48 protein-coding genes, 1 tRNA gene, 1 rRNA gene and 1 pseudogene (1 of these 51 cut by a window edge) are annotated in these 49801 nt (G+C 57.5%); 28 read left to right on the top strand and 23 right to left on the bottom strand.

Annotated elements, in window-relative coordinates; all coding sequences use genetic code 11:
* Positions 1-94: 94 nt before the first annotated feature.
* A 5S ribosomal RNA gene (gene rrf / locus ELY25_RS08435) occupies positions 95-210 on the top strand.
* 354 nt (positions 211-564) lie between these two features.
* Positions 565-756 (top strand): hypothetical protein, encoded by a 192-nt coding sequence (locus ELY25_RS08430; RefSeq protein ID WP_126950815.1) that lies wholly within the window; start codon positions 565-567, stop codon positions 754-756.
* Positions 757-853: 97 nt separating this feature from the next.
* Here the strand turns inward: ELY25_RS08430 and ELY25_RS08425 are convergent, their stop codons facing one another.
* Positions 854-1678, bottom strand: coding sequence for a Tim44 domain-containing protein (locus ELY25_RS08425; protein ID WP_126950814.1), 825 nt, complete (start codon positions 1676-1678; stop codon positions 854-856).
* A 135-nt stretch (positions 1679-1813) separates the two neighbouring features.
* Between ELY25_RS08425 and ELY25_RS08420 the strand changes: the two genes are divergently transcribed.
* Entirely contained in the window at positions 1814-2389 is a 576-nt protein-coding gene (locus ELY25_RS08420) for an isochorismatase family protein (RefSeq protein WP_126950813.1), read from the top strand.
* A gap of 24 nt (positions 2390-2413) precedes the next feature.
* Here ELY25_RS08420 and yaaA read toward each other — a convergent pair whose 3' ends face one another.
* Together yaaA and ELY25_RS08410 are read right to left on the bottom strand one after the other, a co-directional pair.
* Positions 2414-3196 (bottom strand): peroxide stress protein YaaA, encoded by a 783-nt coding sequence (gene yaaA, locus ELY25_RS08415; protein ID WP_126950812.1) that lies wholly within the window; start codon positions 3194-3196, stop codon positions 2414-2416.
* A gap of 105 nt (positions 3197-3301) precedes the next feature.
* Entirely contained in the window at positions 3302-4333 is a 1032-nt protein-coding gene (locus tag ELY25_RS08410; RefSeq protein WP_126950811.1) for an NADP(H)-dependent aldo-keto reductase, read from the bottom strand.
* Between the two features lie 250 nt (positions 4334-4583).
* Here ELY25_RS08410 and ELY25_RS08405 point away from each other — a divergent pair, with 250 nt between their 5' ends.
* Positions 4584-5078, top strand: a complete 495-nt coding sequence (locus tag ELY25_RS08405; RefSeq protein ID WP_126950844.1) for a tetratricopeptide repeat protein — start codon at positions 4584-4586, stop codon at positions 5076-5078.
* Positions 5079-5125: 47 nt separating this feature from the next.
* Complete coding sequence (locus ELY25_RS08400) at positions 5126-5629, top strand: 3'-5' exonuclease family protein (RefSeq protein ID WP_126950810.1); 504 nt, start codon at positions 5126-5128, stop codon at positions 5627-5629.
* 42 nt (positions 5630-5671) lie between these two features.
* Here the strand turns inward: ELY25_RS08400 and ELY25_RS08395 are convergent, their stop codons facing one another.
* The 5 genes from ELY25_RS08395 to ELY25_RS08375 are packed head-to-tail and all read right to left on the bottom strand — an operon-like array spanning position 5672 to position 8405.
* Positions 5672-6214 (bottom strand): LOG family protein, encoded by a 543-nt coding sequence (locus ELY25_RS08395; protein WP_126950809.1) that lies wholly within the window; start codon positions 6212-6214, stop codon positions 5672-5674.
* 34 nt (positions 6215-6248) lie between these two features.
* Positions 6249-6770, bottom strand: coding sequence for a DUF501 domain-containing protein (locus ELY25_RS08390; RefSeq protein WP_126950808.1), 522 nt, complete (start codon positions 6768-6770; stop codon positions 6249-6251).
* A gap of 12 nt (positions 6771-6782) precedes the next feature.
* Complete coding sequence (locus ELY25_RS08385) at positions 6783-7085, bottom strand: hypothetical protein (RefSeq protein ID WP_126950807.1); 303 nt, start codon at positions 7083-7085, stop codon at positions 6783-6785.
* 38 nt (positions 7086-7123) lie between these two features.
* On the bottom strand, positions 7124-7525 hold the full coding sequence (locus ELY25_RS08380) for an acyl-CoA thioesterase (RefSeq protein ID WP_126950806.1): 402 nt from the start codon (positions 7523-7525) through the stop codon (positions 7124-7126).
* A 55-nt stretch (positions 7526-7580) separates the two neighbouring features.
* Positions 7581-8405 carry a hypothetical protein gene (locus ELY25_RS08375; protein ID WP_126950805.1) on the bottom strand — a complete coding sequence of 275 codons (825 nt, stop codon included), beginning with the start codon at positions 8403-8405 and terminating at the stop codon, positions 7581-7583.
* A 76-nt stretch (positions 8406-8481) separates the two neighbouring features.
* Here ELY25_RS08375 and ELY25_RS08370 point away from each other — a divergent pair, with 76 nt between their 5' ends.
* Positions 8482-8835: a hypothetical protein gene (locus tag ELY25_RS08370; protein ID WP_126950804.1), complete on the top strand. Its 354-nt coding sequence runs from the start codon at positions 8482-8484 to the stop codon at positions 8833-8835.
* A 10-nt stretch (positions 8836-8845) separates the two neighbouring features.
* Here ELY25_RS08370 and ELY25_RS08365 read toward each other — a convergent pair whose 3' ends face one another.
* Entirely contained in the window at positions 8846-9277 is a 432-nt protein-coding gene (locus tag ELY25_RS08365) for a hypothetical protein (protein WP_126950803.1), read from the bottom strand.
* A gap of 37 nt (positions 9278-9314) precedes the next feature.
* Between ELY25_RS08365 and ELY25_RS08360 the strand changes: the two genes are divergently transcribed.
* On the top strand, positions 9315-10484 hold the full coding sequence (locus tag ELY25_RS08360) for a MalY/PatB family protein (RefSeq protein ID WP_126950802.1): 1170 nt from the start codon (positions 9315-9317) through the stop codon (positions 10482-10484).
* On the opposite strand, the gene ELY25_RS08355 is transcribed toward ELY25_RS08360, so the two are convergent.
* Entirely contained in the window at positions 10481-11425 is a 945-nt protein-coding gene (locus ELY25_RS08355; RefSeq protein WP_126950801.1) for a co-chaperone YbbN, read from the bottom strand. The two genes, ELY25_RS08360 and ELY25_RS08355, sit on opposite strands and share 4 nt — an antisense overlap.
* 188 nt (positions 11426-11613) lie before the next feature.
* Positions 11614-11690 (bottom strand) — tRNA-Met (locus ELY25_RS08350).
* A gap of 276 nt (positions 11691-11966) precedes the next feature.
* Here ELY25_RS08350 and phbB point away from each other — a divergent pair.
* Positions 11967-12713, top strand: a complete 747-nt coding sequence (gene phbB / locus ELY25_RS08345) for an acetoacetyl-CoA reductase (protein ID WP_126950800.1) — start codon at positions 11967-11969, stop codon at positions 12711-12713.
* A 108-nt stretch (positions 12714-12821) separates the two neighbouring features.
* Here the strand turns inward: phbB and ELY25_RS08340 are convergent, their stop codons facing one another.
* Positions 12822-15644 carry a DUF349 domain-containing protein gene (locus tag ELY25_RS08340; protein ID WP_126950799.1) on the bottom strand — a complete coding sequence of 941 codons (2823 nt, stop codon included), beginning with the start codon at positions 15642-15644 and terminating at the stop codon, positions 12822-12824.
* A 185-nt stretch (positions 15645-15829) separates the two neighbouring features.
* Here ELY25_RS08340 and minC point away from each other — a divergent pair, with 185 nt between their 5' ends.
* The 4 genes from minC to sbcB all read left to right on the top strand — a co-directional run bounded on the left by minC (position 15830) and on the right by sbcB (position 19422).
* Positions 15830-16588, top strand: a complete 759-nt coding sequence (gene minC, locus ELY25_RS08335; RefSeq protein ID WP_126950798.1) for a septum site-determining protein MinC — start codon at positions 15830-15832, stop codon at positions 16586-16588.
* 150 nt (positions 16589-16738) lie between these two features.
* Complete coding sequence (gene minD, locus ELY25_RS08330) at positions 16739-17557, top strand: septum site-determining protein MinD (protein ID WP_126950797.1); 819 nt, start codon at positions 16739-16741, stop codon at positions 17555-17557.
* Positions 17554-17805, top strand: coding sequence for a cell division topological specificity factor MinE (gene minE / locus ELY25_RS08325; RefSeq protein ID WP_016915987.1), 252 nt, complete (start codon positions 17554-17556; stop codon positions 17803-17805). The genes minD and minE overlap by 4 nt, the downstream gene beginning before the upstream one ends.
* A 123-nt stretch (positions 17806-17928) precedes the next feature.
* On the top strand, positions 17929-19422 hold the full coding sequence (gene sbcB, locus ELY25_RS08320; RefSeq protein ID WP_126950796.1) for an exodeoxyribonuclease I: 1494 nt from the start codon (positions 17929-17931) through the stop codon (positions 19420-19422).
* Between the two features lie 12 nt (positions 19423-19434).
* Here the strand turns inward: sbcB and ELY25_RS08315 are convergent, their stop codons facing one another.
* Together ELY25_RS08315 and ELY25_RS08310 are read right to left on the bottom strand one after the other, a co-directional pair.
* Positions 19435-22287 carry an insulinase family protein gene (locus tag ELY25_RS08315; protein ID WP_126950795.1) on the bottom strand — a complete coding sequence of 951 codons (2853 nt, stop codon included), beginning with the start codon at positions 22285-22287 and terminating at the stop codon, positions 19435-19437.
* Positions 22287-22973, bottom strand: a complete 687-nt coding sequence (locus ELY25_RS08310; RefSeq protein ID WP_126950794.1) for an SOS response-associated peptidase — start codon at positions 22971-22973, stop codon at positions 22287-22289. The genes ELY25_RS08315 and ELY25_RS08310 overlap by 1 nt, the downstream gene beginning before the upstream one ends.
* A gap of 189 nt (positions 22974-23162) precedes the next feature.
* On the opposite strand from ELY25_RS08310, the gene ELY25_RS08305 reads away from it, so the two are divergent.
* Complete coding sequence (locus tag ELY25_RS08305; protein ID WP_126950793.1) at positions 23163-23777, top strand: TetR/AcrR family transcriptional regulator; 615 nt, start codon at positions 23163-23165, stop codon at positions 23775-23777.
* Between the two features lie 53 nt (positions 23778-23830).
* Positions 23831-24448, top strand: coding sequence for a 1-acyl-sn-glycerol-3-phosphate acyltransferase (locus ELY25_RS08300; protein WP_126950843.1), 618 nt, complete (start codon positions 23831-23833; stop codon positions 24446-24448).
* On the opposite strand, the gene ELY25_RS08295 is transcribed toward ELY25_RS08300, so the two are convergent.
* Together ELY25_RS08295 and ELY25_RS08290 are read right to left on the bottom strand one after the other, a co-directional pair.
* Positions 24445-25722: an HlyC/CorC family transporter gene (locus ELY25_RS08295; RefSeq protein ID WP_126950792.1), complete on the bottom strand. Its 1278-nt coding sequence runs from the start codon at positions 25720-25722 to the stop codon at positions 24445-24447. The genes ELY25_RS08300 and ELY25_RS08295 overlap by 4 nt on opposite strands.
* An 86-nt stretch (positions 25723-25808) precedes the next feature.
* Entirely contained in the window at positions 25809-26606 is a 798-nt protein-coding gene (locus ELY25_RS08290; RefSeq protein WP_126950791.1) for a cytochrome C assembly family protein, read from the bottom strand.
* 209 nt (positions 26607-26815) lie between these two features.
* Between ELY25_RS08290 and ffh the strand changes: the two genes are divergently transcribed.
* A complete protein-coding gene (gene ffh / locus ELY25_RS08285) occupies positions 26816-28240 on the top strand; it encodes a signal recognition particle protein (protein WP_126950790.1) in 1425 nt (474 codons plus the stop codon).
* A 72-nt stretch (positions 28241-28312) separates the two neighbouring features.
* On the opposite strand, the gene ELY25_RS08280 is transcribed toward ffh, so the two are convergent.
* From ELY25_RS08280 to ELY25_RS08260, 5 genes are all read right to left on the bottom strand, one after another.
* A complete protein-coding gene (locus ELY25_RS08280; RefSeq protein WP_236995680.1) occupies positions 28313-29089 on the bottom strand; it encodes a metallophosphoesterase in 777 nt (258 codons plus the stop codon).
* 22 nt (positions 29090-29111) lie between these two features.
* Positions 29112-29924, bottom strand: a complete 813-nt coding sequence (locus ELY25_RS08275; RefSeq protein WP_126950788.1) for an ABC transporter permease — start codon at positions 29922-29924, stop codon at positions 29112-29114.
* Entirely contained in the window at positions 29921-30802 is an 882-nt protein-coding gene (locus ELY25_RS08270; RefSeq protein WP_126950787.1) for an ABC transporter permease, read from the bottom strand. Before ELY25_RS08270 ends, ELY25_RS08275 begins: the two co-directional genes overlap by 4 nt.
* A 70-nt stretch (positions 30803-30872) precedes the next feature.
* Positions 30873-32006: an extracellular solute-binding protein gene (locus ELY25_RS08265; RefSeq protein WP_126950786.1), complete on the bottom strand. Its 1134-nt coding sequence runs from the start codon at positions 32004-32006 to the stop codon at positions 30873-30875.
* Positions 32003-33043 carry an ABC transporter ATP-binding protein gene (locus ELY25_RS08260; protein ID WP_126950785.1) on the bottom strand — a complete coding sequence of 347 codons (1041 nt, stop codon included), beginning with the start codon at positions 33041-33043 and terminating at the stop codon, positions 32003-32005. Before ELY25_RS08260 ends, ELY25_RS08265 begins: the two co-directional genes overlap by 4 nt.
* 201 nt (positions 33044-33244) lie before the next feature.
* Here ELY25_RS08260 and ELY25_RS08255 point away from each other — a divergent pair, with 201 nt between their 5' ends.
* The 11 genes from ELY25_RS08255 to ELY25_RS08205 all read left to right on the top strand — a co-directional run bounded on the left by ELY25_RS08255 (position 33245) and on the right by ELY25_RS08205 (position 43838).
* Positions 33245-34228, top strand: a complete 984-nt coding sequence (locus tag ELY25_RS08255; RefSeq protein ID WP_236995675.1) for a LacI family DNA-binding transcriptional regulator — start codon at positions 33245-33247, stop codon at positions 34226-34228.
* Positions 34229-34577: 349 nt separating this feature from the next.
* Positions 34578-34826: a 30S ribosomal protein S16 gene (gene rpsP, locus ELY25_RS08250; protein WP_009724081.1), complete on the top strand. Its 249-nt coding sequence runs from the start codon at positions 34578-34580 to the stop codon at positions 34824-34826.
* 40 nt (positions 34827-34866) lie between these two features.
* Entirely contained in the window at positions 34867-35412 is a 546-nt protein-coding gene (rimM, locus tag ELY25_RS08245) for a ribosome maturation factor RimM (protein ID WP_126950783.1), read from the top strand.
* Positions 35413-35474: 62 nt separating this feature from the next.
* Positions 35475-36236, top strand: coding sequence for a tRNA (guanosine(37)-N1)-methyltransferase TrmD (gene trmD, locus ELY25_RS08240; protein WP_126950842.1), 762 nt, complete (start codon positions 35475-35477; stop codon positions 36234-36236).
* Between the two features lie 153 nt (positions 36237-36389).
* The gene (gene rplS / locus ELY25_RS08235) at positions 36390-36746 is read left to right on the top strand and encodes a 50S ribosomal protein L19 (RefSeq protein WP_106375767.1); all 357 of its coding nucleotides are present in this window, start codon (positions 36390-36392) and stop codon (positions 36744-36746) included.
* A gap of 118 nt (positions 36747-36864) precedes the next feature.
* Positions 36865-37746: a site-specific tyrosine recombinase XerD gene (gene xerD / locus ELY25_RS08230; protein WP_126950782.1), complete on the top strand. Its 882-nt coding sequence runs from the start codon at positions 36865-36867 to the stop codon at positions 37744-37746.
* Positions 37721-38512: a DsbC family protein gene (locus ELY25_RS08225; RefSeq protein WP_126950781.1), complete on the top strand. Its 792-nt coding sequence runs from the start codon at positions 37721-37723 to the stop codon at positions 38510-38512. Before xerD ends, ELY25_RS08225 begins: the two co-directional genes overlap by 26 nt.
* A 134-nt stretch (positions 38513-38646) precedes the next feature.
* Positions 38647-39963, top strand: coding sequence for a homoserine dehydrogenase (locus ELY25_RS08220; RefSeq protein WP_126950780.1), 1317 nt, complete (start codon positions 38647-38649; stop codon positions 39961-39963).
* Between the two features lie 6 nt (positions 39964-39969).
* Entirely contained in the window at positions 39970-41358 is a 1389-nt protein-coding gene (thrC, locus tag ELY25_RS08215) for a threonine synthase (RefSeq protein ID WP_126950779.1), read from the top strand.
* A gap of 15 nt (positions 41359-41373) precedes the next feature.
* Complete coding sequence (locus ELY25_RS08210; protein WP_236995674.1) at positions 41374-43176, top strand: single-stranded-DNA-specific exonuclease RecJ; 1803 nt, start codon at positions 41374-41376, stop codon at positions 43174-43176.
* Between the two features lie 44 nt (positions 43177-43220).
* A complete protein-coding gene (locus tag ELY25_RS08205; RefSeq protein WP_126950778.1) occupies positions 43221-43838 on the top strand; it encodes a YitT family protein in 618 nt (205 codons plus the stop codon).
* Between the two features lie 84 nt (positions 43839-43922).
* Here ELY25_RS08205 and ELY25_RS08200 read toward each other — a convergent pair whose 3' ends face one another.
* Entirely contained in the window at positions 43923-46469 is a 2547-nt protein-coding gene (locus ELY25_RS08200) for a heavy metal translocating P-type ATPase (RefSeq protein ID WP_185856237.1), read from the bottom strand.
* Positions 46466-46894, bottom strand: coding sequence for a MerR family transcriptional regulator (locus ELY25_RS08195; protein ID WP_126950777.1), 429 nt, complete (start codon positions 46892-46894; stop codon positions 46466-46468). Before ELY25_RS08195 ends, ELY25_RS08200 begins: the two co-directional genes overlap by 4 nt.
* Before the next feature lie 316 nt (positions 46895-47210).
* On the opposite strand from ELY25_RS08195, the pseudogene ELY25_RS08190 reads away from it, so the two are divergent.
* Together ELY25_RS08190 and prfB are read left to right on the top strand one after the other, a co-directional pair.
* Positions 47211-48569: pseudogene (locus tag ELY25_RS08190) on the top strand (OmpP1/FadL family transporter).
* Positions 48570-48810: 241 nt separating this feature from the next.
* Positions 48811-49801 (top strand): peptide chain release factor 2 gene (gene prfB / locus ELY25_RS08185; protein ID WP_126950776.1). Its coding sequence is split into 2 segments (ribosomal slippage): positions 48811-48885 and positions 48887-49801, totalling 1098 coding nucleotides (it continues 108 nt past the right edge of the window); the frame shifts between segments, so codons are not numbered across the junction.

Here is a 49801-nt window from a genome sequence, read left to right as displayed (position 1 = left end):
TTCGAAAGAACACCGGATACGCGCGCCAAGCGAAGAGAACGCTGGGCACGAGAGACGACACAAGACAGTCAGCCGATATACATTGAAAGTTACGCCTGACGACCATAGCGAGCGTGAACCACCTGATCCCTTGCCGAACTCAGTAGTGAAACCGCTTAGCGCCGATGGTAGTGTGGGGTCTCCCCATGCGAGAGTAGGTCATCGTCAGGCACTTATTAAACGAAGAACCCAGCCCACCGGCTGGGTTTTTTGTGTGTGCGTAAGAAAAGGGTGGGGTCTCCCCATGCGAGAGTCCCGGAGCGCCGGCCGACGGATGGCCGCCCCAATCATCGTCAGGCACGTATTAAGAAAAGCCCCGAGCACACTGTGTTCGGGGCTTTTTGCTGTGCGTGAAAGAAACGGTGGGCGTCCAGACGAGCGTATTGTGAAACTCATCTGAGGTTACGCTTTGGAGTGTGATTGCCGTTATTAAAGCCATCAAGGGATAGTGGCAGCAATGTTTTTAACCTGAAAGAAGGCCTATGATGTAGAGACATCAAAGTCGTATCTTGCAAGGATAAAACGATGAATGTACAGCTGGTGAAAGCGTTATCGATAGCCGCCCTAAGCACTTTATTAGCGGGTGGCTTGGTAGCCTGCGATAATGATCAGGGCCCTGCAGAAGAAGCGGGTGAAAGCATTGATGAGAGTATGAACAACGCTGGCCAAAGCATCGAAGAAGCCGGTGAAAACATCCAAGATGCAGCCGAAGATTAATCGGCCATGCCAGCTGGCATAGCGCCATAAAAAACAGCCGCTAAGTAATTAGCGGCTGTTTTGCGTTCTGATGGTGAAAGGCGTTTAACCGGTATGCTTAGGCACTCGGGTTTTGCTCAATGCCTTGCAGGTACCAGGGCGCATCACTCTGCATGGTGCGGGTCAGGTGCCAGGTTTCATTGAAATCGGTCTGCTGATCGTTCTCCTCCAGAATGCCGTGAAAGATAACGGTCGCTTCGGCACGATCATCAAGTTCTGTGATATCACCAAGTTCGGCAAACAGGCGCACCACTTCAGTACGGTTATTGGCAGGCTGCTGGGCGCGCTCTTCGCGCAGCAGGTTGTAAAGCTCGGGCGTGACATACTCTTGAATAAGCGTGAAGTCGTTGTTATCCCAGGCCCGCTGAAGCGTCATAAAATGCTCTTTAGCGCCACTTAAGAAGCGCTCTTTATCAAACCATTCAGGCGCTGTGCCAAATTGACTGGAAGCGGCGCCCGATGATGTTGCGGTATTGATAGGCTGTGCAGGCGTGCGTTGCTGTGCGTGGCCCTGAGACGCAGTTGCCGGTCGTTGGGCGCGCATGGCACGAAGCGCTATGAAAGCCAGTGCAGCCACCCCAATGATCATGATGAAATCCATCAGGCGCAGGCCATCAAATGCACCGCCAAAAAATAGCGCGGCTAATAGCCCGCCGGCTAACATGCCACCCATCATGCCGCCCATGCCACCGCGGGATGCGGCAGCGCCTGCTGGAGCCTGTTGCGTGTTTTGAGCCTGCTGCGTTGCTGCAGGACGGTCAGCCGAGCGTGAAACGCTGCCCATGTTGCTACCACCGCCCATACGCCGCGCATCGGCGGATTCAATCGCCAAGCCAAAGCCTAGCGTGCTGACCAGCAGCATAATAAATAGTTGTCGTAGCATGGCGTGCTCCTTTTGAGTTGTAAGAGGCATTTATCAGAGTAAAGTTGTGAGGCGATATCTTAGCCTTTACGCTTAATTATTGCGTGAAAAAGTGCCTAAGACTTCTGGGTTAAAATAATAAGATGGAGAAGTAGTATGCGCCTATATCGAGAAAAGAGTCTGCTATTAATCGTCGATCTGCAGACAAGGCTTTTACCTGTGATTGACGGGAAACAGCAGGTAATAACTGAGGCGGGTTGGCTTGCCCAGGTAGCCGAGCGGCTCGACGTACCGGTATGGGTAACCGAGCAGTTACCTGAAAAACTGGGAGAAACGGCACCGACGCTACTCCAGCCGCTAACGGAATATCGCCGCTGGCAAAAACAGCACTTCAATGCCATGGAAGACGCCGCTTTTAGTCAGGCATTAAGCGCCAGTGCCAAACAGCAGATCGTGATATGTGGCACCGAGGCGCATATCTGTGTCTTGCAGACCGCGCTTGGCCTGCTGGAAGCGGGCTATCAGGTGTACTGGCTGAGTGAGGCAACGGCGAGTCGTCGGCGTGAAGAAGCTACGCTTGCACGTGAGCGGGCGTGTCATCAGGGGGCGGTATCTGTCTCCGCCGATATGGTGGCCTATGAGTGGCTTCGACAGTGCGATATCGACTTGTTTAAAGAGGCGCACCAGCAGTTTTTAAAACCGCGTTCGGCGCGCTCCCTGACGTTTTTCTAGGCGTTTTGTTAACGGGTTGAAGGGCTATGCCCGGTCGGCTTCACGGCGGGTAAATACCAGCGTGTCATTTTCTGAGGCGGCGGCGTCAAAGCGATAACCCGCTACGTTAAAGTCCTGCAAGGCGTCGGGCGTGTTGACCTGCCCGCGAATTATCCACGCACTCATCAGGCCACGCGCTTTCTTGGCGTAGAAGCTGATGATTTTAAAAGAGCCGTTTTTCTCATCCTTGAACACAGGCGTAATAATTCGTGCGTCAAGCTTCTTGGCATCCACCGCCTTGAAGTACTCGTTGGAGGCCAGGTTCACCAGTTCTTTTGAGCCGCTTGCCGCAATAGCTTCATCAAGCGCTTTCGTCAGCGTAGGCTTCCAGTAGGCGTAAAGATCCTTACCCGCATGATTGGCAAGCTTGGTACCCATTTCCAGCCGGTAGGCTTGAATCAAATCCAGCGGCCGGAGCAGTCCATATAAACCCGATAGAATGCGCAGATGCGTCTGGGCGAAGTGATTTTCCGTCTTGCTAAAAGTATCGGCTTCTAATCCCGTATAGACATCGCCCTGAAATGCTTGAGCGGCCGGCTTGGCATTATCCAGTGAAAAGGGCGGTTCCCACTCGGCAAAACGTGCTGCATTAAGACCGGCCAGTTTATCGCTGATGCCCATTAGTTCGCTGATCTGTTGAGGAGAGTAGTCGCGTAGAATATCAACCAACCCCTGGCTTTCGGTAAGAAAGTCGGGCTGGGTAACGTGATGGGTTGTCGAGGGTGTTTCAAAATCCAGCGTTTTGGCGGGTGAAATAACGCTCAGCATGAAGAGCTCCTGCGGCCGACATAAAATTTGATAAAAATAAGTGGCCAACAGTATACCAAGCCTCGGCGTTGGCCGAGGCTATCGCTTCAATAGTGCTTGTTTACGTCAGGGGCAGGGGTTGGACATGCGGCGGTGAATATCATCAATCGCTGTGAGTACTTCATCATCGAGCTTGAGGCTCTCGCTTGCCAGGTTGCTCTCCAACTGATCCATGGTGGTGGCGCCGATAATATTACTGGTCAGGAAGCTGCGCGAATTGACAAATGCCAGTGCCATTTGGGCTGGATCAAGCCCGTGCTCACGTGCCAGGTTAACGTAAGCCTGCGTGGCGGCTTCCGCCTCAGGCGAGGTGTAACGCTTGAAGCGCTCATAGAGCGTCAGGCGACCCTTTTCCGGCCAGGCACCCTCAAGGTACTTACCCGAAAGCACGCCAAACCCCAGCGGTGAGTAGGCCAGCAGGCCAACGTCTTCGCGATGGGCGATTTCCGCCAGACCCACTTCAAACGAGCGGTTAAGCAGGTTGTAAGGGTTCTGGACCGATGCTACGCGAGGCAGATCCATTTTTTCCGCCAGGTAAAGCGACCGCATCACACCCCAGGGCGTATCGTTGGATAGGCCAATCGAGCGCACTTTGCCCGCATCCACCAGTTCCTTAAGCGCGGAAAGAGTTTCTTCAAGGGGGGTCGCATCTTCGTCATCTTGATGCACGTAACCCAACTTACCGAAGAAGTTGGTATTGCGATCCGGCCAGTGAAGCTGATAAAGGTCGACATAGTCGGTCTGCAGGCGGCTAAGGCTTGCATCAATCGCCTGATGAATATGGGCGCGCGTCATGCGTGGGCCGCCCCGGATATGCTCAGGCCCTGGGCCAACGGCCTTGGTGGCGATAATGACATCATCACGCTCGCCGCGCTGTTTTAGCCAGCTGCCGATATACGATTCGGTCAAGCCTTGGGTGTCAGCTTTGGGCGGCACTGGGTACATCTCGGCGGTATCGATAAAATTGATACCAAAGGCGACGGCGCGATCCAACTGCTCATGGGCCTCCGCCTCGCTGTTTTGCTCGCCAAAGGTCATGGTTCCCAGGCAAAGTCGGCTGACCTCGATTCCCGTTCGGCCGAGTGGGCGCGTTTGCATTTTAATCTCCTCGTTAAGGCAGTAGAGCCACAGGATATGCGTTTATTGTGGTGGTTTATTACGGCGTGTGGGGGGCATGTTAGCGAGGCTATTTGAAAGCAGCAAATCAATGGGGTTGAGTCGTCGCAAAGGCAGGCGTATGCTTGCCAGCCCATCGACCGGCCAAACGCCGGTTTCTCGTAGGGTTGGCACTCAAATGCTGTAGTGAATGCTGATCAATGTTTTCAATAAATTGGCAGGGTGGTTTGCCATGCCGCAGGCATCATCGTTGTTTACTCGGCTAGAATTTCGCTTGGCCGAACGGCTATTTCAAAACCGTTGGCTGCTGCCGCGCTCTCCGCGCACCCAGCGTCTCACCATGCGTTTATTCAAACGTTGTGCTGATGCGGGGCATCCGGATGCGCTGTCTGTTTACGGGCATATGCTGTTTCACCGCAGTCTGTCGCCGCAGGACAAGGCGCGCGGCGCGCGATACGTGGTGGAAGCCGCCCAGTCTGGCGATGTAAAGTCGCAGTACCAGGTTGCCCAGATCTACGAGCACGGCTGCGTACAGTATCCGCGTCGCGAAGATTATGCGGTAACGTGGTACGCAAGAGCAGCGCAAGCAGGCCATTACTCTGCCGCTGAACGGCTGGCCCGCGCCTACCGCTTGGGTGAGCTTGGGTTGACGGCTGATGCGGCTCAGGCTGCCTACTGGCAGCGTTTGGCTGAACGCAAGCAGATTGCTAGCATAGCCGCTGCATAACGTGTCGCCGAGCGATGACCGTGTATCAGGATTGAATGAGGAAGTCAGTGTCCGAGACGCTACCTACTGTATTAGATATTGAAGCGTCCGGATTCGGGCGTGGCAGCTACCCGATAGAAGTTGGCATTGCACGTGCTGACGGAAGCTGCTGCGCGTTTCTTATTCAACCGCAGCAGGAGTGGACACACTGGGATCCCAAAGCCGAGCTGTTACACGGCATCTCGCGTGATCGGCTGCTTCAGGAAGGTTATCCGGTGCGCCAGGTGGCCCAATGGCTCAACGATGAGCTGAGCAGCCTGGGCAAGGCCTACAGCGACAGCTGGGGGTATGACAATACCTGGTTGTCACTGCTGTTCCATCATGCAGGCATGCTGCCGCGCTTTCGCCTGGAAGCACTGCGTATCCTTATGAGCGAAGAGCAACAGGCGCTGTGGAGCGACACAAAAGAAAGTGTCATTGGTGAAAGTGATATCAACCGCCACCGTGCCGGTGAAGACGCCCGCCTTTTGCAGCTTACCTATCAGCGTACCCGCCAACTGACCACACGCTAATCCTGCTGCGCTGATGCGTAGCGCCTTCCATTTAATACACCGCTATAGCTGAGCTTCCAGCGCGTCAAGCAGCGTCGTGGGCGTTTGCGCATCCTGCAGCATGTCGCGGGTGGGCTGGGCTAGGAAGCCGTGGCCCACGGTATTGTCCAGAAACGTCAGTAACGGCCCATAAAAATCGTCTGTGTTCAAAAGCCCCATGGGTTTCTCATGCAGGCCCAGGTAGCCCCAGGTCCAAATTTCAAACAGCTCTTCAAACGTACCGATACCGCCGGGCATGGCAATAAAGGCATCGGCATTAGCGGCCATGGTGGCTTTGCGCTCATGCATGTTGGCAACGCGGATAAGCTCAGTTAAGCCAAAGTGCGCCTGTTCACGCTCCACCAGATGATCGGGCATCACGCCAATCACTTGCCCCCCGGCAGCCAGCGCCGCGTTGGCCAGCTCACCCATCAAACCAAGACGTGCACCACCATAAACCAGGGTATGGCCGCGTTGTGCCAGCGCCGTGCCTAGTGCATTGGCAGCCTGACGAAACGCAGGACTATTGCCCTCACGCGAGCCGAGATAAACGCAGAATCGGGACATTGACTAAATTCCTTCTACCAATGAATCAAGGGTATTACGGCAAGTAGCGGTCTATCTGATGGTACTCGTCCATCCACTGACCGATCACATTGTTGCCACACAGATGATGGGCATACTGGGTATGCAGGCAGCGCACCTGTTGCCAGTTGCTGATGCCGCCCACGCCGCGCTCGGTTAGCACATCGGTGTATCCCAACCGGTCGATCTCGGCACGCTGGGCATCGCTCATGTAATCCCAGCGAGCTTTTACATAATCGCGATGGCTCTGCTGATAAGCTTCAAGAAACTCGGGCTCTTCCTGAAGGCGTTGTTCAAGGGACTTGATAACGCCTACGGCTTCGATACGTGAGATTTCCACTTTGAGTACATCAGAGCAGAGCCAGTAAAGCGTCGGAAAAGGTTTGCCATCTACAATGGGTGCCATGCGCAGCACCAGCGGCGTGCCTTCGCTGTCGGTGGCGGCAACGGCTTCAATACCGCGCGGTGCGCGGCCTAACTGCTGGGTAATAATCGCCAGCTGGCGCTCATCGGGCGCCTGGTTGGTGCGAATCACCATTGGGTTGGTCTCTCACGAACGGTCGTCTTGAACAAATTTATTGGAGCGGCCAACAGCACGGAAAAAGCAGCGATTAAGCTGCTCAGGGGAGGCCACATAGCACCACGTGTGTTCGCAGTACTCGGCGGCTCGCGCCATTAGCGCGTCATAAAGGCGGTTGAACGGGGCATCATAATCGTAAGGGTCTTCCCCAAACAAGCGGATATGCGGATAGTCTGCAAAACGTTCCATAAAGTAGCGCTCAAGGTCGGCTTCAACGGCGCGGTGCTGAGCGGTATTGTCAGGGTCTAGCCAGAGATTATAGCGAATGGCCATAAGATACTCCTGGTAGCCCCGGCCAGCGGGGCAGTGAGTCAGGCGGGCGCATCCTGTAGATGAGCTGACAGCGCATCGCGTAGCTCGCCTTCGATGGGAACGGCGCATTTCGCCTGATGGTCGTACCGCACCATGACGGTGTGGCCAAGGTTGGTCAGCTTGCCGTGCTGGCGTGCCTCCTGGGTAACCGTAAAAGAGCTGTTGCCCAAACGCGTCAAGTAGGTACGCAGTTCGATATCGTGACCGTAAAACAGTTCAGCACGATAGTCGACTTCCATGCGGGCCATGATCAAGCGCCACTGCTTGGGGTCAAGGTCTGGCGTAAACAGCTTGAACAGATCGTTTCGCGCCAGCTCGAACCAGGCGGGCAGGCGTGTATTGTTGATGTGGCCCAGCGCATCGGTATCGTAAAAAGCGGGCTCAATGGTACGGGTGAACATAGTCAGTGCCTTGTTATTGGTTGAGCGTTCAGAGTTGCCCCAAGCAAGCGCTTGGTCAAGTGATTTGCCCGTGGGCTACTCGTCGCTGAGCGAGCCAGCGCTGCGCCTGCATCCAGCCGATAAGCCACAACGTGGCCACTCCAAACCCCGCCAGTGTACCCAAGGCAAGCCCCCAGCTTTCATAGGTAAACGAAACGCACAGGGCATAGCACAGCAGTGAGCCAAGGCCCATCGGGTAGTGTTTGATGACCGTGGCGGTAGGCGCAGGCCCCTGGCTCAAGTGCAGGATCAGCAAGAAAGGCAGCATGGTGATCGGAAAGGCCGCCAGCGTTCCCGCCCAGGCGGAAGGCACCCAGTGGGCAAGGGTGGTGATGGCGAACACGATCAGCGTGGCCAGCAGGGCGCGTATACACAGCGCACCCCACGAAAAAGGCGCTCGAGTGGTAGCCCGGCTGTCCGGTATTCGTCGAAAAAGCCAGCTGAAGAAAACAATGGCGCAAAGCGTCACCAGCGTACCCGTAAGCCGGGTGAAATCGAACTGGGCCAGCACCAGGCTGACGCCAAACCAGGCGGTAAAGCCACCGGCGGTGCCAGCCAAAAGCCCCCGTAACCCAGGCCCGCGCCCGCATAGCCAATAGCCTGCCCCAAGCGCCATGGTGGCGGTAAAACCTGCCAACGTATGCACGGCGCTTTCGGCGGCGAATAGCGGCGAGATCTCAAGGCCGATAAAGAAAAGTGCCAGCGCCGTACCCAACGGATAGCCCGCTAAAAGTCCCGCCACCCGCGGGCTTACCCGTACTGCAATTACCCCCAGACCCAGCACCATGGCAACAGATACCATCCCTTTGGCAAGCTGCCAGCTAATCGGAACTTCCAGCATAAATGACTATCCTTATAATTGGTTAAATACTGTTTTAGTTATTTTGCAGCACCCTATCCAGGAGAGCAGAGTCGTCGTGGATGTTGCTTCCCCATCAGGGCATGCGCTTTCGCCCCCGCCAAGGCCCGAGCAGTGCGAGCTCTGCAAGCGAGCCGCGCCGTTGACCAAGCACCACCTGATTCCACGGGCGCTGCACAACAAGCCGCGCTATCGAAAGCGCTACTCAAGAGAAGAAAGGCTAACGGCGATTCTATGGTTATGCCATGCCTGTCACCGGCATATTCACAGGCTCTACAGCGAGCGCGAGCTGGCTGACCAGTTTGCCAGCCGCGAGGCGCTATTGGCGAACCAGGAAGTACGCCATTTCGTCGAATGGCTTTCCACAAAACCTGCGGGCTTCAAGCCCAAATCCCGACGCCCCAAGCGCTGATATTCAAGGCTTATACCAGGCGTAGCCCCTGCTGGTCGCGCCAGGCGGCCTCCAGTGCGTCCTGAAGCGGGGCTTTTAAATGCTCAGGCAGCCCGTCATGCGCGGCCTGAAGCGAATCAAACGAACGGTTGCGCAGCCAGCAGTAAGCCCAGGCGCAGGCTTCCGCGTTGCTTTGCGGTGTCGGCTTTGCGGGCATCTGGTTGAGCAGAAATACCGCCGTGCGCGGTGCCCACAGCGGCATATCGCCGGTCTGGATCTGGCTCCAGTGGGCAAGCGTTGCGCCATCGGGTGTGGCATCAGGCTCGCCCAGCTTGGCAACCCGTGCCGTCTCCGCCAATATGAGAGCCAACTGGTCAGCATCTGCCTGGCCAAGGGCCTGCCACTGCCGCAATAGCGCCGATAAGCCAGCGCGCATTTGAGTATAAAAGTCGTCTTGCGGCATGCTCGTTACCAACCCTTTATAAAAAGTGAGATGTGTTATGGCATTTGATTTTGCCACGCCTATCGAGAGACGCCACCCCGAAGGAGGCTTCTCGTCACAAAAATGGCATCGCTACCCTGGTGAGGTACTACCGCTTTGGGTCGCCGATATGGATTTTTGCTCGCCGCCTGCAGTGATCAAGGCACTTGAGGAGCGCGTGGCTCACGGCGTATACGGATACGGTGAAGTGCCTGCTACATTAACCCAAACACTGTGTGAATGGAGCGCGGCACACTACGATTGGGCCATCGACCCTGATTGGCAGCACTGGCTGCCAGGCGTAGTGCCAGCTCTTCACTTCGCAACACTGGCGTTAACCAAGCCAGGCGATGGGGTGTTGACGGTGGCGCCCATTTACCCGCCGTTCCTAGCCGTGGCCAAGCGGACCGGACGTTTGGCCCAGCAAGCCATGCTGGCCGATCCTCAGATGCCTGGTGAGCCATGGCAGCTGGATATCGAAGCAATCAAGGCGGCCATCACCCCACAAACGCGGCTGCTGCTCTGGTGCCATCCGCATAACCCCACGGGGCGGGTCTGGCGGCACGAAGAGCTTGCACCGCTGGCGGAGCTGATAGAAGAGCACGATCTGTGGGTCGTCTCGGACGAGCTCCACTGCGATTTGCTACTGGATGAAAACGCTCGGCATCAGCCGTTGGCAGCCATGTTTCCCCAGCTTGCCAAACGCACGATTACCCTTTGGGCACCTTCCAAGACCTTTAACCTGGCGGGACTAAGCAGCGCCTGTGCAGTTATTCCAGACCTTAAAGTGCGCCAGCGGTTTGCCGACGCCTGTAAAGGTCTGTTGCCGGATGTCAATGTGTTAGGGCTTGTTGCAGCCGAGGCCGCTTACCGTGACGGTGAGCCTTGGAGACAGGCGCTGCTTGAGGTCTTACGCCAGCATCGCGCCACGCTTGAAGCGCATGTGGCTAACTGGCCGGGAGTGCACTTGGCGGCACCAGAAGCGACCTATTTAGCATGGCTGGACATGCGCGAGGCAGGGCTAGGTGATACGCCCTATCAAACCCTTAAAGAACAGGCAGGGGTCGCGCTTTCCGACGGGGCAGCGTTTGGCTGCCCCGGCTTTTTACGGCTCAACTTCGGCACCACGGCGTCCCAGTTGGAAAACGCCCTGGCACGGATGGATAAGCTGCTCAAGAAAGACGCTTAGTAAAGCAGGGCAAACAGCTTACGACGATAGGCGACGGTCAGTGGATGATCGGCGCCTAGCGCATCAAACACCTGCAGCAATGTCTTGCGAGCCGCATCGTCGTTATAGGCGCGATCCTGTTTCATTAGCGTCAGCAGAGCTTCAAGCCCCGCGTCATACTGCCCGTCAGCCACCTGACGAAGTGCACGCTGGAACTGGGCTTCGCTGTCATTACGCTCGCCGAGTGCTGCTATGTCTTCCAAGGAAAGTGCGCGTTCACTGAATTCGATGCTGGCGCGTACGCCACGGGCCGCTGGCGCATCGCGCTCTTCCGGGGGCAGATTGTCGAGTACGCTACGCGCTTCGTCACTACGTCCTTCGGCCACCAGTGCGCGGGCAAGGGCTACCTGGTAGGCGTAGTACTCGGGGTATTGAGTGATCAGGCTCTGATAGATTTCACGAGCCGTTGCGGCATCGCCTTGCTCAAGGGCTGCTTCAGCCTGCTCCTCGGGGCTTTCCGGCGCCTCGGCAGGGGCTGGGAAATAACGCCCTAACCATTCGCGGACCTCTTTTTCGGGCAGTGCGCCTTGGAAATTGTCCACAAGGCCACCCTGGCTCACCAACTTGACGTCCGGCACTGCGCGAACGCCAAGCTGGGCAGAAATCTCCGGATTGGCTTCCACATTCAGCTTGCCAAGCAGGAAGGCACCCGCGTACTCAACCACCAGCTTTTCCAATACCGCCAATAGCGTGCTGCAGCTGCTGTCGGCAGGCGAGTAGCAGCCCAGCAATACCGGCACCTGCATCGAGGCTTCTAGCACCTGCTGAATATTGCCCGCATCCAGCTCAATGATTACCTCTTCAGGGCGAACTGGTGCGCGCTCGGCATTTGAGTCGGTTGCGGTAGTACTCCCGGTATCCGCTGTTAGCGGTTTACCTGAGCGGGGGTCAATAATCTGCATGGGTCGGCTCGGCATCCAAAAATGAAAAGACTGTTACTCATGATATGCAGGCAATCATTGCCATATTCAAGCCGCCCGCAGGGCGATTATAGAAGGTCAAAGGAAAGAGGGCTGTTTCGGGCGAGGGCGCACTATCGTACAGGCACAAAAAAGCCGCTACCTTTCGGTAACGGCTTTTTTATCGAAGATGGTAGCGGGGACCGGATTTGAACCGATGACCTTCGGGTTATGAGCCCGACGAGCTACCAGACTGCTCCACCCCGCATCAACGTGAGGCGTATTTTACGGATTTTTGACGCCAAGTCAACCCTTGGTAGAAAACTACTTTTCAGAGGCTGATATTCATCGTGCTGCAATATACAAAGAGTAAAGCTATGCTTTCAATAGTCATAATAAAAAGCTTACTGTCAGTAGGTCGCCTGACAATAAAAATGGCGGCGTACTGTTAGTGATACAAGCGCCTGGCGCTTATTCGAAATGGTTTGGCATGCCATAACAGTGCTTGCAGCCCAAGCCATTTGTCATATCAGGGAGGTAGTCAATGGCCAATCAAGTCCCCGTCGCCTGGGTAACTGGTGGAACTGGTGGTATCGGTACGGCAATTTGCCGTTCGCTGGCGGATGCGGGTTATTTGGTCGTGGCGGGGTATAACAATCCCGACAAGGCCAAGACCTGGCTGGAAACTCAGCAAGCCGATGGATATCAAAACATCACAACATTAGGGGTTGATCTATCAGACCATGCCACTTGCCTGGAAGCCGCTCGTGAGATCCAAGAAAAGCACGGGCCGGTCAGCGTCCTGGTTAACTGTGCGGGTATTACCCGCGATGGCACACTGAAAAAAATGGCCTACGAGCAGTGGTACGAGGTCATTGATACCAATCTTAACAGCGTCTTTAACACCTGCCGTAGCGTGATCGAGATGATGCTCGAAAATAGCTATGGTCGTATTATCAACATCTCTTCCATCAACGGCCGTAAAGGGCAGTTTGGTCAGGTTAACTACGCCGCTGCCAAAGCAGGCATGCACGGCTTGACCATGTCGCTGGCCCAGGAAACGGCCACCAAAGGCATTACGGTCAATACCGTCTCGCCGGGTTATATCGCCACCGACATGATCATGAAAATCCCCGAGCAGGTGCGCGAGGCCATTCGGGAAACGATTCCGGTAAAACGCTACGGAACACCGGAGGAAATTGGCCGACTGGTCACCTTCCTGGCCGATAAAGAATCCGGTTTTATCACCGGAGCGAATATCGATATCAATGGCGGACAATTCATGGGTTAGGCCTAGCTTGCCATTCATATCGATCCAGTATTTCCTCATAAGGGAAAACGCAAAACGGGAGGCTATCTGCCTCCCGTTACGTTATGCCGCCATAATCGCTTATACCGCTTAATGAGGGGGAGTCTCAGCCAGGTCGCTCAATAAGCTGTCCAGCTCCTTCACTTCTTTTTCCCACTGCTGAGCGGGCATGGGGCCAAGAGCCATCAGGGCCGCCAGCACGTCAATAATTTCTTCGCTGTGACCGCGCTCCTGCCGAATGCCTTCGTTCAAGCGTTCAACCTGAATGGCCAGGCGTAAAGGCTCATCGCTTTGCCGTACACTGCCGCTGGTTAACAGTGATAGGTGAACCCGCAACCGGGCAAGAGCGTCGGCAAGGGCCGCCTGATCATCAGAGGAGAGTGGCAGTGTGGCGGTCTGGCGTTGACGGTTACGGGTGTGATGCGCCTCCATAAAAGGCTTGGGTAATGGCGAGCTGACAACCTCAGCAGCATCGATGTTTTCTACCCCTTCACCAGCCAGGCAGCGCTGGTCGGCAGCCAGATGGGCAGCAACAAGTGGGAATACGCGCTGCCACTGCTGAACCGTATCGGCAATTTCAAGGCGGCCCAAGCGTTCGCGCCTGGCGCGTACAATACCGTTTAAGCGCCGCTGCATGCCCTTGCTGCGTCGGTTTCTGGGCAGCGGCTCAAGCTGGCTGACCTGATTCAGGAAACTATCCAGCGTGCTGGCATCATCCGTCGACGTTGGCTGCCAGCTATCCATCTGATCAATTAGCGTTTGCAGTGAGTCCAGCTGCTGCTGTTGACGAGCCGCCTGTTCGTTCTTATGGGCATCACGCTGGGCAAAGAGCTGATCACATTCATGCCGAAATGCCTTCCAGAGCGCCTGCTCTGCACCCTTGGGCGCCCGGCCTAACTGGCGCCAATGTTGCTGAAGCTGCTTGGCATCGGCCGTGCGCTTGGTAAGTGGCTGCTGGTCATCACTGCGTAGCGCCCGTACCTCTTCAATCAAGTCATGCTTTTGAGAGGCAATTTGCTCAGCCCGTTGATCAATTAAGGCCTGAAGCTGATGACGAATCTTTCCAAAGCGCTGGCCAACCGCTTCGGAGCGCTCGCGGGGGACCGGCGAGTAGTGGCGCCACTGGTGGCGTGCTTTGTCGCGAATTTCACGCAGCATGTCGGGGTCGGCGTTATTGGCAGGCTGGGCTAGCAGGGTTTCCAGCTGTTCACATAGCTGTTTCCGAGCGCGCAGGTTCGCTTCTCGCTCTTCACTAAGCTGGTCGCGCCAGGGGCCGAGCCGTTCGTGAATTCGATCCGAGGCGGCGCGAAAGCGCGCTGATTGCTCGCGGTTGGCCGCCGCATCGCCCAGCGCCTTCCACTCCTTGACCAGCTGGCGATGGTGACGGTCCAGGGCGGCCTCGGCCATGTGTTGATCATTAGCCAGCGTTTCAATGCTTGAGCACAGCTGCTCGCGCTTTGGCCCGGCAACAAAGCCCCGCCAGTCGCGCAGTTCGGCAAGGCGTGCACCCAAGTGTTTCAAACGCGCCTTCAGCGGCTTGGCTTCAGGCGTTTTTAGGGCTTCAATCTGAGGCTTCAGGCGCTGATGTAGGCGGCTGGCGCTCTTGAAGCTGCCGTGTTCTAACAAGTGTTCGAAGCTATCGAGTTCCGCGTCAAGCGTCTCTAGCGAAACCGTTGCATCAACGCTATCGCTGTCCTCCGGCGTTTTTACCTCGGCGGCCAGGGTCGCCTGGGCACGCTGTATCAGGGGCGGCGGCGTCAACGTGTCCGGCCAAGCGCACTCTTTTAACAGGCGCGTCATAGCGTTGTGATCGTGATCCGTCAGAGCCTGTTCGAGTACTGTGCTGATGGCTTGCCATCGTTGCCAGGCATCCAGGCACCGTTCGTACTGCACAATCGCTTGGGAATAGCGCTGGCGGGCGGGTTCGCTAGGGGGGAGTAAATCGGAAAGTGCCTGCCAGCGCTGGCTAAGTAGTTGATGTTGCGCGCGCAGGCTGTCGATATCCTGAAAGGTAAGCTCGTCAGCATGGTGCAGGCCGTTAAGCGTTTCTTCCAACCCTTCAAGCAGTTGATCACGTGTTGTCTCTGCTTCAGCCCGTCGAGCCAGACTTTGCTGGCGGGCCTGTTCTTGAGTTTCATGATCATGCAGCGTCTTGCGACAGCCTAGTACCGCCTGATGATAGCGCTGCTCCTGTTCGGGGCTGGGCGGATAGGAAAGGTTTTTCCACTCGCGCTCCAGATGCCGGAAGCGGCCACCATACAGGGGTTCCCAAGTCGCGCGGGCATGCTGTTCAAGCTGTTGTAAAAGCTGTTCGCGCTGCTGTTGCTGGCGGGCTATCCACTCAGCATCAGTGCGCTGCTGACCCAGTTTTTCACGAGCAATACGTACCACTTGGCGGTCCCGACGAGCTTCCTTCAGCAGCTGCTTGAGGCTCTCTTCATTCTCCAGACGCTCGGCAGCACGATGACGAACCGCAGCAACACCGTTATGGCAAGCCTGCTTGATCAGGTCGTGGTCATCGGTCAGTCGGGCAAGAGCTGCCAAACGCAGGTTAAGATTGTCGCCCTGCAAGGCAATGGTATTGAGCAGACGGGTATCGTCCACGCTTTCTACAAGCGCCTGACGTTTATGCAGGTCCGTATTGCCTTCTGCTCCGCTAAGCCGCTGACACACGGCGCTGAACCAGGCCTCCTGCTGGCTATAATCAGGGTACGCCTCAACCAGGCCTTGCACGTCATCCAGTGCCAGAAGAGCCGCCAGGCGAATATTTTCATCGCTATCATGAGCGAGGGCTTGCAGCGCTTCGCGTTGCTCTGGCTGATCAGGATCAAGCCGTGTGAGGGCCTGCCGGCGCACCTCGGGGTCGGGGTGCTGCCACCGGGGGGCGAACAGGCGTCTTAACAGTCCGTGCATGGATCATCCTGCGATTAGGTACGTAGCATGAAAAAAATCAGCGGTTGTTGAACAGGCGGTTGCAGTCACCGGCTCTGTCGCTTAGCTTTGCCTTATTGGGGTGTGATAGAAATTGATTCTTCACACTAAAAGGCGCCCAATTGGGCTACCTTTATCTTACCTGAACATGACATGGAGTTTCGGCTATGAGCCTCAACGCCGATAGTGCCGACGTGGCGTTTACCTTCAAAGGCGGCATGCTGCCGATGACCGTCATGGAGTTAACCAGTGCCGACCCCGAGCATATCCGGCGGCAGCTGGCCGGTAAACTATCTCAATCTCCTGCGTTCTTTCAGCATACACCGGTTGTGCTTAGCGTGGAAAAGCTTGATGAACCGCATTTGGCGCTAGAACGAATATGCGCCGTTTGCCGGGATCACAAACTATTGCCGGTAGCAGTACGCGGTGGTTCTGAGCCTGTACGTCAGTCGGCCTGGGCGTTGGGGCTTGGCTGGTTTGCGCCGGTTGAAGAAGGCCGTGCCAGAGCGCTTGAAAGCGTAAGCCGTACACCTGAGCCTGCTGACGATGAGGCATCATCAGTGAGTGCCTCAGCAACTGATGAGATAAGCAGCCATGCGGCCACGCGCCTGTTTCGTGGCACTGTCCGCTCAGGCCAACAGGTTAGTGCCGCTGATGGGGATCTGATCGTGATTGGCGCGGTAAACGCGGGTGCCGAAGTGCTGGCTGCGGGCAGCATTCATGTGTACGGCGCCCTGCGGGGGCGGGCGCTGGCAGGTATTCATGGTAATACCCATGCGGGCATTTACTGTCGCGAACTAGAAGCAGAGCTTTTATCCGTGGCGGGAAATTACAAACGTATGGAAGATATTGACTCACAGCTTTTAGGCCGCGCTGCAGAAGTTCATTTTACAAAAGAGCAACTTGAAATTAAGCCGCTGGGCTGATGGTATCAGCGCAGCGTGCATCCATGCTTAATGCTTAGCGACGCTGCCATGTCTATCCGTTACAGTAGGGTATATGTATAACATTGACGTTCCCGTTATTCGTTCAGCGTCCTGCGCTCGCGATGAGCGATTTCAAGAAGGAAGTGAATCTTGGCTAGAATTATTGTTGTGACCTCAGGTAAAGGGGGGGTCGGTAAAACCACTAGCGCTGCTGCGATTTCAACCGGACTTGCGCTGCGTGGTAAAAAAACCGTGGTCATCGATTTTGACGTGGGCCTTCGTAACCTTGATTTGATCATGGGGTGCGAGCGCCGGGTAGTGTATGACCTGGTTAACGTTATTCAGGGTGAGGCCGGCCTTAATCAGGCGCTGATCCGCGACAAGCGCGTTGAAAATCTTTTTATCCTGCCGGCATCACAAACCCGCGATAAAGATGCACTGACCCAGGAAGGGGTGGCGGAGATTCTAGAAAAACTCAAAGACGAGTTTGATTTCATTATCTGTGATTCACCCGCCGGTATTGAGCGTGGCGCCCAGCTTGCCATGTACTTTGCCGACGAAGCGATTGTCGTTACCAACCCTGAAGTCTCATCGGTGCGCGACTCTGACCGCATTCTGGGCCTTTTGGCATCAAAAACCCAGCGTGCTGAGCGGGGCGGCGATCCGATTAAAGAGCATCTGCTGGTCACCCGCTACAACCCTGAACGGGTGACAACGGGCGATATGCTGACCCTTGAAGATATTCGCGAAATTCTCTCCGTCCATCTGCTGGGCCTGATTCCTGAATCTGAAGCGGTGCTGCGCGCATCCAACCAGGGGGTGCCGGTAACTCACGATGCATCCAGTGACGCGGGCCAGGCCTATAGCGACACGGTATCGCGCCTGTTGGGTGAAGAGCTTCCGCTACGTTTTCATGAAGTGCAGCGCAAAGGTCTGCTAAGCCGCATGTTTGGAGGTAGCCGTCGATGAAACTACTGGAGTTCTTGAAGCGTGAGCGCAAGAAATCCGCCTCGGTGGCCAAAGAACGGTTGCAAATCATCGTGGCGCATCAGCGCAGTCAGCGCGGACAACCTGACTACATGCCGCTGCTTGAGCGCGAACTTTTAGAAGTTATTCGTCGTTATGTACATGTTGACGACGACGCTATCCAGATCTCGCTGGATAGCGAAGATAATTGCTCGGTGCTTGAGCTGAACGTGACGCTGCCGAAAAGCTAATCGGGTTAACACCGATAGTGGGAAACCAATAGTGGTAATAGACGGTGCCCAAAGAGGTAGCGGCGGGATAGGCTGCGGGTGTGCTAGGCTTGATGTTTTTGCTGCCCTGCGGAGTGCTTGTTCATGGCGCCACCTAATGCCGCCCCAGCCAGTTTCTTGTGGCACGATTACGAAACGTTCGGGGCCGATCCGCGCCGGGATCGGCCTGCTCAATTTGCCGCTTTGCGAACCGATGCGGATCTAAACGAGATCGGTGAGCCCATTGAGCTTTACTGCAAGCCGGCAGATGACTATCTGCCGCATCCTGCTGCCTGTCTAATTACTGGTATCACTCCCCAAAAAGCTCAGCGCCATGGCCTGCCGGAAGCGCAGTTCGCCAGCGAAGTGCAGCGCCATATGAGTGAGCCCGGCACTTGCGTGACAGGCTATAACAGCCTGCGCTTTGATGACGAAGTCTCTCGCCACCTGTTTTACCGTAACTTGCTGGACCCCTACGCCCGCGAATGGCAAAACGGCAACTCCCGCTGGGATTTGATCGACGTGGTGCGGGCGTTTTATGCCCTGCGCCCCGATGGTATCGAGTGGCCGCTGCGCGAAGATGGTGCCCCAAGCTTTAAACTCGAGCACTTAACCAAAGCCAATGGTATTGACCACGAAGGCGCCCATGATGCGGTGGCCGACGTACGGGCAACCATTGCCCTGGCGCGGCTTTTAAAGGCACGTAACCCCAAGCTGTTTGATTATTTGTTGGGCCTTCGCGGCAAGCGCGCCGTGGCCCAGCAGCTGGATTTGCCGAATGCCAAGCCGCTCTTGCATATCTCACGTCGCTACCCGGCCAGCCGCGGCTGTAGTGCCCTGGTAATGCCCTTGGCCGAGCATCCTACCAACCCCAACGGGGTGATCGTTTACGACCTGAGCGTTGCTCCCGACGATTTATTGACGCTAACGGCCGAGGAGATACGCGAACGCGTGTTTGTCAGTCAGCAGGATCTGGCTGAGGGGGAGGTGCGCGTCCCGCTGAAGGTGATTCATATTAACCGCTGCCCGGTCATCTTTCCCGCCAGCGTCCTCAAGGACATCGATGGTCCTCAAAAGGGCAATTACGGCGCGATCGTAGAGCGCCTGGGACTGGATATCGCTACCTGCCGCCAACACTGGAAAACTCTGCGTGACGCACCTGGAGTGGCGGCCAAGGTGGTCGAGGTCTTCAAGGCCGGCTTTGAGGAGAACCCCCAAGATCCTGATCTGATGCTCTATAGCGGCAGCTTCTTTTCGGCTGCGGATCGCCAGCAGATGGATCACGTGCGTGAAATGGATCCCTGGGACTTGGTGGGACAACGGTTTGCCTTTCAGGATGCGCGTTTGGAAGAAATGCTGTTTCGCTACCGGGCACGCAGCTACCCCGACACCCTGGAAGGCGAAGAGCGTGAGCAGTGGGAGGCGTTTCGCTGGATGCGGATCAATGACCCGGCGCTTTCCGGCTTTACGCTCAAGGCGTTTGCCCGGGAAATTGAGCGCTATAACCAGCAAATGCTAAGCGACCGCGAGCGGCAGATTCTAGAAGAGCTGGTGATGTTTGTTGAAGCCATGATGCCCGCCCAGGCATTTGATGCCTGAGCGAGCGGTAGCTTACGGATTGGCTGTTTTAGCTAGCGGCGTGAGCGCTTCGCGGTAGGGCGCCACGCTGCTTGGTGTATCGCCTGGGTTATAGCGTACGTCAAGCTGGTGGCTCTGCAGTGCAGGCCATGCCGCTTGAATATCTGCCACGCTGACCTCTAGCGCCAGGTTGGCAAGCGTTTCCCGACGGTCAAAGCGAATATCAGAAAGCGCGGTGGCCTGCCAGTAGCGGTTTGCCATGCCCGCAAGGCTGGTATCGCGCTGGCGCAGGCGGTCGTGAACGGCCTGGCGATACGGGGCCAGCGCTTCATCGTCCAACTGGTCGAGCGCTTGGCCGGCGCTTTCCAGAAACGCATCCATATGCTCGGCTATCTCTTCACTCTCCACGTCTGGCGACTGCACAAGCAGCGCGATACCGGGGGCTTCCAGCAAGGGCGAGTAGCCCGCATTGACGATATAGCCCAGCTGCTCTTCGGTGCGCAGCTTCTGGTAGAAAGGCGTTTCCAGCCACTGGGCGATGACGTTGATCACCGCCTGCTCCTTGGCGGTCTGGTTGCGGCCCTGCAGATAGCGCAGCACCAGCGACTCCTCACGAGTACTTTGCGGATTAAGGACACTTGGCATGTCGCTGATGGCAAGCGGTGTCAGTTCGGGAATGTCTGCACGCGTCAGGCGTGGGCGCAGCTTGTTGCGCATGATATCGGCCTGCTCCCTGGCCAGGTTGGCATCCAGATTGCCCACGGCCATGGCATCGGCATAAAGCCCGCTCAAAAAGCGCTTACGGAAGTCTTCAAGGTGATGGCGCTCCATGCGCTGGCTCGCTGCCAGAAGTTCGGTGGTTGACCATTGCGGTGTCAACAGCGCTTCGCCCAGCGTGCGGCTTGCTTGGCCAGAAAGCGATGATTGCGGCGCATTGCGCCACTCGCGCTGCAACTGATAGCGGACGCGCTCAAAGGCGCTTTCGCTGATATCCGCCGTTTTGAGCTGGTTCAGCGCCTGCTCAATCAGCGGCGTCTGGCCATCGCGCCAGCCCGAAAACGACAGGGTCATGCCACGGGCGTGCGGGTAGGCGCTAAACGACTGCCCGGCCAGCCACGCGGGGTAAAGCGATGCGTTCAGGCTGTCGTTGAGCCAGCCGGCCAGTAGCTGGGTAAGCACCACTTCTTCGGCGGAGTAGCTGGCATCGGGGTACTGCAGGCTCAAGCGCCACTCAACGCTTGGGGTGTTAAAGCGCGAATCCTGCATATGCCAGACGTTAAATGAGGGCGTGTCGATCAGCTGGCTCGGGCGCTCATCCTGGCCATTCAGTAGTGTCAGGTCGCTGGCGATAAACGGGTTGGGTTCGGGCAGAGCAAGACCGTCCAGTGCCAACCCGGCCTGTGCTGGGGGTTGCTCGCGCCACTGGGTGTTGAACCAAGGAGAGATCGTCTCGCTTTCAATATCCGGCGCGGAGTAGAAGCGCAGCATATTGTCAGGAGTAAGGGCATCCAGATAAATCTGCTGGCGCTCGGTATCCGGGGCATCCATTCGATACGCGGCATACTGCACGTCTTCCACCGGGTAGCGCGACAGGCTCATGGAAAGACGGGTAGCTTCCTGTTGGGGTGCGCCGTGTTGCTGAAAGCGAAAGGCCTGCTCGCTAAGATCGCGCTGCTCCCCATAGCGCCAGTCCTCCAAACCTTGGGTGCGAATCTGCTCAATGGCGGAAAACAGCGTGGCCTGAATATCGTCCAACCGCTCGGCGCCGGCCGGTGTCAGGCTAATGGAAACGGTAAATAATGCATCGTTACCGTCGCTGCGCCCCACACCTGCCGAAAGGCCATCGGCCAGGCCTGCATCACGCAGTACGGCTAGCAGGCTACCGTCCCCTTCATCGCCCAGAAGATGTGAGATCAGCTGGGTAGGTTTGGTACGGTACTCATCAGTCGGGTCGGGAATGGGGAAGTAAAAGCGCAGCTGGCGGCGGTCCTGAAGCGATTGACGTTCGATATAGCGAGGGAGCGTAGTAGCATCGACCAGCGGTGCATCAATCGTGGGGACACCCAGGCCGTTGTCAGGAATATCGGCAAAGTTTTCCACCACCCACTCTTCCAGAGTATCAAGGGGTTGGGGGGCGACGATGGCCAGGTTCATCACGTTGGCATCATAGTGGTCATGATAAAAATCGATAACCCGCTCGCGTAGCGTCGCTTCGCCTTCCGGTGGATTGGCGAGCGTCTCGCGGCTGCCCACGGCAAAACCGGTGGTGGCGTTGTCAGGGTTGAGCAGTTGATCAAGCACGTCGTTTTCACGCCGGGACTCGTCGCGAATGCGCGCCATATACTCGGAGTGCACGATATTGCGCTCGCTCTCCAAGTGGTCGGCATTGAATAGCGGCGAAAGGAAAAATTCACTAAACCGTTCAAGCGCGCCGGGCAAAGCGGAAGGCTCGATATCAAAAAAGTAGTTGGTATCCTGCTGGGCTGTGAAGGCATTGTGCGAGCCCGCATGGTCGGAAATATAACGCTGGTAGGCGTCCGAGGCCGGGTAGGGTTCGGTGCCCAGAAACAGCATATGTTCAAGAAAATGGGCCAGCCCCTGCAGGTCGTCAGGGTCTTGGGCGCTGCCCACGCGCACGTTCATCGAAGCGGCTGCCTTGTCGGCTTCAGGGTCACTGACCAGCAGCGCCTGCAGGCCGTTTTCAAGGGTCAGTACCCGGTAGTCGCGGCTATCGAACGGGCTAGCGATCGGTGTCACTACTTCCTCTACCGGATCGTCGCTTGCCGCCAAGGCGTTGGGGGTGAACCAGAAGACACTAATGGTCGCGGCAAAGACCAGATGCGGATAAAAAGCGTGTTCAGAAATGACACTCGTAGGTCGTAACATCATGGCTCCTGTGAAGTGTTCCACTGCAACATTGGCCCGACAGGGTGGGCGCAAGCGGCTGACTGGTAGGCAGGGTTGTTGACATGCTTAGATACCGGAAAAGCGCCTAACAGTTCCAGCGGGGCTGGCATTAACAAGGCATTGACGGCCTCGATCGGGCTATTTGGGTCAAGCCAGGTCGCTAGGGCGTGCTGAGGAATCACCACCGGCAGGCGGTCGGTAAGCGGGGCAAGGCAGGCGTTGGCCGGCACACTAATCAGCGCTGTCGAGTCGGTAAACGCAGTGAGTGTGGTGTGGTAGCGGCACCATAGTGCGCCGAGCAATAATGGTGCGCGGCTCACCTGAGTAACCAGGTAAGGCTGTTTGCTGCGCGGCATTATCTTCCAGACATAAAAGCCGCTAACCGGTATCACGCAGCGCCTGGCCTGAAAGGCTTCATGGAACATGGCCTTTGAGCCGAGTGTCTCGGCTCTTGCGCAGTGGGGTGCATGGTCCAGCACATTAAGCCACGGCGGTGTCAGCCCCCAAAAAAGCGATTCAAGATGATAACTGCCCTGCGCCAGACGGATAGCCGATACCGGCTGGCGCGGTGCCAGGTTAGGCGATTCGACCGGCGGCGACTGAACCTTGAGCGAGGGCATAAGACGCGTAAGCGATAGGTTTTGCACGTGTAGGCGTCCCGTCATGCCTGTCTCCTTCAGCAAAATCCGCACAATCATGTCACGAGAGAGAGAAAGGCGCACAATAATGCATGAAATGTGGTGCTTTAGTATCGAAAACAGTGTTCGATGTAAGGTATCCTATATTACCCCTCGCTCTCGCTAAAGCGCGGTGGGGCAATCTTTCCTGTTTGCCGTTGACCTGAAGAGATCGCCATGGCTCGTCCTAGACAGCATGCGCCCGATGCCCTCCATGCCCAGGTCATGCGCGCTTGTGATGACTGGCTGGCAAAGCAGCCAGTCCATGGTTTATCACTGCGCGCCTTGGCTAGAGAGGTCGGCTGTGCGCCCAGCACGCTGCTGAAACTTTATGGCAGCTTTAACAACTTGTTGCAGCACGTCAATGTCGAAACATTGGCCGGTTTGCAGCATACCATCACATCGCTTGCCGAGGACGCTCCAGAGCCTTGGCTACGCTCACTAGCACATGCATATTGGCATTTTGCTGAGCAAGACTGTTACCGCTGGCAGCTTCTATTCGATTATCCCCTGGCCCAGGAAGGTGAGCTCGATCAGCGCCAAAGTGACCTGATCGAAGCGCTGTTTACCCAAGTGGAAACGTCGCTTAAAGAGTATCAGCCAAGCCTGGATGATCTGGAGGCGCGCAGGCTCGGTCGTACGCTCTGGGGTAGTGTGCATGGGCTTGTCCAATTAGGGTTGAACGAACGCCTGGGCTACTGGCAAGGGCAACAACTAAAAGTGGATGAGCTGTTGGACCAATTGGTAAGCACGGTACTGGCGGGTCTTCGGCACCAGGGGCTTGCAACGTGAGATGGTGGTTAAAAGGAATTCGCCATGTGCTGCGCGGCCTGATTTACCTGGCCATGCGGCTGTGCTACCGCTTGCGCATCCACGGCCGCCACCATATTCCCCGGCAGGGTGCGGCATTGGTGGTATGCAACCATGTCAGCTTTATGGATGCCTTGGTGTTGGGCGGCGCCAGCCCACGTCCTCTGCGGTTTGTAATGGATCAGCCGATTTTTGATTCGCCCGGCCTAAAGTGGTGGTTTCAGCTGGTCGGCGCAATACCTATTGAATCCGAACGCCGCAGCCCTGGTGCCCTGCGCCGCACGTTGGATGACGTCAGCCGAGCGCTTCAGCACGGTGAGGTGGTCATGGTGTTCCCGGAAGGGCGCCTGACTCCGAATGGTGAAATTCACGCGTTTCGACGCGGCCTGGAAACGATTTTAGCGCGGGATGATGTGCCGGTTATCCCGGCTGGCCTGGCGGGGCTGTGGGGGTCCTGGACCTCCCACTACGGTGGCAAGGCGCTCAAGAAATGGCCAAGCCGCTTTCGGGCACCGGTCAGCCTGCACTTTGGCCCCGCGATCGATATGCAAGACCTAGGCGGGGTGGCGTTACGCAGCTACCTAGAAAGCCAGGTGCGGACGCTGAAGGCGGCAGCCGATAATGATATCGGCCACACCCATCAGCCTGATTAAACGCGCCGAGGCAGGCGGATCTTTTGCCAGCAGCGGGCGGAAGTAATCAGGTTCTCGCGGATCTCGAGAATTTCCATGCGCGTATTGCCGATCTGCAGACAGGCAGGTCCGTCAGGAAATGCTTCAAGATGTTCCAGAATCAGCCCATTCAGCGTTTTTGGACCATCGGTAGGTAGATGCCAGCTAAGCATCTTGTTGATCTCACGAATATTGGCCGTACCTTCAATGACGTGGCTGCCGTCATCCTGCTGATGAATCTCATCATCTTCGGATACGTCCGTGGTGAATTCACCGACAATCTCTTCCAGAATATCCTCAAGCGTCACCAGCCCTTCGACATCGCCATACTCATCGACCACGATACCGATACGGCGCTTCTGCTTCTGAAAGTTGAGTAGCTGGGTATGCAGCGGCGTGGATTCAGGGATGAAGTAGGGTTCGCGAGCCTCCTGGACAATGGCCGCCTTGGTGACTTCAGCGCGGGATAAAAAGCGTGCGGCGTTGCGCAGGTGCAACATGCCGATGATGTTATTGATATCGCCTTTATAAACCGGCAGGCGCGTGTGCTGACTGGTACGGATTTGGGTCAGAATATCTTCCAGCGAGTCATCCAGATCGATTCCCAGTACTTCATGGCGCGGAACCATGATGTCGTTTACCGTGACGTTCTCAAGGTCCAGGATCGACAGCAGCATCGCGCGGTGGCGGTAGGGAATCAGCGTGCCCGCCTCGTGCACTACGGTGCGTAGCTCGTCCCGGGTCAGGTTATCGCCGCCGTTCTCCACGCTTTTTACGCCGAGGATTCTGAGCAGGCCGTTCGAGATCATGTTGACCAACCACACCAGTGGGTAGAGCAGCTTTAAAAGCGGCTCCAGCGCCATGGAGGTGGGGTAGGCAATACGCTCGGGTTTGATCGCAGCGTAGGTCTTGGGCGTGACCTCGGCGAAAATCAAAATGGTGATGGTCAAAAGGGCTGTCGAGATGGCCGGTCCTGATACATCGCCGAAAAAGTGAATAGCGATGATGGTGGCAATCGAGGCGGCCAGGTTATTGACGAAGTTGTTGCCGATCAGGATGACGCCGATCAGGCGGTCAGGTCGGGTCAGAAGGCGCATGACCCGTTTGGCGCGCCGGTCACCGCTGTTGGCCTGATGGCTCAGACGGTAGCGGTTGATCGACATCATGCCGGTTTCAGAGCTGGAGAAGAAGGCAGACAGTAGTACCAGTAAGCCTAGCAGGCCGAACAGTAACCCCAGAGGGAAGTCGTCGCTCAAGTCGAAAATTCCTTTATGCCATATCAAGCACGATTTGTAGAAGTTAGGGGGTGGTGTGTCAAGACCACCATGGCCGCGTATACATCTTAACGATTGAGCAAAATCTCAAGCACAAACTTGCTGCCAAAGTAAGCCAGAATCAGTAGCGCACACCCGCCCAGCGTCCAGCGTACGGCGCGCATGCCGCGCCAGCCGAAACGGTAACGGCCTATCAGTAGCATAGTGAAGATAATCCACGCGCCCAGCGATAGTACGGTTTTATGTAGCAAGTGCTGCGCGAAAATATTATCCAGAAAGATAAAGCCGCTCACGATCGAGAGTGTCAGCAGCAAAATGCCTGCCCATACCAGCTCGAACAGTACGCGCTCCATGGTGGTCAAGGGTGGTAGCGACTGCACAATGCCGCGAATATGATGATGGCGCAGCGCCTGATTTTGCAGGCCAACGAGAATTGCTTGAACGGCGGCAATAGCCAGCATGGCAAAGGCCAGCGCCGAACTGACGGCGTGCAGCAGGATGCCCGGTGTCAAGCCGGTATGGCTTGCATTGCTGGGTAACCAGGTGGTGGTAATCAGCGCAACACCCGCCAGCGGAAATAGCACGATGCTGGCATTGAGCACCGGCTTGAAAAGGCTCGCAACCAGCAGCACATTGACTGCAACAGCCATAAACAGGGTCGCGCTGATCGAAAATCCCGGCAGAAACCCAGGAGTCTGGCCCATCAGTTTGACCACTACCGGAATGTGCAGCAGTAGCCCCAACGCGCCGAGCACGCGCACCATTCCCTGACGAGGTGGCACGCGGCGAAAAAGGGTCATGCCCTGCCAGGTGGCAGCAGCGACATAAAGTACAAAAGCGATCGTGGCGAAAGGCAGCGCCTGCATGTGCGATCCGTGCGCGCGTTTCGCGCGTTGCAGTGAAAAACAGTCAAGCTAAAGTGTATGACTACTATAACCAATCGAAGCCGTATCGCACAGCCATCGTTAGCCCGCGCGGACAGCCATGGAGACTCAAGGCGTGAGCGCGTATAATCCATGCACATCAGTCCAGGGGCGTAGGCGCCCGGCGACAGCGACGGAGGCAGAGAGGCCCCATGTTCCAGAATCTCAGTGAGCGTCTTTCCCAGACGTTGAAGTCGATCAAAGGTCAGGCGCGCCTGACCGACGACAATATCAAAGATACCCTGCGCGAAGTGCGCAAAGCGCTGCTTGAAGCCGACGTAGCGCTGCCGGTAGTCAAAGCCTTTATCGAACGCGTGCGCGAGCGGGCGGTTGGGCAGGAAGTTTCCAAGAGCCTGTCGCCCGGCCAGCAGTTCGTCAAGATCGTCCAGCAGGAGCTTGAGGCGATCATGGGCGAGGCCAACGAAGGGCTCTCGCTCAAGGGTTCGCCAGCGGTCGTGCTGATGGCTGGTCTGCAGGGGGCGGGTAAGACCACCTCGGTGGCCAAGCTTGCCCGCTACTTGCGCGAGCGCGAGAAGAAAAAGGTGTTGGTCGTCTCGGCAGACGTTTACCGCCCTGCGGCAATCGATCAGCTGGAAACGCTGGCCAAGGAAGTCGAGGTTGATTTCTTCCCCTCACGCTCTGACCAAAAGCCGGTAGATATCGCCGAGGCGGCAATCAAGCACGCCAAGATCCAGTTCCACGATGTCGTGCTGGTGGATACCGCTGGCCGTCTGGCGATTGACGAAGCCATGATGGCGGAAATCCAGGCGCTGCATAAGGCCATCTCACCGCACGAGACGCTGTTTGTCGTCGATGCGATGACCGGCCAGGACGCCGTCAATACGGCCAAAGCGTTCCACGATGCGCTACCGCTGACCGGGGTTATCCTGACCAAGGCCGACGGTGATGCGCGCGGTGGTGCGGCGCTGTCGGTGCGCCACATTACCGGCAAGCCAATCAAGTTCATGGGTGTGGGCGAGAAGGTCGACGCGCTCGAGCCCTTCCACCCGGACCGCGTGGCGTCGCGTATCCTTGGCATGGGCGACATGCTGTCGCTTATTGAGGAAGCCGAGCGCACGGTGGATAAGGACAAGGCCGCCAAGCTTGCCAGCAAGGTTAAAAAAGGCGATGGCTTTGACCTTGAAGACTTCCGCGACCAGCTCCAGCAGCTCAAGAAAATGGGCGGTATGGGCGGTCTGTTAGGTAAGTTGCCCGGCATGGGGCAGATGGCAGAGATGGCCCAGGGCCCTGGCCCTGAAAAGGAGCTGGGCAAGCTTGAAGCGCTGATCAACTCCATGACGCCCAAGGAGCGCCGCGCGCCGGATATCATTAATGGTTCGCGCAAACGCCGGATCGCCGCGGGTGCTGGCCTGCAGGTGCCCGATCTGAACCGCCTGCTTAAGCAGCACAAGCAGATGCAGAAAATGATGAAGAAAGCCGGCAAGAAAGGCGGCATGCAGAAAATGATGCGCGGCATGTCCGGCATGATGGGTGGCGGTGGCCCAGGCGGCCCCGGTGGTATGGGCGGCATGGGCGGCGGCGGTATGGGTGGCCCGGGCGGTTTACCCTGGCGCTAAGCGTACGCTTATACCCTGTGGCGGGCCAAGAAGGCCCGCGCTATGAAAGCCAGCATCCTCCGGTGCTGGCTTTTACGTTATATGGCGCAGGTGAACCAGTACGCTGCCGTCCGGCTGGCAGTGGTGCAGCGGGTAGGAGTAGGCCACCTGGTTTTCAGCAGGCGCCGCCTTGCTGCCGGGCACCAGGTTGTACTGGAACGCCGGGCTGCCGGCAATGGCTCCGTAGTGCAGGCCCCATTGGATATGCAGGGGTTGGTGGATATGCCCGCACAGGATGCGTTTGGGCGAAGCGTCAATAATTTGCCTAAAACGCTCCCGGCCCTCAATTAAACTGTAAGCGTCCCAGTGGGGGTTGCCCGTCATGAAAGGCGGGTGATGCATAACCAGAAAGGTAAGTGGCTGTGTCTTTCGAAGCTCGCCCTCCAGCCAATCCAATCGTTTGCTGCACAGCGCCCCCTGAGGCTGCCCGACGATGACCGAATCCAAGCCCAATAACGTTACACCATCGGCATCCACCCTTGAGTGCAGAAATTTTCCCTCCTGCAATCCTGTAAGCCGATCGCCCAGCCCAAGGCGCATTGCCTCTCGCCTGTCATGATTCCCTGGCACGGCCATGATCGGCATGGTAAGCGGTGCCAACAGCTGGCGGATCAGCAGGTAGTCCTCTTCGGTTCCTCCGTCGGCCAGATCGCCGCTGATCACCACCAGGTCCGGCTGGGGCTGTAAACCAAGAAGGTCACTTACAATCCCCTCAACGATATAGCGGATATTGGCGGGCGCCTGACCGGTTTCGGAGCGCTCTGTATAAAGGTGCAGGTCGGATAAATGGGCAATCAGCATTAACGTCATACTCAAAAAGTGAAGCTAGCCTCTAGCGGCCAACGCGCGCCAGCACGTCGGCTTTCAGGAAACGCTCGATTACCAGCATGAAACCTACTGAAGGAATCAGCAGAATCAGAGCGGTAATCGCGGCGACCTGATAGTTGCCGCCCATGGAAGCATTGAACATTAAAAGCGGCAGCGTGGTGATTTCAGGCGCCCCCACGAAGAAGGTGCCGGTGAACTCATCGATACTGTCGAGAAATACGAAAATTGATGCGGCCAGCAAGCCAGGCAGGGCCTGGGGCAGAGTGATGTCGGTAAAGCTGCGCAGGGGCGAGGCGCCCAGGTTGCGCGCGGCTTCTTCAAGAGAGCGGTCCACCGCAGAAAACGCCGCGGTGGTAATCCACACGGCATACACAAGTCCGGGTAGAGAATGAACCAGCACCACGCCCACCAGCGTGCCGTTAAGCCCCCACTGGTAAAAAATTGCCGCAATATTGACGAAGATCGGCAGGTTGGGAAACGCCTGGGGTAGAAGAAACAGCAACATGATGACGCTGCGCGCGGGCAGCGCCTGGCGGGCCAGGGCATAACCTGCAGGAATGGCTAGCGCCATGGAAAGCAGCACGGCCGAGCAGGCCACCAGCACAGTATTGAAAAGCGAGGTCCAGGCGCCTGCGCGGGGGCGGAACACGCGCTCCCAGAAGGAGAATCCCCAGCCCGTGGGCAGCCGGTTCGGGTAGAACCACTGTTCGGCGAATGCCCACATAACAAGGTTCAACAGCGGCCCAAACACGATAAACGCGACCAGGCCCAGTACAACGCCCAGGCCAAGTGGGGTAAGCAGCTTGGAAATTGTCATGCAGTAGCCTCCCGGCGAAGGGTCAGGCGCAGGTAAACCCACGCCGTTACGGCGGTCAGAGCGTAGGAGAAAAGCCCCAGGGCGTTGGCGATGCCGTAGTCACCGTAGTAGGTAATGCGGTGGGCCATCATCGCCGTCATCATGGTGGGGTTGCCTGAAATCAGCATCATCGGCACGGATAGCACCGAGAGCATGGCGACCAGCGATAGAATCAGTCCCACCCAAAGTGAAGGGGCTGCTTGGGGCAATACAATCTCGAACAGACAGCGCAGGCGGTTGGCGCCTGCATTGCGCGCGGCTTCAATATGGCTGCGGTCAACGGCCGCCATGGCGCCCGCCAGCAGTAGTGTGACAAACGGGACCTGCTTCCAGGCGAACGTAAGTACCAGGCCCCGCCAGTCAAGAAAGCTCTGGGCACTGCTGGACGCCATCAGCCCCGTTTCCACCAGCACGTTATTCATCATGCCGTTGGTGGCCAGAAACGAGCGGGCAATCTGCCCTGTGACCACAAAGGGAATAAACAGCGGCCAGCGGTAAAGCCAGCGCAACAGGCGCACCGCCCAAGGGGTCGCGCCCAGCACCAAATAACCCGAAATTGCTATGGAAATGGCCGCGATGAGCGCAAGCGACACCGAGACCACGCCCACTGAGAACAACATGTCGCGGCCATAAAGTGAAAACGCGCGTACCACATGGTCGGTGGTCCAGGCGCCGCTGCTATCGCGAAAGGCGGTAACCAGCGAACGGGCCAGGGGCAGTGCATACAGCAACAAAATGGCCGTTAGCGCAGGCAGGACAAGCAGCATGCCCAGGCTTATCCGGGGCAGGCGTCTGTTCGGTACAGCCAGTGAGTGGACTTGAGAGGACGACGTCGTCATGAAGACCTTCCGTAATAAAGGAGGGCACAAGGCCCTCCAAAATGGGTCATCGCGAGTTGTGCCTTGTCATTTAATGGCTGACATGGCTTTCGTAGGCTTCCAGAATGGCGCGGAAGTAGTCGGCTTGTGGCATGGACAAACCACGCTCGGCAAGTGTCTCGGGCGTCACGTCCGAATAGAGCTGCGCCCACTGAGTGTCGCTTAGCTCATCGCGCACGTGCTCGGCATCAATGCCGGGGAACCAGTTGAATCGGCCCACGATGCCTTCCGCCTGAACCTCGGGGCTGGTGGCCAGAGCGATGAATTCAGCGGCAAGCTCAGCATGCTCGGCGCGTTCGGGAATCACGTAGTACATCGGCTGACCCGGCATGCCGGGTTCCAGCAGCATCAGGCGAAAGTCAGGGTTCAAGCGGCCATCGGCCATCCAGGTGTAGTACATATCCATCCACACCGGCCCCATGGCGATTTCGCCACGGTTCATGGCGTCCATGGTGCCCGCATTGCCGGGTGTCATGGTGACGTGCTGGTTGAAGGTGCGCAGCTGATCGAGCGCCGCTGTCCAACGCTCAGGAGCGTCTTCTTCCCAGGGGCCATTTTGGAGCGTCTCCACCATGTCGGTAAAGGCGTACATCCAGCCAAATACAAAGCCCACACCCGCCATGCCGCCAGTAATGCCGTTATAACCAAACTGCCCTGGATGCTCTTTGACCCACTCGGCAAGCGCTTGATAGCTTTCCGGCGGCTGTTCCAGAAGGGCCGGGTTATAGGCGACGGCAATCTGGCTCTGGAACATGGGCATTACATAGCCCTCTACATCCACGCCCAGAGCATTGCGCGCGCTGTCAGCGCTCGCCAACGGACCGGTTTCAAGATCCGCCGTATAGCGGCTCAAAAGGCCCTCTTGAGTCATTTGTCCGGCCATGCGCTGGTGAATGACCGCCACGTCCACGCCCCAGGTTTCGTTTTCGCGCTGGGCACTCAAGGTTTCATAAATGGCCTGGCTACCGGCGTCCCCCGGGCCGGTGCCGAGGGCGCGAACGCGAACGTCCGGGTGTTCGGCCTCAAAGCGCGGGGCGAGAAATTCGTTGATGTACTCGACCATGTTGTCATCGCCCGCTGTAAACACGTTAAGCGTTGTAGCGGCCATGGTGGGTGCGGTGATAGCACTGGCCATCAGGCTAAGCGTAAGGGCTAGGGGTTTCATGCGATATCCTCGTGTCGATCAAGTGGCGGCAGGTGCCGGTCATCCGGCCCGAAGGGAATCAGAGCCGATTCGGGCACCTGAAGAACGGCAAAGGTACCCAGTGCAATAGGCGAGTTGGCTGTGGCGAAGAGTTCGGCCTCGTTTGTATCCAGCGAGATTTGATAGCCGTCACCGGTGTACACGCACTCCGTGACACGGCCCTTGCGGGTAAGCGTTGCCGGGCGCAAGGGCTCGTTGATACGCGCATCGCGGGTGCGAAAGCCGAAAGTGGCGGCCCGGCTTCCCACCGTCGGATCCTGCTCATGGCGGGTAACGGTGTTGTCGACGCCCAGAAAACGCGCCACACCAAGGTCGGCCGGCTGCTGATAAAGCGTTTGTGGGGCGGCGACTTGAATGACCTTGCCCGCACGCATCAGCACTATCTGGTCGGCCATCTGCAGGGCCTCTTCCTGATCGTGAGTCACCATGATGGTGGTAATACCCAAGGATTTTTGCAGACGCCGCAGTTCGCTGCGCAGGCTGCGCCGAATGGCGGCATCCAGATTGGAAAGCGGCTCGTCCAGCAGTAGTAACGGTGGATCGATAATGAGGGCACGGCCTAACGCGATTCGCTGGCGCTGTCCGCCGGAAAGCTGAGTAACCGCGCGGCTCTCGAAACCTCCCAGTTCCAGGCGTTCAAGCATGGCAGCGATGCGACGTTTGCGTTCGGCGCGGGGGACGCCGCGCAGCTTCAGGGGGTAGCCCAAATTGTCGCCCACGCTCATGTGGGGCCATAGCGCATAGGACTGGAACACCATCGCCGTGTGCCGCTTTTCCGGCGGTAAATGGGTAATCGAACGGGCGCCTAGACGTATATCGCCCTGACTCAAGGGTGTGAAGCCGGCAATGGCACGCAAAAGCGTGGTCTTGCCGCAGCCCGAAGGCCCGAGCAGGCAGGTAAAGCTTCCTGGTGACACATCAAGATGGATGCCATCCAGAATGCGTTGTTGCCGGAGATCGACCGTCACGTTATTGAGGGTAAGCGCTTCAGTGCTCATCGACTGGCTCCATGATCTTTTGGCTATTTTTGAAAGCGCGTGCAAAATAGTGATGAGACAATCCTAGAGTGCCTCCATGACGCTTTGATGTCTGTTTTAAAACGCTTTAAAGGCTATTAAGAGATGCTAGGATGACGACGTTATCGGGTTAAAAGAGCGCTACAACATGCATGTAAAAGCTAGAGCCAGCGAGGCATACCGGTGCGCATAACCGCCGATGATGTCGCCAAAGCCGCCGGAGTATCGCGCGCCATGGTGTCGCGTGCTTTCACGCCTGGGGCATCGGTGTCGGCGAAGAAACGCGAGCACGTGCTGGCGGTGGCACAAACGCTTGGCTATCGACCCAATCTGATTGCCCGCGGGTTGACCGGACAGCGTACCGGGCTGATTGCGGTGGTTGTGGGCGAAATATCCAGACCTTACGAGGCCTGGCTTCTGGAGCATCTTGCCCAGGCATTAAGCGCTCACGGCTATCAGCCGCTGCTGTTACCCATGTTCAAGGACGCCAGCCTGACTGAAATACTCGACCACGCGTTGGCGTACCAAGTGGATGGTGCAATTGTCGCTGCAGGTTCGGTCAGCCGGGAAGTGGCGGACCGGTGTCGCGCCTCGGGGGCGCCACTTGTGTTGATCGGCCGGGTGCTTGAGAAAAGTGAAACCGACGCGGTGTGTTGTGATAACAGTAAAGGCATGCACCTGCTGGTTGACCGGCTTGTTCGACAGGGCAGGAGGCGTATCGCCTGGCTGGGCGGTACGCTGGATACGTTCTCTGACCAGGAACGCCAGCTAGGTGTCGAACAGGCGCTGGCGCATCATGAGCTAGCACTGACGGCTCAGCTTCGGGGAGATTTCTCGCTGCACAGCGGCGTTGAAGAGGGTGGAAGGCTGCTGGATGCTGGTCTGGCACTTGATGGCATCATGTGTGCCAATGACGCCATGGCGCTGGGTGTGGTCGAGGCGGCCGCGCAGCGGGGCATCAAGGTGCCGGATGAGGTGGCGATTACCGGATTTGATGATGTGCCGGGAGCCGCCTGGGGACGTTGCCCGTTAACCACGGTACGCAATCCGGTGCGTGAGACGGCGCTGGCGGCGCTGCGCCTGCTTGATGCCCGGCTGCAGACTCCCGGCCGTGCAACACAAGTTGTCAGAGTGGGGGTGACGCTGATTGAGCGCGCCAGTGCCTGACTGCAGTCAACAATAGCCGCGGTCGACAACCGCCTATATATAAAGTGGCTTGTTTGTACCCCAGGGGGCGCAGTTAGGCGAATGCGGCGGTTGACGTAATGTGAGTTTTCTGGCTGTCAGGCTTTCCAAGCCGGGCACATTTGCGTAGAATGCGGCCTCTTCATGCGTGGGTGTTGGGGATATATGCGCAAGCATCACCGTCATATCCACCGTTGAAGCGCTTAAAGTACCCAGTAATCACTTACTTATATAAGCGATTGCGGTACCCAGAAAACAGCATGATGAGTGTTCTGATAGCGATTTACGCTATGTTCCACTCTCGTAACCTCAACCGAAGGATAGTTATCGTATGGTTACCATTCGTTTGGCACGTGGTGGCGCCAAGAAGCGTCCCTTTTACCACCTGACTGTTACCGACTCGCGTAACGCCCGTGACGGCCGTTTCATCGAGCGTATTGGCTTCTTCAACCCGGTTGCCCGTGGTCAGGAAGAGCGTCTGCGCGTTGATCTAGAGCGTGTTACTCACTGGCAGAGCCAAGGCGCCCAGCTGTCTGGTCGTGTTGCTGAGCTGGTTAAAGAAGCGCGTAAACAGGCCTAAGCCTGTTCGCTTGAGTCTGATGTTGTAGTTGAGGTCGTCGATGACGCGTTTAGAAACAAGCCATACTGACGACACGCATGTGGTGTTAGGCAAGCTGACTAGCCCTCACGGGGTGAAAGGTTGGCTCAAGGTGTATTCCTACACCAGCCCCATGGACAGCATTCTGGACTACCCCGAATGGTGGGTGCGCAAGGGGGAAACCCTGACGCCCATGACCATTATTCAGGGACGTCGGCAAGGCAAGGGCCTTGTAGTGCAATTGAAAGGCGTGGAGGACCGGGATGCGGCTGAAGCACTGGCCCAAACGGATATCGTACTGCCCAAGAGTGCACTGCCCGCGCTTGCAGCTGATGAGTATTACTGGCATGAGCTTGAAGGCCTGGCTGTTTTCACTCAAGCCGGCGAACGGTTGGGACGGGTAAGCTACCTGTTTGAAACCGGCGCCAACGATGTCATGGTGGTTCGCGGTGATGAGGACGCAATCGACAAACGCGAGCGGCTACTTCCGTTTTTGCCTGATGATGTGATTGTTGAAATCAGTCTTGAAGATGGCCGTATGGTCGTTGACTGGGATCCTGAGTTTTGAACAGTGACACAACTCCCGACGCGCAAGCAGCGGGAACTGGCAGTAACATGGAAGCGCCCGCAATGTGGATCGGTGTGGTTTCGTTGTTTCCCGAGATGTTCGATGCCCTGACGCAACAAGGCGTGGTGGGTCGGGCGATAGAGAAGCAGCGCATTTCACTCGAGTTCTGGAATCCGCGGGATTATGCCACTGACCGTCATCGCAGCGTGGATGACCGCCCTTATGGCGGTGGCCCTGGCATGTTGATGAAAGTCGATACGCTACGTAGCGCTATCCACGAAGCCCGTGAGCGGGCGCATCAAGCGACCGGCCTTGTGCCTACCGTGATCTATCTTTCGCCCCAGGGGCGCAAGCTTGATCAAAAAGGTGCTCAGGCATTAGCGGCTGCTGGCCCCCTTGTGGTGGTGGCAGGTCGCTATGAAGGTATTGATGAGCGTGTGGTGGAAAGTGACATCGATGAAGAATGGTCGATTGGCGACTATGTGTTGAGCGGCGGTGAGCTGCCTGCCATGGTGCTGATTGATGCGGCGGCAAGGCTGGTTCCCGGTGTATTGGGACATCAGGACTCCGCTGTCGAAGACTCGTTTAACGACGGTCTGCTGGACTGCCCGCACTATACCCGTCCGGAAGTTATAGACGGGAAGCATGTGCCGGATGTGCTGCTAAGCGGTAATCATGCAGCCATCAAGCGCTGGCGGTTAAAGCAGTCGTTAGGCCGTACGTGGCAGCGCCGCCCCGACCTGCTGGAAGGACGCGAGCTTAATGCCGAGCAGCAGCTGCTGCTAAACGAGTTTATCGAGGAACACGCTCTGTCCGCCAGGTAGTTCAGAGCGGCGGTGCAGGACGGAAAGGGCTTTTACCCTACGTACCTGCGTCACCCATAACGACTCCCGCGAAGCTCGTTTCGAGCGCCGGGATCACGGTTTGCCCCTTCCACAACTGCGTGGCAAACCATTACGTTATTTAGGAGCATGAAGATGAGCAGCAAGAACAAGGTGATCCAGGCGATCGAAAACGAACAGATGGGTAAAGAGATCCCTTCTTTCGCTCCCGGCGACACCATCGTCGTTCAGGTTAAAGTTAAGGAAGGCACCCGCGAGCGTCTGCAGGCATTCGAAGGTGTGGTTATCGGTAAGCGTAACCGTGGCCTGAACTCCGCCTTCACCGTACGTAAAATTTCTCACGGTGTTGGCGTTGAGCGTACCTTCCAGACCTACAGCCCGCTGGTTGACTCTCTTGAAGTCAAGCGTCGTGGTGACGTGCGTCAAGCCAAGCTGTACTACCTGCGTGAGCGTAGCGGTAAGTCAGCGCGTATCAAGGAAAAGCTGGCTTAAACGCCGTTTTTCTTGGGCGTGCGTTGTTTTCGACCGCGCCCTGGATACCAGACCCCGTCACCGCTTTGCGGGGCGGGGTTTTGTTTATGTACGTCTATTACTCAGAGGCCGTTAGCGTATGAGCGTCATTGATGCCTTCTTGGATGCCCTGTGGTTGGAACAGGGGGCAAGCGACCATACGTTAGCGGCCTATCGGCGTGATTTGACGGCTTGGCAGCAGCATTTGGCATTGCAAGAGGAGGACTTGCTCTCTCCTGCACCTGAGCGGCTTGCCTCATGGTTTGAGGCGCGGCGCGAGCATGGCTATCAGCTGCGCAGTAATGCCCGGCTGTTGTCGACGCTGCGCAGTTTCTATCGTTGGGCACGCCTGCAGGGCCATGTGGTGAGTGATCCGCTCGCCGAGGTCAAGCTTCCGCGCGTGATGCCGGGCCTGCCCAATACGCTGGACGAAGCGGAAGTCGAGCGCCTGCTGATGGCGCCGGATACCGCAACGCCGCTGGGCGTGCGCGACCGCACCATGCTGGAGCTGCTTTATGCCTGCGGGCTGCGCGTATCGGAGCTTGTTTCACTGACTGGCGATGCGGTAAACCTGCGCCAAAACGTGGTACGTGTACGTGGTAAGGGCGATAAAGACCGCCTGGTGCCCATGGGCGAGGAGGCAGCGGATTGGCTTGCGCACTATATGAAAACGGCCAGGCCTGCACTCATGAGCGACCCGACAAAGCCCGCGCTGTTTCCGGGCCGCAGCGATAAAGCCATGACCCGGCAAACCTTCTGGCACCGTATAAAAGCCCATGCCATCACCGCTGGAATTTCACGTCCGCTGTCGCCGCATACGTTACGGCATGCATTTGCGACACATTTATTGAATCATGGGGCCAATTTACGGGTCGTACAGCTGCTGTTAGGTCATAGCGATTTATCTACGACGCAAATTTATACGCATGTTGCCCAAGCGCGCTTGGAAAACCTGCATGCCGAACATCATCCGCGAGGTTGAAGAAAGAATGCGCCAACGTATGGTTACCCCCTCTTTACGCTCTGTTTTATTCACGCTCGCCATGGCAAGTGTTCTACCTGTCGCCGCGTACGCCGATGCCACGGCCGACCAACTACGCGAATCGCTCCAGGTTAACGGCCAGCCGATGCCTGTAGAGCAGGTGAATGCCACACCGATGGACGGTATTTATCACGTGCGCCTGGAAAGCGGCGAATCGTTCTACTCCAATGCCGATGGCAGCCATTTTCTGGTCGGCGATCTTTTCGAGAATACCGCTAATGGCCTGGTCAATTTAACCGAGCAGGCCAAAAACCAGGAACGTGTCGCCGCGCTTGCCGCCATTCCGGAGTCCGAGCGCGTTGTCTACCGAGGTGTGGATGAGCCAAAAGCCACTGTGGTGGTATTTACCGATCCCACCTGCCCGTACTGTGAGCGGCTCCATGAGGCCGTGCCCGAGCTTAACGAGCGTGGGATTGCGGTACACTACCTGGCGTTCCCGCGGGCAGGTATGAATAGCGATGCGGCAACCTCAATGCAGCAGGCGTGGTGTTCCGATAATCGCAGCGAAGCCATGACCCGTGCCCAGCAGCGCCAGGCGCTATCTGGTCCTTCGGATTGCGATAATCCGGTCGCCGAGCAGTATAATCTGGGCATGGAGCTGGGGGTTCAGGGAACGCCGGCGATTATTCTACCCAATGGCCAGCTGGTGCCGGGCTATGTACCGCCAGAAAGGCTCGCCGCCATGTTAGGCTTGGGTGACGCGTAAGCACGACTGCATGAGCTCATTAGGTACGATTCAATCAGGTACCACCCATAGAAGCGCCGTTAAGTAACGGTGACGCTGAGACACTGAATTTAAGACCGGGCGCGGTAGGCGCCCACCACGAAAGGGGATGTATTTTGAAACCGGTAAGAGTAGGCATTTGTGGGCTAGGTACGGTTGGCGGTGGCACATTTAACGTGTTGACACGCAACGCTGACGATATTGCACGCCGTGCGGGCCGTCCTATTGTGATTGAGCAAGTCGCTCACCGTAGCATTCACCCCGACTGCGATATTACCGGTATTAATGCAACCACAGACGTGTTTGAGGTGGCCACCAACCCTAACGTTGACGTGTTGATCGAGCTGATCGGCGGCTACGACATGGCCCGCGAGCTGGTACTCACCGCGATTGCCAATGGCAAGCACGTGGTTACCGCCAACAAGGCACTGATTGCGGTACACGGCAATGAAATCTTCAAGGCGGCTCATGAAAAGGGCGTTATCGTCGCCTTTGAAGCCGCTGTTGCCGGCGGTATCCCAGTCATCAAGTCGTTGCGTGAAGGCCTGGGGGCCAACCGTATCGAGTGGGTAGCCGGTATCATCAACGGCACCGGCAACTATATCTTGACCCATATGCGCGACGAGGGCCGGGCATTTGAAGACGTGCTTGCCGAAGCGCAGGCATTGGGTTACGCCGAAGCCGACCCCACCTTTGACGTGGAAGGCATCGATGCCGCGCACAAGCTGACCATTCTGGCCTCGATTGCCTACGGCGTGCCGTTGCAGTTTGAAAAAGCCTTCACCGAAGGCATTTCACGAATTACCGCTGAAGACGTCGAACAGGCCGATAACCTGGGCTATGTCATCAAGCATTTGGGCATTTCCAAGCGTACCGACCAAGGGCTTGAGCTGCGCGTTCATCCCACGCTGATTCCCAAGGAGCGCCTGCTTGCCAACGTGCACGGCGTGAAAAACGCCATTGCCGTCATGGGGGATGCGGTAGGCCCCACGCTTTACTACGGCGCTGGTGCCGGTGCTGAGCCGACGGCCTCGGCGGTGGTCGCTGACGTGCTGGACGTGGCTCGTGACATCACCACGGCCCATCATTACCGTGTGCCTTACCTGGCGTTCAGCGGCATTGACGAAGACGTCAGCCAGCTGCCGATCATGCCCATGGAAGATATCACCACGGCCTACTACCTGCGCCTTCTAGCCGTGGATCGCCCTGGCGTGTTGGCGCGTGTAGCGACGATTCTTGCCGAGCAGAGCATCTCCATTGAAGCGCTGATCCAGAAAGAGGCAACTGAAGGCGAACTGGTGCCGATCATTCTGCTGACCCATCGCACTAAAGAGAAGCAGATGAACGAAGCCATCCGCGAAATCGAAGCTATGGCCGATATCGCAGGGCCCGTCACACGCATTCGCGTGGAAAGCCTGAGCGAAGGGGAGTAACCCGATATGCGCTATATCAGTACGCGTGGGCAGGCGCCTGCGCTCTCCTTTGAGGAAGTGGTACTTACCGGCATGGCCAGTGACGGTGGCCTCTACGTCCCGGAAGAGATCCCCACGCTGTCTAAAGAGGATCTGGCCGGCATGGCCGGGCTCTCCTACGCCGAGATCGCCTTTCGGGTGATGAAGCCGTTTGTAAACGGTGAAATCGACGACGACACTTTCCGCACCATCGTGACCGAGGCCTACGCCACTTTCAGTCACGATGCGGTAGTGCCGCTCAAGCAGCTGGATGCCAATCATTTTCTGCTTGAGCAGTTTCATGGCCCGACCCTGGCGTTCAAGGACGTGGCGCTACAGCTGCTTGGTCGTCTGCTTGACCACTTCCTGAAAAAACGCAACGAGCGTGCGGTGATCATGGGCGCGACCTCGGGTGATACCGGGTCAGCGGCGATTGAAGGGTGTCGCCACTGCGACAATCTGGATATCTTCATTTTGCATCCGCACAAGCGGGTATCCGAAGTTCAGCGTCGTCAGATGACCTCGGTACTGGCCGATAACGTCTTCAACATCGCTATTGAGGGCAATTTTGACGATGCCCAGGCGATGGTCAAGGCAAGCTTTGCCAACCAGGACTTCCTGAATGGCACGCGCCTGGTCGCGGTCAATTCGATCAACTGGGCACGCATCATGGCCCAGATTGTCTACTACGTGGCATCCGGCGTGGCGCTGGGCGCGCCCCATCGCGAAGTCAGCTTCTGCGTACCGTCGGCCAACTTCGGCAACGTCTTTGCAGGCTACATGGCGTACAAGATGGGCCTGCCGGTGAAGCAGTTCATTATTGCCACCAATGCCAACGATATTCTCCACCGGACGCTAGCCGCCAACGACTTCTCCAAGAAGGAGCTTGAGGCAACGCTCGCGCCCTCCATGGACATCGTGGTGTCGTCGAACTTCGAGCGCCTGCTGTTTGACGCTTACGAGCGTGACGGAGCCGCTGTGGCGGCATTGCTGGAGCGTTTTCAGCAAGAGCCCACGGCCCTTGCCGATGCTCCGCTTGCCAAGCTGCGCGAGATGTTCTCAAGCTTTAGTGTAGACGATGCGACCATCTTGGAAGTCATCCGCGAAGCGCACCACCGCACCGGCGAAATGCTCGACCCGCATACCGCAACCGGTTACCGGGCAGCCGAAAGGGCTCGCATGGATCAGACCACGCCGATGATTACCCTGGCGACCGCGCATCCGGCCAAGTTTGCCGAAGCCGTAGTGAAAGCCGGGTTCCAGGGCGTGCCGCTACCCACGCACATGGATGACCTGCTGGAACGTGAGGAGCGCTACACGGTGTTGCCCGCTGAGCTAAGTGCCGTACAACAGTTTGTTGCGGATAACCGCCGTTAACCCAGGATAGCCGCTTTGCCTGATGTTTCTCAGCACGTTACGCCTCAGCATTCAACGCAGCTGAGGCTAGAGCCTCGTCCACTGGACGAGGCTGTCTATGCCCGTGCCCAGGCAGAGGGCTTGAGCGAGCTTCAGGCGCGCCTTCTGGCCTCACGGCTGCCTGGCTATGAAGGCGAGCTTGCGCCGCTGGTCACCCCCAGCCTGCGCTATTTGGCCCACCCGGAAAAGCTTGCCGACGGACGACGCGCTGCCGAGCGTATCGCTCAGGCGGTTGCCGAGGGGGAGTCCATCGGCATCCTGACCGATTACGATGTGGACGGTATTACCTCCCACGTAGTGATCCGGCGAACCCTGGTGGAGCTGTTTGGTGTTCCCGAACATAAGCTGCATAGCCTGATTGGTCACCGTATTCACGATGGCTACGGGATCAGCTTGCCTCTGGTTGAGCGTACGCTTGCACTCAAGCCATTCCCAACATTGGTGATTACCGCTGACTGCGGAAGCAGTGACGAGCCGCGTATCGCGCGACTCAAAGCGGCAGGCATTGACGTGGTGGTCAGTGACCACCATGCGCTGCCCCTGGAAGGCCCGCCCGCTTCGGCATACGCCTGCGTGAACCCCACGCGTGATGACTGCGCCTACCCGGATAAAACCATTGCCGGGTGTATGGTCGCCTGGCTTTTAATGTCGCTGGCGCGTGGCGTATTGGTGGAGTGGGGCGCCTTACCCAGTGCCACACCCAAGCTCTCGCCCTGGCTTTCGTATGTGGCGCTGGGCACCGTGGCGGATTGCGTTTCACTGGGTGGCAGCCCGGCTAACCGTGCCGTGGTGAGCTACGGGTTGACCCTGATCAATCGCATGGATGCCGCCTGTTGGCGCGCCATGGCCGCACGTCTGGGCGCCGATAGCGTGCCGTTTAATGCCGAAACCCTGGCTTTTCAGATGGGACCACGGATTAACGCCCGCTCACGGCTGGATGACCCTTACGCCGCGCTGCACTTCATGCTGGCCGAAAGCGACGCTGTCGCCAACCGGCAGTTGGAAGTGCTCGATCAGGATAACCAGTCGCGCAAGGCGATCGAAGCCGATATGGCTGAAGAGGCGCGCACACTGGCGGCCAGTGCGCTGATGGCTGATGAGCCGGCCGTGGTGGTGTTACTCGAAGATGGTCATCCCGGCGTTCAGGGCATTGTGGCGTCGCGCCTGGTGCAGGCCTACGGCCGGCCGGCGCTGGTGCTCACCCGGGCCGCCGCGCCCAATATGTTGACCGGCTCTGGGCGCTCAATAGATGGACTGCACCTGCGCGATGCGCTGCAGCGTACTTTTGAGCTTGCGCCTGAGGCGCTACCGCGCTTTGGCGGGCACAGCGGAGCAGCGGGGGTAGGTGTTCCCCGCGAGCAGCTGGGCGCTTTCAAGCAGGCCTTTCTTCAGGCCGTGGCCGAGCAGTTGGAAGGGCGGGCGCTCTATCCGCGCCTCTGGACAGACGGCGAACTTTCCACCGCGCAGCTTTCACTGGCCACGCTTGAAGAGATAGACGCGCTCGGCCCCTATGGCCGCGAGTTTGACGCTCCACTATTTGAAGGACGCTTTATCGTCGAAGCGCTGCGTCCGGTAGGGGCCGATGGTGCGCACTTGATGCTGGAACTCTCTATGGGTGCCATCACCTGCAAGGCGATCTGGTTCCGAGCCCTGACGCCGGGCGAGTTGCCCGCGTTCACCATCGGCGATACGCTGCACTGCGCTTACAAGCTCAACCGCAATCGCTGGCGGGGCCGCGAGTCTCTGCAACTGATGGTCGAGCATGCCAGCGCCGTCTAGTCCCGGTTCTCTACAAGTTCAATAAACCCGAGTAAGGACGCTCCATGCGTGTGGAAGATTTACCCAAGGACCCGCATCGCCCCTACGAAGATGTAATGGCTATGCTGCTGGGCACATTTTTTGTCGCGCTCGGCGTCACCTTCTATACCCAGGCGGTACTGCTGACGGGCAGCACAGCAGGTCTGGCACTGCTGCTCAATTACGTTACGCAGTGGGGTTTCGGGTTCTGGTTTTTTGCCATCAACCTGCCGTTTTATTATCTGGCGATCAAACGCATGGGGTGGAGTTTCACGCTGCGCACCTTTATCGCCATTGGCCTGGTGTCGCTGTTCTCCGAGCTGACCCAAGGCTGGGTGATCTTCGCGCGCGTGCCGTCACTGTATGCCGCGTTAATGGGCGGGGCACTAATGGGGATTGGCATGTTGATGCTGTTTCGTCACCGCACAAGCCTTGGCGGTATCAACATTCTGGCGCTCTACCTGCAGGACCGCCACGGCCTGCGTGCCGGCTACGTACAACTAGGCATCGACGGAGTCATCCTGCTGCTCGCGCTCACCCAGCTGCCGCTCGACCGGGTCGGCTACTCGGTGCTGGGCGCGCTCACGCTTAACCTGATCATTGCGCTCAATCACAAGCCGGGACGCTATATCGGCGTAAGCTAGACCCTCTTTCCTTCGCCTAGCTCAGCCAGAACCACCTTACGATAAGTGCCATCAGGCCAAGCCCGGCTAAATTCACCAGTAAGCTCATGGGGTTTTCTCCTGCAGGGTGGGTCTCCATAGTCGCAGGCGGTTGGCGTTGCTGACCACGGTAATGGAAGAGAGTGACATGGCAACCCCGGCGATAATGGGTGACAGCAGCATGCCGGTCATCGGGTATAGAAGCCCTGCGGCGATAGGGATACCCAGCACGTTATAGCCGAAGGCGCCGACTAGGTTTTGCTTGATATTGGCAAGCGTGGCACGGCTGATTTCAATCGCTGAGGCCACACCATGAAGCGAGCCGCGCATCAGCGTCATGCCCGCGCTCTCGATGGCGATATCAGTGCCCTGACCAATCGCAAAGCCGACGTCGGCCTGGGCAAGAGCAGGCGCATCGTTGATACCGTCGCCCACCATGCCGACCACTTCACCTGTCTGCTGCAGCCGCTCGATTTCGGCGTGCTTGTCACTCGGCGTCAGCCCCGCCTTGAAAGTGGTAATGCCCACTTCATCGGCAATGGCGGCTGCGGTGCGCGCGTTATCCCCGGTCAGCATGATCACGTTCAGGCCATCTTCCTGCAGGCGCTTGACCGCCGCGGCGGCGTCCGCGCGCAGCGCGTCACTAATCCCAAATAGGGCGATCAGCTTGCCATCCAGCGACAGGTACACCAGCGTGCGGGCCTGCTCCTCAAGCGCCTTTGCCTGTTGCTCGCCCGCCTTGAGATCCACACCGGCCTCTTCCAGCAGGCGCGCATTGCCCAACAACAGCGCTTTACCGTCGCGGGTTTCTGCTTTCACACCGCCGCCGGTCACACTTTCGAACGTCTGAATCTCGACAGGCACGGCGCCTTGGCCTTCTGCGTAGGCTATCAGGGCTGTCGCCAGCGGGTGCTCAGAGCCGCGTTCCAAGGCGTGAACCAAACCCAGCACAGTGGCTTGATCCTCACCGAACATCTGCGCATCGGTGACGCTGGGTTTGCCCTCGGTAAGCGTGCCGGTTTTATCAACCACCAACGTAGTAAGTTTGCTTGCGGTTTGCAGCGCCTCGCCGTTTCTGACCAGCACGCCGTGCTCGGCCGCCTTGCCCACGCCAATCATGGTGGAAATCGGCGTGGCAAGGCCCAGTGCACAGGGGCAGGCGATGATCAGTACGGTCGCCGCAGCGACCAGCATATGAATAACCCGTGGCTCAGGACCAACGTTGAACCATACCAATGCCGCCAGAACGGCAATGAGCATTACCGAAGGCACAAAGATGCTCGATACCTTGTCCGCCAGTTCGCCAATAGGCGGGCGAGAATTCTGGGCGCTGGCGACCTGCTCGGTGATTTGCCCAAGTCGGGTATCGCTCCCCACCCGTGTGGCGAGGTAAACCAGCCCGCCTTTACCATTCACGGTGCCTGCGCTGACGTCATCGCCCGTTTGCTTGCGCACTGCCAGCGGCTCGCCGGTCAGCATGGATTCATCAATATGGCTCTGGCCTTCGGTAACCTCACCGTCAACCGGCAGGCGCTCGCCGGGGCGCACGCGGATATGGTCACCTTCACGCACCTCATCCACGTCAATTTCCTGCTCCAGGCCATCGCGAATCACCCGCGCCGTGCGGCTTTGCAGGTCAAGCAGGCGTTTTAACGCATTGCTGGTACGTCCGCGGGCGCGAAGCTCCATGGCGTTACCCAGCAAGATAAGCCCAATCACCATAGCTGAGGCTTCAAAGTAGATGCCCTGGGCCGCCTCGGGCAGCCAGGGGGCAAACAGCACAACCACCATGGAGTAGAGCCAGGCGGTACCCGTGCCCATGGCCACCAACGTATCCATATTGGCCTGATGGCGTTTAACATTCTTCCAGGCGCTTACAAAGAAGTGGCGCCCTGGAAACACGAGCACGCCGAGCGTCAACAGACCAATCACCAACCAGTAAACACGGCCTGTGCCCATGGGGTGAGGGTGATAGATAAACATGCTGAGCATTAGCGGAATGGCCAGCGCCAACGAAACGGCGCTGCCCCGCAGCCGCTGCCGGTAGGTCATGGCGTCCTGCTCGGCACGAACGCGTTCGGCTTCGCGCATATCCACAATCGGCTCGGCGGTATAGCCAGCGCTGGCCACGGCTTCGATAAGGACTTGCTGCTTGGTACTGCCCACTACCTGAGCGGTATGAGTAGCGAAGTTGACGCTGGCCGCCTCGACACCCGGGGTATGCGTCAGGGCGTTTTGCACGCTTTTGACACAGCTGGCGCAGGTCATGCCGCTGATAGAAAGGCGCACGGAGGGCTGGCGAGATGTAGCTTCGTGCTCAAGGGGCGTGGCGTTGGTAGGGGGCGAGACGCTATCCGGCACCTCTGGTTCAGGCGACGGGGCCACAGAAGACTCATCGCTTGCTGGGTACCCCGCTTTGGCAAGCGCGGCATCCAGCGCCCCATCGTTCAAATAGGTGGTAACCGCTAAACGCTTTTCAGCCGGGGTACCTTCCACTTCGGCCGCGGGGTCTTGGGTTTGGATGGCCTCACGCATGCGTTTGACACACCCCTGACAGCTCATGCCGGGAACGGTGCGTGAAACGGCGCGTCGCGAATCGCGGATGGTGTTCATAAGGCCTCCTGAGGAGACGACTCATCGGGAAAACTTTCGATAAGGCGGCACAGGCTATGTCCATCCGGCGTACCGTCCGGCATGTGCTGCCAGCTCTCCAGCGCCTGCTCCATACGTTGGGCCAAGGCCTCAAGCTCGGCAATACGCGCGCGAATTTGCGGCAGGCGGGTAGCCAGCAGGTCGCGCACCAGTGGGCAGGGCGAGTCGCCCTGGTCGGCGTGCAGAAGAATGTCGTGTATTTCGGCCACGCTAAACCCTAGCTTGCGCGCCCGCTGAATAAAGTGCAGCCGCTCAAGGTCGGTGCTTGAAAAAAGCTGATAGCCGTTATCCGGGTGGCGCCGGGGGGAAAGTAAACCTTCGCGCGTGTAGTGGCGTACTGTCTCGGCCGTTACACCGCCGCGCTTGGCAAGCTCGCTGACTTTCATCACACTCTTCCTATCGCCGGGAATGAGGGTAAGTGTAAAACCTATGGGTTACACATAGGTCAAGGCGGGAGGCTTAAAGAAGCGCTGAAAAAGACTTAAAACGACTAAAACAAAGATTTAAAACGATAGTGCGACTAATGTATAAGCGTAAAACGAAATAAAACGCTCGTTTGCCCCTTGAACCCAAGGGCACTTTAAGCCAAAACTGGCAAGCAAGAACGTCGTATAAAAAGCCTAGCTACAAAAACTAGATACAAAAAGAACTAGCGCAAGCGGATGCGCCAATCCTCAGGATCAATGGGACAAGAGGCCGAACATGAATAATAAATTCAATAAGCTCACGCTAGCAGCTGCAGTTTCAGCCGCTGTCTTCGCAAGCTAGGCGCACGCCGGTGGTTATCAGGTTAACGAGCAGAGCGTCAGCGGCCAGGGGTACGGGCATGCTGGGCGCAGCTCCAACGTGCATGATGCCACCATCGTTTACGGTAACCCGGCAGGCATGTCGTTTCTCGATCGTGCGCAGGTAACCGTGGGTGGCACCTACCTGAACGTCAATACGGACATCGACAATGTCCAGGCTACTCGCACGATTGACCCAGGTGCTGCAGTAGGTGCGCCAACCGGCTCGCAAGTACCTTTTGGTGGGATTCCTGGTACTAACAATGGCGATATGGTGCCCGGCACGCTGGTACCGTTCGCTTTTTACGCTCAGCCGGTCACGGATCGTCTGGCCTTTGGTTTCGGGGTTTACGCGCCGTTTGGTTCTAAAACCGAGTATGAAAACGACTTCCAGGGCCGTTATTTTGGCGACTATACCGAGGTCAAGGTAATATCCGCCCAGCCGACGGTTTCCTACCGGCTGAATGACCAGTGGGCCGTGGGCGCGGGCGTTACCTATAACAAGGTAGATGGCGAGCTGCGTCGACAAGTACCTGGTCCCACTAATTCGCTCACTTATGATTCTGCTGGCGATATCGACTCCCGCGTCGAGGGCGACGACGAAGCGTGGGGTTACAATCTGGGGGTGATCTATCAGCCCGTGCCGGAAACCACGTTCGGCTTGACCTATCGCTCGAAAGTCGATTACACCCTGGACGGCACCTTTGTGGCGCGCGACCCGGCGGGTAACGTAGTAAGTGCTGACAATAGTGCGAGCTTAAAGCTGACCACGCCCGAAACGGTCAACTTCTCGCTGACTCAGCAGATGACCGATCGCCTGAAGCTGATGTTTGGCGCTTCTTGGGTGCGCTGGAGCCACTTTGATGAGATTCGCGTTACGGGTGGCCAGATACCCAATATTACCGATGAGCAGCAGAACTACTCTAACGCCTGGGCGTTTGCGACCGGCGGCGAGTATCAGCTAACACCCGCACTAGCACTGCGTGCCGGGGTGACGCTTGATTACACGCCGACGAATGATCAAGACCGCAGCGTACGGATTCCCTCGGATGACCGACGGATCTTCTCGATCGGTGCAGGCTGGAGCCCGACGCCAGACATGACGCTTGATTTTGCCTACTCCTACCTGACCGAGCGTAGCACCTCGCTTGAGCAGGAGCGCAACGACTTACTTACACAGTATGCTCCGGGTCAATATATAGGCGGTGCTACTTACTCAGCCGACTACAAGAACGAAGCCCATGGCTTTGGTGCTCAGCTGACCTACCGTTTCTAGGATCGCCTTGAGCTTTCCCGAAAGCTCAAGGCGTTGATCCAGTGATCCCCTTGAACCCGGCCAACGCCGGGTTCAAGCATTGGGGCAGCACGCGGGATACGTGCGAGAAGCGCTGGGTTTCGTTACAATACGCGTTTGGAATTTCGCCGCTGTGGTACCGGCTTTGAATCATCAGCCTGGTTACCCCAGCGGCGCGTCTTTCTTTTGAACCGTGCGACACTGACCAAGGCTAGGGCGACCCATGTTGGAAACCAACCCGATTCACAACCAGATCAAGGACCTGTCTGAGCGGACAGACGTTCTTAGGGGGTATCTTTGACTATGCCGAGCGTAAAGATCGGCTAGAAGAAGTTTCCCGCGAGCTTGAAGACCCGAATGTCTGGAACGACCCGGACTATGCACAAAAGCTGGGTAAGGAGCGCTCCTCCCTTGAAGCCATTGTGGCGACCATTGACGAGCTGGACCAGGGGCTGGGCGACAGTCGCGATCTTCTGGAGCTGGCCGAAATGGAAGAAGACGAAGGCACGGTTGAAGAAGTACGCAAAGAGCTTGATGGCATGCAGGCCTCGCTTGAAAAGCTCGAGTTTCGCCGCATGTTCTCCGGCGAAATGGATGCAAACAATGCTTATCTCGATATCCAGTCGGGCTCTGGCGGCACTGAAGCCCAGGACTGGGCCAATATTCTGCTGCGCATGTACCTGCGCTGGGCAGAGAGCCACGGCTTTAAAGCTGAAATAACCGAAATTTCCGCAGGCGAAGTGGCGGGTATCAAGTCGGCCTCGCTGCATATACAGGGCGATTACGCCTTTGGCTGGCTGCGTACCGAAACCGGTGTTCACCGGTTGGTGCGCAAAAGCCCGTTCGACTCAGGTGGCCGTCGTCATACGTCGTTTGCCTCTGTTTTCCTGTCACCGGAAGTCGACGACAGCTTCGAGGTTGAGATCAATCCTTCGGACCTGCGCGTTGATACGTACCGCTCAAGCGGCGCGGGCGGCCAGCACGTTAACACCACCGATTCGGCGGTGCGGATCACCCATGAGCCTACGGGTATTGTGGTAGCGTGCCAGAACCAGCGCAGCCAGCATGCTAACCGTGACTTTGCCATGAAGCAGTTGAAGGCGAAGCTCTGGGAACATGAAATGCAAAAGCGTAATGCCGCAAAGCAGGAGGCGGAAGACTCCAAGGCTGACATCGGCTGGGGCAGCCAGATTCGCTCTTACGTGCTTGACGAC

Source organism: Vreelandella populi (assembly GCF_003989825.1).
In the GTDB taxonomy this organism is placed as follows: Bacteria; Pseudomonadota; Gammaproteobacteria; order Pseudomonadales; family Halomonadaceae; genus Vreelandella; species Vreelandella populi.
Note: the sequence above shows the minus strand (reverse complement) of the source record. Positions and strands in the feature narration are given on the sequence as shown.

Excerpts from the sequence above, each read along its gene's own strand:
- ELY25_RS08430 (WP_126950815.1), top strand. The coding sequence starts at position 565 with ATGAATGTACAGCTGGTGAAAGCGTTATCGATAGCCGCCCTAAGCACT.
- ELY25_RS08425 (WP_126950814.1), bottom strand. The coding sequence starts at position 1,678 with ATGCTACGACAACTATTTATTATGCTGCTGGTCAGCACGCTAGGCTTT.
- ELY25_RS08420 (WP_126950813.1), top strand. The coding sequence starts at position 1,814 with ATGCGCCTATATCGAGAAAAGAGTCTGCTATTAATCGTCGATCTGCAG.
- yaaA (WP_126950812.1), bottom strand. The coding sequence starts at position 3,196 with ATGCTGAGCGTTATTTCACCCGCCAAAACGCTGGATTTTGAAACACCC.
- ELY25_RS08410 (WP_126950811.1), bottom strand. The coding sequence starts at position 4,333 with ATGCAAACGCGCCCACTCGGCCGAACGGGAATCGAGGTCAGCCGACTT.
- ELY25_RS08405 (WP_126950844.1), top strand. The coding sequence starts at position 4,584 with ATGCCGCAGGCATCATCGTTGTTTACTCGGCTAGAATTTCGCTTGGCC.
- ELY25_RS08395 (WP_126950809.1), bottom strand. The coding sequence starts at position 6,214 with ATGTCCCGATTCTGCGTTTATCTCGGCTCGCGTGAGGGCAATAGTCCT.
- ELY25_RS08390 (WP_126950808.1), bottom strand. The coding sequence starts at position 6,770 with ATGGTGATTCGCACCAACCAGGCGCCCGATGAGCGCCAGCTGGCGATT.
- ELY25_RS08385 (WP_126950807.1), bottom strand. The coding sequence starts at position 7,085 with ATGGCCATTCGCTATAATCTCTGGCTAGACCCTGACAATACCGCTCAG.
- ELY25_RS08380 (WP_126950806.1), bottom strand. The coding sequence starts at position 7,525 with ATGTTCACCCGTACCATTGAGCCCGCTTTTTACGATACCGATGCGCTG.
- ELY25_RS08375 (WP_126950805.1), bottom strand. The coding sequence starts at position 8,405 with ATGCTGGAAGTTCCGATTAGCTGGCAGCTTGCCAAAGGGATGGTATCT.
- ELY25_RS08365 (WP_126950803.1), bottom strand. The coding sequence starts at position 9,277 with ATGCCGCAAGACGACTTTTATACTCAAATGCGCGCTGGCTTATCGGCG.
- ELY25_RS08360 (WP_126950802.1), top strand. The coding sequence starts at position 9,315 with ATGGCATTTGATTTTGCCACGCCTATCGAGAGACGCCACCCCGAAGGA.
- ELY25_RS08355 (WP_126950801.1), bottom strand. The coding sequence starts at position 11,425 with ATGCAGATTATTGACCCCCGCTCAGGTAAACCGCTAACAGCGGATACC.
- phbB (WP_126950800.1), top strand. The coding sequence starts at position 11,967 with ATGGCCAATCAAGTCCCCGTCGCCTGGGTAACTGGTGGAACTGGTGGT.
- ELY25_RS08340 (WP_126950799.1), bottom strand. The coding sequence starts at position 15,644 with ATGCACGGACTGTTAAGACGCCTGTTCGCCCCCCGGTGGCAGCACCCC.
- minC (WP_126950798.1), top strand. The coding sequence starts at position 15,830 with ATGAGCCTCAACGCCGATAGTGCCGACGTGGCGTTTACCTTCAAAGGC.
- minE (WP_016915987.1), top strand. The coding sequence starts at position 17,554 with ATGAAACTACTGGAGTTCTTGAAGCGTGAGCGCAAGAAATCCGCCTCG.
- sbcB (WP_126950796.1), top strand. The coding sequence starts at position 17,929 with ATGGCGCCACCTAATGCCGCCCCAGCCAGTTTCTTGTGGCACGATTAC.
- ELY25_RS08315 (WP_126950795.1), bottom strand. The coding sequence starts at position 22,287 with ATGTTACGACCTACGAGTGTCATTTCTGAACACGCTTTTTATCCGCAT.
- ELY25_RS08310 (WP_126950794.1), bottom strand. The coding sequence starts at position 22,973 with ATGACGGGACGCCTACACGTGCAAAACCTATCGCTTACGCGTCTTATG.
- ELY25_RS08305 (WP_126950793.1), top strand. The coding sequence starts at position 23,163 with ATGGCTCGTCCTAGACAGCATGCGCCCGATGCCCTCCATGCCCAGGTC.
- ELY25_RS08300 (WP_126950843.1), top strand. The coding sequence starts at position 23,831 with ATGCGGCTGTGCTACCGCTTGCGCATCCACGGCCGCCACCATATTCCC.
- ELY25_RS08290 (WP_126950791.1), bottom strand. The coding sequence starts at position 26,606 with ATGCAGGCGCTGCCTTTCGCCACGATCGCTTTTGTACTTTATGTCGCT.
- ffh (WP_126950790.1), top strand. The coding sequence starts at position 26,816 with ATGTTCCAGAATCTCAGTGAGCGTCTTTCCCAGACGTTGAAGTCGATC.
- ELY25_RS08280 (WP_236995680.1), bottom strand. The coding sequence starts at position 29,089 with ATGACGTTAATGCTGATTGCCCATTTATCCGACCTGCACCTTTATACA.
- ELY25_RS08275 (WP_126950788.1), bottom strand. The coding sequence starts at position 29,924 with ATGACAATTTCCAAGCTGCTTACCCCACTTGGCCTGGGCGTTGTACTG.
- ELY25_RS08270 (WP_126950787.1), bottom strand. The coding sequence starts at position 30,802 with ATGACGACGTCGTCCTCTCAAGTCCACTCACTGGCTGTACCGAACAGA.
- ELY25_RS08265 (WP_126950786.1), bottom strand. The coding sequence starts at position 32,006 with ATGAAACCCCTAGCCCTTACGCTTAGCCTGATGGCCAGTGCTATCACC.
- ELY25_RS08260 (WP_126950785.1), bottom strand. The coding sequence starts at position 33,043 with ATGAGCACTGAAGCGCTTACCCTCAATAACGTGACGGTCGATCTCCGG.
- rpsP (WP_009724081.1), top strand. The coding sequence starts at position 34,578 with ATGGTTACCATTCGTTTGGCACGTGGTGGCGCCAAGAAGCGTCCCTTT.
- rimM (WP_126950783.1), top strand. The coding sequence starts at position 34,867 with ATGACGCGTTTAGAAACAAGCCATACTGACGACACGCATGTGGTGTTA.
- trmD (WP_126950842.1), top strand. The coding sequence starts at position 35,475 with ATGTGGATCGGTGTGGTTTCGTTGTTTCCCGAGATGTTCGATGCCCTG.
- rplS (WP_106375767.1), top strand. The coding sequence starts at position 36,390 with ATGAGCAGCAAGAACAAGGTGATCCAGGCGATCGAAAACGAACAGATG.
- xerD (WP_126950782.1), top strand. The coding sequence starts at position 36,865 with ATGAGCGTCATTGATGCCTTCTTGGATGCCCTGTGGTTGGAACAGGGG.
- ELY25_RS08225 (WP_126950781.1), top strand. The coding sequence starts at position 37,721 with ATGCCGAACATCATCCGCGAGGTTGAAGAAAGAATGCGCCAACGTATG.
- thrC (WP_126950779.1), top strand. The coding sequence starts at position 39,970 with ATGCGCTATATCAGTACGCGTGGGCAGGCGCCTGCGCTCTCCTTTGAG.
- ELY25_RS08205 (WP_126950778.1), top strand. The coding sequence starts at position 43,221 with ATGCGTGTGGAAGATTTACCCAAGGACCCGCATCGCCCCTACGAAGAT.
- ELY25_RS08200 (WP_185856237.1), bottom strand. The coding sequence starts at position 46,469 with ATGAACACCATCCGCGATTCGCGACGCGCCGTTTCACGCACCGTTCCC.
- ELY25_RS08195 (WP_126950777.1), bottom strand. The coding sequence starts at position 46,894 with ATGAAAGTCAGCGAGCTTGCCAAGCGCGGCGGTGTAACGGCCGAGACA.